The sequence below is a fragment of the Celeribacter arenosi genome (genome assembly GCF_039539485.1).
Lineage (GTDB): Bacteria > Pseudomonadota > Alphaproteobacteria > Rhodobacterales > Rhodobacteraceae > Celeribacter > Celeribacter arenosi.
Genome location: NZ_BAABDF010000001.1, coordinates 134778 through 191051, shown reverse-complemented (window position 1 = coordinate 191051; position 56274 = coordinate 134778). Strand labels below are relative to the sequence as shown.

Here is a 56274-nt window from a genome sequence, read left to right as displayed (position 1 = left end):
CTTTGATTTCTCGCGCCCCTGCGCATCCCTGAAAGTCGAAGGCACATGGCCCCAGATCGAACTCTACGGTCCGGGATACGGCGAGATTTGGAAATCCCTCTACGACAAATTCGGCCTCGATTTCGACAGCACGCTCGATCTGACCCAACCCGACGAATACTGGCGCCGCTACCTTTATTTCAATGCAGGCTTCTTCTTTTACCGCTGCCCGCACGAATTCGGGCAAACCTTTCTCGACTATGCGCTCGCCATTCGCGACGACCCACCCCGCGCCGCCGCCCTGCAGGTCTATGACCCCTGGCTCGATCAGGTCGCGCTGCCCCTCGTCATTCACGCGCTCGGTGGGGAGCGGCGCACTTTGCCCGAAAACACGCTCGATGGCGCGATCTCGTGTCATTACCGTACCTTCCCGCTGCTTTTTGCGCGCGAAAGCGACCATGTGGTCTCGGTCCTGCGCGATGTGGCCGCCCCGAACTGGATCAAAAAGGTTCTCAAAAACTACGATCCGATCAAACGGCTCGTCTACCAATCCAAGGGAAACAGAATTCGCGATATGTTTGATCGCAATGCCCTGCCGCGGCGCGAACAGATGATCCGCAACCGCATCAAGAAGGCCGGCCTTTGGATGCGCTAAAATTGGCGTCGGCAAAGCTCTGCCGGTTGCGCCCAAACCCTTTGCAGCGCAGACAAGCTACGTTAGGGTACCGCCGTGCACCACATGGCCACCATTTAGGTCGCACGCGGGTCCAATCGCCAAGCCACGAGAAATGAAGCCGAATTTCGCCCTCAACCTCACCCACGACGGCATTTCCCTGCTGCATCGCGCAACGGGGGGTTGGGTTGTGGTTGGCGAGGTGGCTCTGGATACCGAAGACCTCACTGCCGCCTTGGCCGATCTGCGCAAAACCGCGCTCGCCCTGTCGCCGCAGGGGATGTCGTGCAAGATCGTGGTTCCCAACTCGCAAATCCTATATCGGCGGCTGCCCGATCCCGGCGGTGACGCGACCGCCCGCAACCGCGTTGTGCGCACCGCCCTCGAAGGGGCCACGCCCTATGCGACCGACGATCTCGTATGGAGTTGGGAAAACGGCGAAGAAACGTTGCGCGTCGCCGTGGTCGCGCGCGAAACTCTGGGCGAAGCCGAAGATTTCGCCACCGAACATCGGTTTAATCCGGTCTCCTTTGTTGCGATCCCCGAGACGGAAGACTACGCGGGCGAACCGTTCTTCGGGCGCACCAATCTCGCCGATACGCTGCTCGGCCCGCAGACTGCGTTGGAACCGGACGACACACCGATCAATATCCTTGCCAACCGCACAGCCCGCGCGAGCGAGGTGCCAAAAGACGACGACACTGTCCTCGACCCCAACGCCACTCTCGAAGACGTAGACACCCCGCCAGAGGAAACACCCGCGGACATCGTGGAGGCCGCACCAGAGCCAGCGGCGGATGCGCCCGAGGCACCGATGGATGTGGATGTTGAACCAAATGACGCCGACGACACCCCGTCAGAGGCCGCATCGGCCTTTCAGTCGCGTCGCTCCGCCTCCGATACATCCGCCAGCGATGGCACGCCGTCGCTGTCCGAACGTCCGGCCCGCTTTTTCAAAGCGCCCGAACCCGCCGCGCCGCAGGTTGTCGAACACCCGCATGTGCCCGTGACCTCCGGCGCGATCGCCCCTTTGTCTGACGAGCTCGAAAAGCCGAAGCCGAAACAGGCGCCCAAGGTCAAAAAGACAGGCCCCCTGCCCGAACCGCCCCCGATGCCTGCGCCGGCACCCATTCGTCCGGCCGCAACACGTGCCGCGCCCGCCGTGGACAAATCGCGCGCCGTGCCCCCGCCGCCCGCCGCGCCTACGGTGGCTGCTCCGGCCGCCCATAAAAACCTGAAAACTGAGCCTGCGACGGCCACCGGATTTGAAGAATCCGCGCCATCCGAACCGGTCCCCGAACCCCTGTCCGAGCGCGCATCCGGTCTCGACTCAGTCGAAAACGAGGCCGACGCCTTCACGGTTTTCGGCGCGCGTCGCCTGCCCGCCCGTTCCCGCAATCGCCCCAAACACCTCGGCCTGATCCTGACCGCCCTGCTCGTGGTCGCTCTCATCGCGGTGGGCCTGTTCGCATCCTTCCTGCCCGACGACGCGCCCCCCGCCGTGCAAACCAGCACCGAGGACGCCGCCCCCACGCCCGATCCGACCCGGGAGAATGCGCAGGCAGTAACGGATGACACGGACGTCTTGCCAGAGCCGGACACCGATCTGGCCGGCGACCCCGAAACGGACGGGATATTGCCTGCGCAAACGCCCCTCGAGGCGCCAACAGCGCTCGCAGAGGCCGGTGAGACGGATGTGACGACAGCAGAGGAAATCGACGACGACGTGGCCTCTGCGGCGCTCGACGATCTCACGCCGCCGCCACCGCTGCAGGAAAACCCCATCGTCGATCCCGAAACCTTGGCCGCTGCATATGCGGCGACCGGTATCTGGCCCGTTTCTCCCAATGCGCCTGCGGGTGAAACCACAGCGCTCGATAGTGCGGAAAACGTCTATATCGCCTCCATCGACCCCCAAATCTCCTCGCAGGATGCCGTTGCGCTCCCCGATGCCGAACGTCATATCGGAGAGGTCCTTCCCCGTCAGCCCTCCGCGCCCGCGCCACATGGGACCCTTTTCGATCTCGATGAACGCGGTCTCGTGCGCGCCACGCCGGAAGGCGCGCTGACACAGGAAGGGACCATAGTCTTCCTCGGACGCCCCGAAATTGTGTCCCGTGCGCGCCCGACCGATCTGGTCCCCGATGTGGCCGAAGTCGCGCAAGACGATCCCATTCGACTCGCTCTGGCCGGGATATCGCCGCGCCTGCGTCCCGAAGCACTGATTGAAAACACTGAAAAGGCAAATCTGGGCGGCTTGACCCTCTCCGACCTATCTGCCCTTCGACCCATTTTCCGCCCCGCCTCCGCACAGGAAACCGCCCAAGCGGACGCACAGGACGCCGGCGCCAATGCGCCTGACCCGACCGCGCCCGTGGTGACCGCCTCACTCGCCCCTGCAAAACGCCCTGCCGATTTTGCCGCCCGTGTCGCTGCTGCGCGCGCATCCGCCGCCAGCGCTGCCATTGCCTCGGAACGGGAAACCGAAACCAATTCATCCGCGACACGCGTCACAGCGCGCGTGCCGGAAAGTTCGACCTCCAACACCGCGCCCAAAACCGTGGCCCGCGCCGCCACCGTGAAGAATGCGATCAACCTGCGCCAGATCAACCTGATGGGCATCTATGGCGGCGGCTCCGATCGTCGCGCCTTGGTGCGCCTCCCCTCCGGTCGCTTCGCAAAGGTCAAAGAGGGCGATCGTCTCGACGGGGGCCGCGTGCGCGCGATTTCTTCGTCCGAATTGACCTATGTGAAGAATGGTCGATCAATCACGCTGAAAGTCGGCGGTTGAACGCCCGCCAGAGTGCGTTGATCCCTACCGCCCCGAGCGGCCATTGCGCGCACACTCGGCAACACTATCGCAAATTTGCGCCCCGGACACTTGCAGGCCACGGCCCATCGTCTATCTCCATACCTGAGCCCGACCCGACGTCATCCCCGCAACAAATCTAAGACCCCGAAGGAGCCTTCGAACGTGGAAGGAATGCTGACACAGGCACTCATCTATCTCGGTGCGATCGTGATCGCTGTGCCGCTCGCGCGGCGTCTCGGACTTGGCTCTGTTCTCGGGTATCTGATCGCGGGCATGGTGATTGGTCCCGTCTTGGGATTGGTGGGAGACGGCGAGAGCGAAGACCTGATGCATGTCGCCGAGTTCGGCGTTGTCATGATGCTCTTCCTGATCGGCCTCGAACTCGACCCGCGCGCCCTTTGGGAAATGCGGCACAAATTGCTCGGCCTAGGCGGGTTGCAAATTTCCGTGACTGTGGCCGTCATCACCGGCGCGGCTATGTTTGTGGGGCAAACCTGGCAGGTCGGTATGGCGCTCGGCTTTATCCTGTCTTTGTCCTCGACCGCTGTGGTGCTTCAAACGCTGACGGAAAAGGACCTGATGCATACCGGCGGCGGGCGCGCCGCGTTTTCAGTCCTCCTGACACAGGATATCGCGGTGATCCCGATGCTCGCCGCGCTGCCGTTGCTGGCCACCGCTGGCACGCTGTCGATCAATCCCGATGGCTCGATCCGGCGCGCCTCCGATCCCGTCCAACACGTGGAGCATTCGATTTCGTTTGTCGAAGGCCTGCCCGGATGGGGTGTGACGCTGGTCACGCTGGGGGCAGTGGCTGCGATCATTCTCGCGGGCGTTTTCCTCACGCGGCCCCTGTTTCGCTATATCCACGCCGCGAACATGCGCGAAATCTACACGGCCGTCTCCCTGCTGATCGTAATCGGCATCGCCTTTTTGATGACCGCAGTCGGCCTGTCACCCGCTCTGGGCACCTTCCTCGCGGGTGTGGTTCTGGCCAACAGCGAATTCCGTCACGAACTCGAAAGCTCCATCGAACCGTTTAAAGGCCTCCTCTTGGGGTTGTTCTTTATCGCGGTCGGAGCGGGCATCAATTTCAATATTCTGTTCCGCGATCCGGTCACGATCATCGGCCTCACCATCCTGTTGATGGTGTCCAAAGGCGTGATCCTTTTCGGGATCGCACGGCTCTTTTCCCTGCGGCGTCGGGGGCAATGGCTCTTTGCACTGGCCCTCGCACAGGCTGGCGAATTCGGCATGGTGCTAACGACCTTTTCGATCCAGCAGAACGTGCTGACGAGCTATCTGGGCGAACGCGTCCTGCTCGTCATCGCGCTGTCGCTCCTGTTCACGCCGCTTTTCTTCATGCTGCAGGACTATCTACGCGTAAAGCTTAGCGAACGGGCCGGTGAGGAAACGCCCAGCGACGAAATCGACGACCAACAGCCGATCATCATCGTTGGTCTTGGCCGCTTCGGTCAGGTTGTGACGCGTCTTGTGCAGGCCTCAGGTTTCAAAACCACCGTCCTCGACCACGATCTCAAAACCATCCAGCTGATGCGTAAATTCGGGTTCAAAGCCTTCTTTGGCGACCCGACCCGCCCGGAATTGCTGCACGCCGCCGGTATCGACAAGGCACGTGTGCTGGTCGTGGCGCTCGACGACGTAAAGCGCTCGGTCGAGCTGGTGCGCTACGTGCGCAGTTTGCGCGGTGAGGGGATTTTCATCATCGTGCGCGCCCGCGACCGCAACCATGTCTATGAACTCTACGGCGCGGGTGCCGACAAGATCGTGCGCGAAATGTTCGACTCGAGCCTTCGTGCCGGTCGCTATGTCCTCGAAGAAATGGGGCTGTCCGAATACGACGCCTCGATGAGCGAACAGGCCTTTTACCAACACGACCGCGAAGCGCTGCGTGAACTGGCCGCTCTTTGGGACCCCAAATTACCGCTCTCCGAAAACGCAGCCTATGTGGAACGCTCGAAAGTTCTCGACAAAGACCTCGAGGCCGCTCTGATGGCGCAGCTCGAACAAGCCCGCAAAGACAGCGCCTAACCCGTCGACACGCCGGCCTGCGCAAATGTCGCCATGTCCGAATGGCACGCAAGAGCCGCCTTGACGATGGGTAGCGCGAGTGCCGCCCCCGACCCTTCGCCGAGCCGCAGTCCGAGCGACAGGATCGGCTCTTTGCCGAGCGCCCCGAGCAGGCGACCATGCGCGGCCTCTGCGGACACATGTCCCGCGACGCAATGGTCAAGCGCACCGTCCACCGCCTTAGCCAGCGTCGCCGCCGCGGCCGTGCAAATGAACCCGTCCAGAATGACCGGAATGCGCAATGTACGCGCGCGCGCGATTGCGCCCGCCATTGCGGCCAGTTCGCGCCCGCCCAGTGCACACAGGATGCCCAAAGGATCGAGTTCGCCGTGACGCGCAACCCCTTCGGCCACGACGCGGGTCTTGATCGCCAGTCCGGCGTCATCGACACCGGTTCCCCGCCCGACCCAATCCGCCGGCGTGCCGCCAAAGAGCGCGCCCGCAATCGCCGCCGCGCTTGTCGTGTTTCCGATCCCCATTTCGCCGACGACCACCACGTCAGCCCCCGCCTCGACGGCGTTCCAGCCTACGCGCAACGCCGCGACGCACTCCGCCTCGCTCATGGCTGGTGCTTGGGTGAAATCCGCAGTGGGCCGGTCGAGATCGATTGCGTGAACAGACATGGATGCGCCTGCATTTTTGGACAGCTGATTGATGGCCGCCCCGCCATGTTCAAAGTTCGCCACCATCTGGACCGTGACTTCGGGTGGAAAGGCCGACACACCCTGCGCCGTGACTCCGTGATTGCCCGCAAAGATAATGACTTGGGGCCGCTCGATGCGCGGCCGCTCCGTGCCCGCCCAACCGGCGAACCATGTGGCGATGTCTTCCAGACGCCCCAGTGACCCCTGCGGTTTGGTCAATTGGCCATTGCGCGCTGCTGCGGCTGACCGTGCATCCATGTCGGGTTGCGGAGCCGCGCCAAGGAGCGATTTGAAATCGGGCAAAGAGGCAAAGGTCATCAGGCAGCGTGCTCCACATTGAAATTCTTCGTCGGCCTGTCTAACGATAGTACCCATGCAGGAAAAGCCCGCTTTCACGCCCCGCCCCCATGATATCGCTACCGCTCTCGCCTTGCTCACGAGACTGCCGGTCAATGCCAGCTTCGCGCGCAGTGCGCAGGCGGCATGGGCCTACCCTCTGGCAGGGCTCGGTGCCGCCCTGATTGCAGGGGCCGTCGCCACGATTTGTGGATGGCTCGGACTTGGCGCGGGGCTCACCGCGGCGTTCGCGTTAACTACATTGATCATTGTGACTGGCGCGATGCACGAAGACGGGCTGGCCGATTGCGCAGACGGGTTCTGGGGCGGATGGGACAAAATCCGGCGCATGGAAATCATGCGCGACAGCCAGATCGGCACCTACGGCATGCTTGCGATCGGCCTCGCCCTGCTCTTTCGGTTCACGACGCTCTCGAGCCTCGCCCATGCGGGCACCATCGTATCCGCGATGATTGCAGCCGCGATGTTGTCACGCGCGGGCATGGCAACGGTGATGGCACTGCTCCCCCTGGCGCGCACCGATGGGCTATCGCATCGCACAGGCCGCCCGACCCGCATCACCGCCGTGGCCGCCGCGGTCTGCGCTCTGGTACTTTCGTGGCTGGTCATCGGCTTCGTGCCAACCATCCTCGCGGCCTCTGCGGTCGCCCTCACGTCCTTCATCGTGGCACGTATCGCGATGGCAAAAATCGGTGGCCAAACCGGCGACGTTCTCGGCGCGACACAGATCCTGTCGGAAATCGCCGTCCTCTGCGCGCTCGTCGGGTTCGCATGATCCTGCGGGACGAAGACCCACGCGACGTCGACGCGATCTGTGATCTGACCCAATCGGCCTTTGCGCCCATGGCCTATGCCGATGGCAACGAAGGACCCGCCATCGCGCAAATGCGCCGCGCGGGTGAATTGACGATCTCGCTGGTAGCCGAAGTGTCAAACGAAGTCGTCGCCCACATCGCGTTCTCGCCCGCTCTGATCGATGACACCCATGCCGGATGGTACGCGCTCGGCCCCGTCGCGGTGCGCCCCGACCATCAGGGCCAAGGCATCGGACGCGCGATCATCGAAGCGGGCCTTGCGCGTCTGCGCGATACGGGCGCCGCCGGATGTGTGCTGATCGGTGATCCCGCGCTCTATTCACGGTTCGGCTTCACCTGTGAGAACGCCCTGACCTACCGGACCCTTGCGACCCGCTACGTCCAGTTCATCGCGTTCACCGCCCCACCGCCAGCCGGCGAAGTCCGGTTTGTGGACGCTCTAGAGGCCTGAACCGGCCAACCGCCAGTCACGAAAAATGCCGCCGGATTTCCCCGACGGCATCGTGTTTTCGATCAATCCGTTTGGATCAGGCGGCGGCGCGGCTGACCAGAACGTCTCCGACCTGTTTCTGAGCGACGCTTTCCTCACTACCGGACACGGCAGCAACTTCGCGCGTCAGACGGTCGAGAGCCGCTTCATAGAGCTGACGCTCCGAATAGGACTGTTCACGCTGGTCATCCGTGCGGTGCAGGTCGCGCACCACTTCGGCGATAGCGATCAGGTCGCCGGAATTGATTTTCTGTTCGTATTCCTGAGCGCGACGCGACCACATGGCACGCTTCACTTTGGCTTTGCCTTTGAGCGTGCGCATGGCGTCATCCACGACATCCTGAGAAGACAGGCCACGCATTCCGACCTCGGTCGCCTTATGGGTCGGCACACGCAGGGTCATTTTGTCTTTTTCAAACGAGATCACGAACAGCTCGAGCGGAAAACCCGCGATTTCCTGTTCTTCGATCATCACGATTTTACCCACACCATGTGCAGGATATACAACGAAGTCGTTGGGGCGAAATTCGGATTTTTTGGTCTTGGTCATTTGCAGCTTTTTCCTCGCAGGGACCTAACATACCCACAACGACCGGACTGCATCCGCCGAGCCATACCTTTGGGGCGCCAACACACACGTTCTGGCAAAATCCCGGCACTATCGGCGCGAAAAACCCAGTCCCCGATCACGATGTGCAAATGGGGTTGGGTTCTCTATGTCCTGTTGTGGTTCTGACTGTATAGCACAAAAAACACCCAAAAGGAAGCACACCTGCGTGTACTCCTCTGGTGGCGCCTCTAAAAACAACGCGTTACGCGACGTCTTTCAGGCAATTTGTCAGATTTTACGCCCGTAAAGGTACGCAGACAGACCCGAATCATCTGCCTTTTACGGAATATGTTAGCTGCCTTCGCCGGGCGCCTCGGAGAAATACTTCTCCATCTTGCCGTCTTCGCCGTCGCGTTCCTCATAATTGGGAAGCGGATCCTTCTTGGCGAGGATCACCGGCCAGCTTTCGGAATACTTGCGGTTGAACTCAACCCACTTCTCCATATCCGGCTCGGTGTCGGGGCGGATCGCATCTGCGGGGCATTCGGGTTCGCAAACGCCACAATCGATGCATTCGTCAGGGTGGATAACCAACATGTTCTCCCCCTCGTAGAAACAGTCTACGGGGCACACCTCGACGCAGTCGGTGTATTTACAGGCGATACAGTTTTCGATGACGACGTATGTCATGGGGCAATCATCCCTTTTGCTCTTGGGCGCCTAGCTATCGCCCTACGCAGGATCAATCAAGCATATCGCGTTGGTAAAGGAGGCCGGTGCGACGATCTTTCTTTGTCGGACGCCCTTTTCCCTCGAACCTTGGCGAGGGCGGAACAACGTCCCTGTCCTCTTTGGGGGGCTCGAGATCGGTGTAAAGCGTCTGGGCCTCCGGCGCAGGTCCACGCCGCGCACCACATGCCTCGACACGAATGACGCGGATATCGCGCCCCTGCAGAAAGGTGAGCACATCTCCCGCACCTACAGAGGTCGCGGCCTTCGCCACCTTGTCGCGATTGACGCGCACATGGCCACCGGTCACGGTTTTCGCCGCCAGCCCACGCGTTTTGAAGAAACGGGCAAACCACAGCCATTTATCGAGGCGTATGGTCTCCCGTTTCTCCACTTAGGCAGGCTTACTTCTTGTCCTTAAGGGCCAAAAGGGCCGCAAAAGGATTGTCGGGGTCGATAGGCTTTTCCTGTTTCGGCGGGCGTGCCGAGAAGGTTTTGGGCTGATCCTTGCCCGCACCGCGCCCTTTGCCACCATCGCGACGCGGGCCACCTTTGCCTCTGGGTTTGCCACCTTGGCCGGGTTTGCCCTGACCCTGCTTGTCGTTGGAACGACCGCCCTGGCGATTGCGCGCACCACGGTTTCCGGCCCACTGGAATGTGTAGAACACTTCCATTTCCGGACCCTCGATCGCGGCGTCTGCGGGTTGGCCTACAGGCGTTTCGCCGCCAGCAACCTCGGCAATGGCATCCCCTTCTGGCGCGTCCGGAGCGGTCTGTGCACTCGGCGCGACGCCCTCATCGGGAATATTTGCCACCTCGGGCACCTGATCTGCGGGCTGCGTTGGCTCGCCCGCATCTGTCACCCCACCCTCAACGGGCGCGGCAGCGTCCATCACAGGCGTGTCGGCGTTTTCACCACCAGCTTCCACAGCGGGCGTCTGCGCTTCTTTGGCATCAGAGCTGTCGGTCGGCACAACCTGATCGACGGCTTTGACTTTGACCCGCTCGCCCTTCTCGGCCTTGTATCCAAGACCCTGCATCAGATCAGCGAATTGTTCGAGCGTCATACCCGTGATCGACAACATGTCGGGGTTCGCCTCGAATCCGCCACGGCTGTCCTGACCACGCAGCAAATCTGCGAGGCGTTCAAGCATGTCGATGCGGATCGCGCGCGCCCCTGCGAGGCGGTAACCCGACATCGGATAATAGCCCTCGGGTGCTGCGGCCACGGCGGGAATGGTCACCAGACCCGGTGGGGGGCTATCGGGAAACTCGTCGAATTTCGCGTTCAGCGCCCAGAGCAAAAGCCGCAACCGAGTTGGCGCAGGCTTTAGAACTGCGGTAAGGAAAATGGTGAACTGGCCAAACCGGACACCGTGCTTGCGCAGCGCGCCACGGGCATCCTGATCGAGCTCTTTGACATCCTGTGCAACCGCATCGCGCGGGATCACACCGAGGTTTTCGACCAACCGGAACGCAAATCCGCGCGCCAGACCCGTCAGCGCTTCGTCGCGCGACATGGCCAGAAGCGGCTCGAACAGAGTTGCGATCTTGCGGTCCACAAAATGCTGCAGGCGGCGCGTGACCTTTTCCGTCACATCATGACCGGCGCTTTCGTCGACAAAGGCCACGACGCGCGGCTTGAGAGCCTCGTCGCCAGCAACCAGTTTGCCCACGGCATGCTCGCCCCACATCAATCCACCCTGTTCGGTGTAATCGATCTCTGTGTCGGGTGCGTTATAGAAACGGTCGGCGCGCAAATGGAACTCCGGCGCGAGCGCGGCAACAGCCGCTTGCGCAAGCGTCTTTGCCTCATCGGGCGTCGCTGCCTTGTCCTGATGGAAACGGAAACCCTCGAGACGGCCGACGAATTCGCCCTCTACCGTCACTTCACCTTTGTCGTTTACCTCGGCCACAAGGCCCTCCTTTTGCTTGAGCCGCCGAAGGAGAATACTCGTCCGCCGGTCCACGAATCTTTGTGTCAGAGCCGTATGAAGCGCATCCGACAAGCGGTCTTCTACCGCGCGCGTCGCACCACGCCAATGACTTTCATCATCAACCCAACCCTCACGCTGGGCAACATACGTCCAGGTACGGATATAGGCCAGTCTTTTGGAAAGGGTATCAATGTTGCCTTCGGTGCGGTCAATTCGTTTAATTTGTGCCGCCAGCCAATCATCCGGCACCCGTCCCACGTCATGCAAAAAGGTAAAGATCCGCTCCAGCAATGATGTGTGTTCGCCCGACGAAATCCCGCGGAAATCGGGCACGCGGCAAACATCCCACAACAGGCGCACATCGCGCGTTGAACGCAATAGCGGACGCACCGACCGCAAATAGGCGAGCGTTTTGAGCGACGCCAGATCGTCCGCCTCGCGCCCCCGCACCAACATCGGATCCTGCGGCGCAGCCTCCAGCGACGCGATCAACGCGTCCGCTGAGCCGAATTGCAGCCGCTCGTTGCGCCAGTTCAGTTTCTTGAGCGGGGTGAAATAATGCTCTTCGATGGCCTCGACCACCTCGTCGTCCAAAGGTCCCGCCTCGCCCGTCACGCCGAATGTGCCGTCGGTTTGGTAACGCCCTGCCCGACCGGCAATCTGCGCCAACTCATTGGGTGCAAGGTGGCGCATCCGGTTGCCGTCGAATTTGACCGTCGATGAAAACGCCACATGGGTCACATCAAGGTTGAGCCCCATTCCGATCGCATCCGTCGCGACGAGGTAATCGACATCGCCGTTCTGATACATTTCGACCTGCGCATTGCGCGTGCGCGGGCTGAGCGCGCCCATCACCACCGCCGCCCCGCCTTTCTGACGGCGCAGCAATTCGGCGATGGCGTAAACATCATCGACAGAGAATCCGACAATGGCAGAACGCGCCGGCATGCGCGAAATCTTCTTTGATCCCGAATAGGTTAGCCGCGAAAACCGCTCGCGGCGCATGAACTCCGCTTTGGGCACCAGATGCTGGATCGGGCCGCGCATCGTGTCTGCGCCCATAAACAACGTCTCGTGCAATCCACGCGCGTTCATCAACCGATCGGTGAAAACATGCCCCCGCTCGGGATCGGCGCAGAGCTGAATTTCGTCGATGGCCACAAAGTCCGCGCCAATGTTCACCGGCATCGCCTCGACGGTGCAGACCCAATACTGCGCGCGCGCCGGAACGATCCGCTCTTCACCGGTGATGAGCGCCACCACAGAGGGCCCGCGCAGCGACACGATCCGGTCATAGATCTCGCGCGCCAAAAGACGCAGCGGCAGACCGATCACGCCGGTGCGATGCGCGAGCATTCTTTCGATCGCGTAGTGGGTCTTGCCTGTATTGGTCGGGCCGAGCACCGCGGTGATCCGGCCTGAACCCGGGATCCCGCCATCCATGGAGCGGCCTTTCGGAGTCAATAAAGTCTGCAATCAGTTCTAGACCCCACGCCGCCCGCGTAAAGTCGGTTTTTGGCGAGCCTTACAGAGAAGTACCTTCTGTCGCTTTTTCAAGCCTCTCAATGCGCAGCGACAAACCCTCCATCAGCGGGTAAATTTCTTTGATGTGCTGCAGCACTTCCAACGCGCGCTCGGGCGCGCCGGTGGTTTCCAAAATGAGCGCCATCCCCGACAACGCCCCGAAATGGCGCGGCTCACGCGCGAGTACCTGCGCGATATCGCTCATCGAGGCCCCATAAAGACCGGCTGAATAATAGGCAGTTGCGCGGGCATTGTACCCTTCGGCGAATTCCGGCGCATGATCGACGAGAGCCGTCAGATGCCCGATCGCCGTCTGCGTGTCTCCCGCCTCCATCGCCGCGCGCCCCCGCTCCAAAAGCAGGTCCATGGCATCGGAACCAGAACGCGACAGCTCCAGCCAGATGTCCTGTTCAATGCGCTGCGCGTCGCGTTGATCGGCCACGCCGAGGTCGGCAAACAGGCCATCCAACCGCTCTGCATCGACGCCAAACGCCGCCCCTCCCGTCAAAAGGAGGACGGACGCAACGGCACATTTGAGAAACTGTCGTAAAGAATTCATAACACGACTAAGTGTAACTCACTGGCCAAACGGGGCAATACTCCTATTGTTCAATGGTCATCACAATCGGAGGAACTTCTATGAGCGACGTCCTGACAACTGCTGTTGCAGCGCTTAACGAGAAAATGGAAGGCGGCTTTGCCGCTGGTGTAGCGAAATTCGTCATCGAAGACGAAGGTGCTATTATTGTTGACGGTTCTGGCGCACGCGCAGGCGACGACGACGCAGAAGTTACCCTGACCGCAGATGCGGAAACGTTCCAATCCATGATCTCGGGCGAGTTGAACCCGACTGCCGCTTTCATGACCGGTAAGCTGTCCGTTGATGGCGACATGGGTCTTGCCATGCAACTTGGCGCTGCCCTCGCCTGATCACGATGGAGCGCGCGCCCTACTTTGACGAGGTAGCCAAAGGCCCCGCACATAGCGAAGCCTATTGGCTAGACACCGCAGATGGCGTGCGCATCCGGGCCTGCCTGTGGCCCCTTGAGGACGCCAAAGGCACCGTCTTCCTTCTGCCGGGCCGCACCGAATGCATTGAAAAATATGCCAACGGAGCGAAAGACCTCGCCGAACGCGGCTACGCCTCACTGGCGATTGACTGGCGTGGTCAGGGCCTCGCGGACCGCGCCCTCAAGGACCCTCAAATCGGCCATGTTGAAGATTTCGCGGACTATCTGCGCGATCTCGACGCCGTCATCGGGCTGGCAAAAGCAAAGGCGATGCCAGAGCCATGGTTCCTGATGGGGCACTCCATGGGCGGGTGCATCGGTCTGCGTGCGCTCGCACAGGACCACCCGTTCAACGCCGCCGGTTTTTCCGGCCCGATGTGGGGCATTGGCCTAACCGGCCTGCAAAAAGCACTGGTGCGTTTCATCGCGCCGGTGATCGCCTTTTTCGGCCTGTCGCATTTGCGCGCAGCGGGCACAAAGCGCGCCACTTACATGCTGTGGCACGACTTTGAAGACAACCTGCTCACCTCGGATCGCCAGATGTGGGACCACATGCGCGATCAGGTCATCGCCCACCCTGAACTGGGATTGGGCGGACCATCCACCAAATGGGTCACAGAGGCGCTGCGCGAAACAGAAGCGTTGGACACCCTGCCCTCGCCGGAAATTCCCGCGATTTGCTTTTTGGGAACGGACGAGAAAATCGTCAACAATGACACCGTGCGCAAACGCATGGCACGCTGGCCTGACGCAGAACTGATACCGGTCAAAGGCGGGCGTCACGAGACGCCGATGGAAACCGACGCGACACGGGCGATGTTTTATGACCGTCTCGTCGCGCTTTTCGACGCCGCACAGGGCTGAGCACACGCTCACCTGTTGCATCCCGCGCGCGTCTGCTTATGTCTTGACCCTGACCTAGTTTAGGAGAGACGACAGATGCGGTTCACCCTTCCCCAGCCGACCTTTGACGCCAACGCAAACGCTGGAGGGGGCGATTTCGGTGATCTGCCGGAATGGGACCTGTCCGACCTCTACCCCGCGCCCGACGCCCCCGAAGTCAAACGCGACCTCGACTGGGTCGAAGCGGCCTGTCGTGATTTCGCAGCCGACTACGAAGGCAAAATGGCCGCCCTCGACGGGGCTGGCATGTTCGAATGCATCCAACGCAATGAACGCATCAGTCAGGTCGCCGGACGCCTCGGCTCCTATGCGGGCCTGCGCTACTACCAGAACACTGTCGATGGCGAGCGGGCCAAATTCTACTCCGACATTCAGGACAAACTGACCGTCTTTACCGCCCCTCTGGTGTTCTTTTCGCTCGAAGTGAACCGCATTCCCGACGACGCGCTCGAAACCATGCTCACCCATGAGGGGCTGTCGCGCTATCGCCCGATCTTCGAACGCATGCGCAAAATGCGCCCCTATCAGCTCTCCGACGAACTTGAGCGGTACGAGCACGACATGTCCACCGTCGGCGCCTCGGCATGGAACAAGCTGTTTGATGAAACCGTCGCGGATCTGAAATTCACCGTGGATGGCGAAGAAATGGGTCTGGAAGCCACGACCACGCTTCTGACCGATGCCGACCGTTCCAAACGCGAAGCCGCCGCCCGCGAAATCGCCCGCGTGCTCGCACAAAACTCCAAACTCTTCGCACGCGTCCACAACACGCTCGCGAAGATGGGCCTGATCGAAGACGAATGGCGCGGCATGCCCTCCCCGCAGACGGGTCGCCACCTGTCCAACGACGTTGAACCGGAGGTCGTTCAGGCCCTGCGCGATGCCGTTGTCGCCGCCTACCCGAAACTGTCTCACCGCTACTATGAACTCAAACGCGGCTGGCTCGGTCTCGACAAATTGCAGGTCTGGGACCGCAACGCGCCCCTGCCGATGGAGGAAACCCGCACCATCGGCTGGAACGAAGCGCAAACCACCGTGATGGAGGCCTACGCGGGCTTTGATCCCAAAATGGCCGAAATCGCCAAGCCGTTCTTCACCGACGGCTGGATCGACGCGGGCGTGAAACCGGGCAAGGCGCCGGGCGCTTTTGCTCACCCGACCGTCACCGATGCGCACCCCTATGTGATGCTCAACTACCTCGGCAAACCGCGCGATGTGATGACGCTCGCCCATGAACTCGGCCATGGCGTCCATCAGGTCCTCGCCGCCGAACAGGGCGAACTGTTGTCCTCAACACCCCTGACGCTGGCCGAAACCGCGTCGGTCTTTGGTGAGATGCTCACCTTCCAGAAACTGCTCAAAGGCGCGAAATCGCCCGCAGAGCTCAAAGTCATGCTCGCCGGCAAGGTCGAAGACATGATCAACACCGTCGTGCGCCAGATCGCCTTCTACGACTTCGAATGCAAACTGCACGAGGCCCGCAAAGGCGGCGAATTGACCGTCGAGGCGATCAACGAAATCTGGATGTCGGTGCAGGGTGAAAGCCTCGGGCCGGCGTTTGAATTCATGGACGGCTACGAGACCTATTGGTCCTACATCCCCCATTTCGTGCACTCGCCGTTCTACGTCTACGCCTACGCTTTTGGCGACGGCCTCGTGAACGCGCTCTATGCGGCCTACGAAGAACAGCCCGACGGCTTCCAGCAGAAATACTTCGACATGCTCAAGGCGGGCGGGTCAAAACACCACACGGCGCTACTCAAACCCTTCGGCCTCGACGCCACCGATCCTGCATTCTGGGACAAAGGCCTGTCGATGATTTCCGGCTTTATCGACGAACTCGAGGCGATGGAATAGAGGCGATGGAATAGAGGCTACTCGCCAATCCTCACCGTGGCCAACAGGCCGCGGTGATTGGAGCCGAGGCCTTCACCAACAGCTTCCAGCGACACCAACCGCGCGCCTTTGACCAGCGCATGATCAATCGGAATGCCAAAGTTTCCCGCACTCTCGGGCCATGTCGGCACCGGCATGCGGGGCGCTTTGAAGCCCGATTGGGCCAACACATCCGACAGGCCCCGCGACCACGGCGCGGCGTTGAAATCGCCCATCACGATGGCGGGCGCATCGAACCAGTCCAGCTGGCTAGCCACCCGTTCGATCTCTTCCTCCGCGATGCCCGAAAACCACGGCTTCACCAGATGTGCGCCCGCCACGAAAAAACGCCCCTTTGGCGTATCGAATTCGGCGACCCCGTAGCGATGCGGCCAGATCGGGTTCAAGTCCAAAAACCACCGCCGGCGCGGCTCTGTCTTGGCCATCATGATCAACCCGCCATCCTCGACGCCCTCAAGGCCGCTCGAAAATGCGAACCGGCTAGCGATCTCGTCATACTGCGGGATCAACCAACTGCCCTCGGCAAAGATGGCCACATCGGGGTCGAGCGCATCTATCAGCGCCGCAACCCCCGCAGGATCTTTGATATTTTCGTGGTAGACGTTGAAAAACAGGATCCGCAAATCGGCCTCGCCCACGACCGTCGGCAGGGTCTGCGACAGATGATGGCGCAGAAACGCCCCGCCCCCGATCAGCGCAACCACCAACACCAGACCGCCGATCAACCGCGACCCAAAGAGCAAAGCAAACAGCGCGCAAACCACGCCTACCCCCAGAAACCATGGGGCGAGCCCGTCAAGAATCCGCGCCAGCGGCGACAAAGGCGTCCCGTAGGGCACGAGCCGCGCCCCCATTCCCACGGCCAGCGCGAGCACAGCCAAGGTGAGGAACGCGCCTGCGACGGCACTGATTTGATTGCTCATACTGCCCGACCCCTGCGCGGAAAAACTTGGCGCAACATTGGCCTTGGCAGTGCAGCGAAGTCAACGACCCGGGGCCGCCCACCCTCAAAACGAAAAAATCGCGCTCTTAGGGCGCGATTTCAAAGCATAGACCGGCGACCGCAAAAACAGGCCCATATAGGCCCGCGCGTCAAATCAATCGAGTTCGGTCCACGGCCACGGCTTTTCTTCGCTATCGGCCGTGATGTAGCGCGTCGCCTTGGCAAACCAGATGCCAACATCGGTGCCAAAGCCCGCGATGCGTTTGTTGGGACGTTTGCCAGAGGTCAAAAGCACGATACCCTGCAGGATCGCCAGAAACCCGATCACAGGAGAGGCGATCCCCATCATGATCCAGATAAGAATCGAATAGAGAATCCGCGCAGTCACGTTTTCATCGATGGTAACAGGCGGCGGCGCCTTTCGCGGACCGAGGTCCGGCATCACATCATCGAATTCGTTCGGGTCAGCCATAGGTGATTCCTTTCTCTCAGCGCCGAGTTTACTCTCTTTGCCGCGCTGGCAAAATCGCCGTTGCCTGAAACGTTGCCTGATACGATGACGTAAGGTTCCATTTGATTGCAAACAACCCCGACATCCACAATTACCCTCAAAGAGGAGACAAGCATGCTCAAATGGATCGGGCGCGGCGCAGCAATTGTGGTTTTGGTCGGGGCGGCGGTGTTTTTCGGCGTCCTGCCCGGTCTCGTCGAAAAGGGGCGCAATGGCGTTGTCGAACACGACCCCTACCCCGTTTCCGATGCGGCACGTGATTTGCACGCGCGTCTCGTGATCGGGGATTGGCACGCCGACAGCCTGCTGTGGAACCGCAACCTGTTGCAGCGAGGATCGCGCGGTCATGTGGATATTCCGCGCCTCGCCGAGGGCAATGTCGCGGTGCAGGTCTTCACAACCGTGACCAAATCGCCTGCGGGCCAGAACTACGACGAAAACGCCACAGATGCGCGCGACAACATCACGCTGCTGGCAATCGCCCAACTGTGGCCGCTCAAGGCGTGGACCAACCTCACCGAACGCGGCCTCTACATGGCAGAGCGTATGAGCGCTTATGCCGCCAAATCGCCCGAAACCCTGCGCATGATCACCTCTGCCGCAGATCTCGACCGACTGCTGTCAGATCGCGCCAAGGGTAGCAAAACCGTGGGCGCGATCATGGGGGCAGAGGGCGGTCATGTCCTCGAAGGGGACATCGCCAATCTCGCCCGCCTCTATGACGCAGGTTTCCGCGTCATCGGCCTCACCCATTTCTTCGACAATGCCCTCGGGGGCAGCCTGCACGGCGAAAAGGGCCATGGTCTCACCGACTTCGGGCGTGACGTTGTAGGCGAAATGGTGGCGCGCAACATGATCATCGACCTCGCCCACACCTCGCCGCAGATGGCGCGGGACGTTCTCGAAATGACAGATGTGCCCCTCATCGTGTCGCACACGGGGCTGTTTTCGGCCTGCCCGGTCAAACGCAATTTTCCCGATGACCTGATGCGCGCGATTGCCGCGACCGGCGGCGTCATCGGCATCGGCTATTGGGAAGACGTGACCTGCGACGCGACGCCCGCAGGGATCGCGCGCACCATCGCCGCCGCTGTGGACGTCCTCGGGGCCGAAGCTGTCTCGCTCGGCTCGGATTTCGACGGGTCGGTGGAAACCGGCTTTGACACCTCCGAACTTGCCGCACTGACGCAGGCGCTTCTCGATGAAGGTCTGAGTGAGGATGTCATTTTCGCGGTGATGGGCGGCAATATGATGCGCGTGCTGCGCGCGACACTGCCACCAAACTAGATGCGCAAACGTAAAAGGGTGCCCTCACGGACACCCTTAGGTTGGCGTGCCTTGGAACGTGGGCGTCGTGTCAGCCCGGCGATGCGAGGGGGTAAATTACCTCTATCTCGCCAGATCCGGACCGCGGGCACGGCACCCTATACCTTAGCGTCGGACAAACCGCGTTGCTGAAACGGCTTGCGCTTCTACACGAACCGGACCTCCCTATCCTGGACATGTACATCGTCGGCGGCCTGCTGGATATTCGGGGGATAAGCCGTCGTTTCCTTGCCAACACCTAGACTATAGCCTGAGTCGCGGCCCCTAACTTTGATCCGCCTCAAATACCGCATCAATCATCGCCTGAGTGCCGCGCGCATTTTCGAGCGTCCATGGATAGGCCGCCTCGCCTTTCGCGGCTGCGACAAAGTTCTGGACCTGCAGGACGTATTGGCGCGCGGGGGTGAAATCGGTGACCTGACACGTGCCGTCAGCCGATGTGATTTCGACCGTGGTGCCACGATGCGCGGAGGCGTTGAACGGACAGGTCACGGTAATCACGCCATCCTCGCCGTGGAACCGCATTTCCTGCGCATTGGCCATCCGCGTCGAGGTCATCGCATGGAAACTGAAGTCGCCAAAATCCGCAGAAATCTCCGCAAAGGTATCGACGCCATTCTCATAGCGGATGTTGGTGTGCCTGATCGATTTGGGCTCCTGACCCGTGGCCCACCGAACCGCCCCATAGGGGTAGACGCCGATATCGGGGATCGACCCGCCACCGGTCTCGGCCTTGTTGCGGATATTGCCCATATCGCGGTTGTTGTAGGAAAACACGCCCTCGACATGCACAAGCTTCCCGATTTCCCCCGATGACAAAGCCTCACGCACCCGCGCCCATTGGGGATGATGGACGATCATATAGCCCTCGGCAGCCAAGAGCCCCGTTTCGTTGCGCTTGGTGATCAGCGCGTCAATGTCACTCGCCTTGAGCGCAATCGGCTTTTCGCACAGAACATGCTTTCCCGCGTCGAGCGCCTTGAGGCTCCATTCGATGTGCAAATGATTGGGCAGCGGGATGTAGACGGCATCAATCGTGTCGGACGCCAAAAGGGCATCATAGCTCTCGAAAACCACCAGATCAGGGCAGAACGCCTTGAACGGCTCCGCTTTTTGCGCATTCGAGGTGGCCAGCGCGACGAGTTTCGCCCCCTCCGCCTCGTGAATTGCCCGTGCCATCGTGGAGAGCGCAAAATTCGCAGCGCCCAGTACACCGAACCGAAGTGGTTGTGACATTTGATCCTCTCCCTTGCCGTTTGGCGGGGAGAATGGCGCAGGTTAGCCCAAAGAAAAAGGGGCGGCACATGGCCACCCCCTTTGCATCATTGCCGTAGGGTCAGACTGTTTCCAGCATCCCCTGTTCGCGGGCGAGATCCTGCATGCGTTTTTGCAGTTTCTCGAAGGCGCGCACCTCGATCTGGCGGATACGTTCGCGCGACACGCCATACTCACCCGACAAATCCTCGAGCGTTACAGGGCGGTCCTGCAAACGGCGCTGCATCAAGATGTTCTTTTCACGGTCGTTAAGCACATCCATCGCTTCCAAAAGGAGCGCACGACGGCTCTCCATTTCGTCACGCGCCTCGTAATCCGCGGCGGTGTTGGCGCTTTCGTCCTCCAACCAGTCCTGCCATTGCGTGGACCCATCGTCATCGGAGCCAACGGTGGCGTTCAGCGACGCATCCCCACCCGACATCCGCCGGTTCATGGAAATAACTTCCGCCTCGGTCACGCCCAGATCGGTGGCGATCCGTTTGACGTTATCGGGGTGCATGTCACCCTCTTCCAGTGCGCCGATACGGGCCTTGGCTTTGCGCAGATTAAAGAACAGCTTCTTTTGCGCCGAGGTAGTGCCGAGTTTGACGAGCGACCAGGAGCGCAGGATGTATTCCTGGATCGAGGCACGGATCCACCACATCGCGTAGGTCGCGAGGCGGAAACCCTTTTCAGGATCAAACCGCTTCACCGCCTGCATCAGACCGACGTTGGCTTCGGAAATCACTTCCGCCTGCGGCAATCCATAACCGCGATAGCCCATGGCGATCTTTGCCGCCAGTCGCAGGTGGGATGTCACGAGCTTGTGCGCCGCAGAGCTGTCTTCATGATCGACCCAGCTTTTGGCCAACATGTACTCTTCTTCCGGCTCAAGCATCGGGAATTTGCGAATCTGCTGCAGGTATCGATTCAGACCCTGCTCCGGTGATGGTGCCGGTAAATTTTTATAATCACTCATTTTTACTTACTCCCGCGTCGATTCTGTGCTCTCGATGTGAATGTTTTTAACATACCCGCATTGGCATGTAAATCTCTTTCACATTCCTGACGTCTTCTGCATCCAGACGCCCGCATTTCCATTAGTCGATAATGGTTTTACGAAGGATGAACCAAACTCCGTCGGTCTTCCAGCGCGCGCACCCGCACCTCACATATTTGTGCGATTTCGCAACAAACAATCGCGAAGGCTCCTCTATTTTCGCAAACCCTAATGTGCGCACCCCCGAACGCCACCCGCAATCCACACCACCCCGCGCAGGCGTGGTTACGATATCAGGATCAAATAGGGCGATGGGTAGGTTAGGACAGGCCGCGAATGAGGGTCGCCATATCGTCGGGCAATTCCGCCTCGAACCGCATGTCCTCACCCGTCACCGGATGGACAAACCCCAACACAGCCGCATGGAGCGCCTGTCGCGGGAAGGCGGCCACCGCCGTGCGCGCGCCCTCCGATAGGGCCGTATGGCCCAGTTTGCGCCGCCCGCCATAGGTCTGGTCCCCGACCAACCCGTGCCCCGCATGCGCCATATGAACGCGGATCTGGTGTGTGCGACCGGTTTCCAGCCAACACTCCACCAGCGCCAGACAGGGCGGCGTCCCGTAAGTGTCGACCACCCGCGTGCGCGTAACGGCGTGTCGTCCTTCGGTGAATGAAACCGCCTGCTTTTGGCGATCTGCCTTGTGGCGTCCCAAAAACGTCTGGATTTTGAGGATATTGGCCCCCTCAAAACTTACACCCCGGACCCCGCGCAACCGCGGGTCCATTACATCGGGCACGCCATAAACCAAGGCATCGTATTTGCGCTCGACCGTGTGTTTTTCAAACTGTTTGGCCAACCCGTGATGCGCCTGATCGGTCTTGGCCACCACCAAAAGCCCGCTGGTGTCTTTGTCGATGCGGTGCACGATGCCCGGACGCTTCACGCCGCCGATGCCCGACAGGCTATCACCGCAATGGTGCATCAACGCATTCACCAAAGTGCCCGAGGGCGCGCCCGGTGCGGGGTGAACGACCATGCCGACCGGTTTGTTCACAACGATCAGCGCCTCGTCCTCATAGACCACGCTGAGCGGGATATCCTCTGCCACCACATCGATATCACCGGCAGGCTCGATCGTGACCTCAACCGTATCGCCCGCCGAAATCTTGGCCTTCTGGTCCAACACCACCACACCATTGATGCGCACAGCACCCTCGCCGATGAGACGCGCCAACCGCGAGCGTGACAGGTTCGCGGCCACTGGAACATCGCGCGCAATCGCTTTATCAAGACGCGCAGGCGGCGCGTCCGCGATGGTAAAGGTGACGAGCGTGTCAGACATGAATGACTCCGTAGAAATCGATCGGGCCGAAATCGACCCCAAAGAAGCCGCCAACCTGCGCCTGCTGCGGCGCCTCGTGACGGCTCTAACGGTCGTGATGATTGGCGGGCTTCTAGTGCTGATTGTCCTCTTTGTCACCCGTTTCCCGACGGTTTCTGCGCCTGTGTCCTATGATTTGCCCGATGCGATCACCCTGCCCGAGGGCGTCACCCCCACAGCCTTCACGCGCGGGCGCGACTGGGTCGCCATCACGACACCCGATGAAATCCTGATCTATGATGCGCAAAGCGGCGATCTGCGCCAGCGTATCGTCATCGAATAACCAAAGGCGCAACATCCCTGCAGGCGCGCAAATCCCGCAACCGGATGTCGTCAAGAATGCTACTGGGTGAAGGGTGGTACCACCGCCCCGGCTCGAACGGGGGACCTCCTGATCCACAATCAGGCGCTCTAACCTACTGAGCTACGGCGGCACTGTCGGGGGATTTACTGCCCTCGCTTACAGATTGCAAGAGGTCCTTGGCGTCTTTTCGGCCTAGTTTGATCTATTGGCCAGACGTCTTGCGCCGCAGGCCCTGAGAGCGTATTTGCCCTGCAAAGAACGAAGGAACCGCGACCCATGGGCATCAATTCTCAAAAAGACATCGAAGCCAACCTCCAGATTGGTCCAACTTCCGAAGGTATGGTCCGCATTTTCATCGAAGCCGACGGCGTCGAGGTCCCGATGGACTTTTACCCCGATGAAGCCGAAGAAATCGCGGAAGAAATCCGTGCCGCCGCCGCACAGGCACGCACCGTCAAACGCTAATCCGCGAATAGACCCGCAACACCGGGATCGCGGTAGGCCTGTAATCGCTGCGCCGATGTGCGCGCGAATTTCATGTGCATGACCTTGCGCCGCGCCGCGGGCAGTTTGTCCTCATCAGGAAACCGGATGATCTCGGCCCCGTAGGAATCAGCAATGATCAATCCCGTTTCAGGCGGCAATAGCTCGGTCGGAAAGTCCTGATCGACGGCAAAGAAATACCGGTCGCACCATTCCAGATAGCCCTGCCATTTGCTGTCGGATGTGAAATCCGCGCGGCTCGATTTGCATTCCACGATCCAGACCTCGCCCTTTGGACCGAGCGCCATCACATCCACGCGCAGCCCCCGCGTCGGCACGAGTTCTTCAACACAGACATAATCATGGCTGCGCAAATGCCGACACACCCCGCGCGCGAGCATCTGCCCCGGCTGGGCGGTCGTTAGAAAGGGGTCCTGTGTCTCCATCCCTCCATCGTGAACAAAAGGTAAACAAAAGTCTAGCCTTGCCTTTCGATGACGCTGCGCCGACCCTCGATCCATGCCCGATCCGACGCCCTTCCTGACCCGATGGTCCCTAAGCGACCCTCGCCTGATCAAAGGCGAGGGCCACGCCCATGTCTGGCGCGTCACCCAAAGCTGCGGCACCCACGCCGCCCTGAAAATTTTCAAACCTGACCGCGGCGGAAACGAACGCAATGCCGCGCAGTGGCACCGCTTTTTTGCACCCTCCGGCGCCTGCCCGCCCGTCATCGCGCAAACAGGCGATGCGGTCCTCTGTGCTTGGGTTGCGGGTGAAACCCTCGGAGAGATGTTCCGGCGCGGCCTCCCTACGCAGGCCGACACCCGCCTCGCGCAGGCCATGACGCGGCTCCATGCGAATTCACCTACGATGCCCGAAAATGACGCCTTCGAGCCGCTGGACCACTACACCCGCGCCCTCAAAACCTTTGTTCCACCCGCGAATTTCTCCACCCGGGCGCGTAGCGACATCGCGCGCGCACAATCCCTCCTCGCCGACCTCCTGACCACCCAAACACCTGCAAATACCCGCCTCCTCCACGGCGACCTGCATCATGACAACGTATTGGGATCAGATGAAAACTGGCAGATCATCGACCCGAAATCCGTCGTCGGCGACCTTCATTTCGAACCGGCAAATGCCTTTCGAAACCCGCTCGGCGCGTCGCCTGCCACCTTCACCGCACCCAACATCCACGCGCGCGCAGCGCTATGGGCGAGCGCGCTCGATCTGGACAAAGAACGTCTGTTGAAATGGGCCGCCGCCAAATGCGCGCTCTCGATTGCATGGACCTGTGGACCACAGTGGGACGGCAAATTGCCGCAAAACGATATCGCCATTTTGGAAGTTCTTTTGGACCTAGCCCTTGCAGGCGCGCCACCATCACCCTAAGTCTGCCAACAGGCGGGATCTGCTCTTCACGTACATATGGGCGCAAGACTCCGGTGGCCTTAAGCAACCGAATGGGAGCTGGCTCTGTCTGGACCCTGGTTCAGTTATCTGGCGCCCACCTGATTTATCAGGCTTCGGGAGCAGAAGCGCTGCTACGGTTGCTGTGGTCCCCCGCCGCCTTTTCCCCCGCACGACAACAGACGCATGGATCTCAACGACCGCGCTTTGTCTCAACGGGAATGGGAACAGGTTTCAAAGTCAGGGCGATGGGTTCACGTTTCCCACCCGATCCATCCTCATCGCGCCCCGCCATCCGCATGATCGCGATGGCAAATTGCACGCCGGAAAACACAATCCCGTTGGCAAACCACAAAACGCCCACGGCCAGAATTCCCGCCGGATCATTGGACACGAGATGCCAAAGGTTCGCGACATTCCAATACAAAAGCGCGCCCACAAAGACCGCAGCAATTGCGAAACCAAAAATGACTTGGGTGATATAGAGCCGGATGAGTTTGGGCATGAAATTCCCCGAATACCAACTGCGTTCGGGGATTAATATACTCACACCACAGCATACCGCCATTCCGCCCTTTGTCGCAGGGGCGGGATTACTTCACACTTCGCATACTGGGCTGGCTGCGGGCCTAAAAGGCCTCGGGGCGTGCCTCGCGGGCCATATGGTCGAGCACCGCGTTGACGAATTTCTTCTCGCGGCCCTCGGGATAGAACGCCTCGGCGATCTGCACATATTCCACGATCACCACCTTCGGCGGCGTCTGCATGCCCAACAATTCGCCACCCGCCGCGCGGAACAGCGCCCGCAACGTCGGATCAATGCGCGCAATCGGCCATTTGGCGACCAAGGCACGATCGGTCATCTGGTCAATCTTCGCCTGCTCGGTGACGGCCGTTTCGGTTACATCGTGGAACAGATCCTGATCGCCGTCGATGAACGTGCCCTCTTCCTCGGTCTCCAGACCAAAGAAGTGATCGTAGAACTCACGCCGTACGCGATCCACCGACATGTCGGAGGCTTCCATTTGAAACAGCGCCTGAACGCAGTAAAGCCGCGCGGCTGATTTCATCTCGCGCTTGCTCGGCGGTTTCAGGTGGGCAGTATCGTCGCTCATGCGGTAGTCGGTCCTTTGGCCTCACCCGCCAGCTTAATCGCATCGGAATGGAATCCAACGCCCTTTGACGGGTTCGCCCATTTGCGCGAAAGCGCGACAAGATGCAAGGCCGCAGCCGCAGCCCCCCCGCCTTTGTTTTGACCTTTGGCCTCGGCGCGCACCTCTGCCTGTGCTTTGTTTTCCACCGTCAGGATGCCATTGCCAATGCACGCGCCCTGCAGCCCGAGCAGCGTAAGCGCGCGCGAACTGTCATTACACACCGTATCGTAATGCGTGGTTTCCCCGCGAATGACACAGCCCAGCGCCACATAGCCATCAAAATTCGACATCCGCTCGGCAATCGCAATCGCCGAAGGCACTTCGAGCGCCCCGGGAACCTCGATCAGATCCCAGCTACCGCCCACCGCCTCGACGGTCGCTTTCGCACCCGCCACCAGTTGATCGGCGATATCTTTATAATAGGGCGCAACAACGATCAGAATTTTGACCGGTTTGTCGAAAACCGGCAGATCAAGCACGTGATGGGTTTCGCTGGCGGCCATGGTCTATTCCTCGTCGATCTTGCGGGTGCCGGTGATGTTGAGGCTGAAGGCCTCCAGACCCACCACCTTCGGCTTTGGATTATTGGTCACGAGGATCAGATCGTGCAGACCGAGTGCGGCGAGTATCTGTGCCCCGATCCCGTATTGCCGCAATATCTGCGGCGAGGCTGTGCCCTCGGTGAGCATTTTCATCGTCACATCGCGCAACAACACGACCGCCCCGCGCCCCTCGGACGCGATCAACTCCATCGCGCCCTCGATCTCGCGCGACGTGCGCCCGATGCCCAGAACGTCCTCGAGTGGATTGATCGCATGCATCCGCACCAGAACCGGCTCCGGCGTGGTGATGTCGCCCTTGGTCAGGACGATGTGATCGGCGCCCTGTAGGTCATCGGTGAAAATCTGCATGTCCCACTCGCCCCCAAAGGCCGAATTCACCACCTTATGGGCGGTGCAGGACACGAGATTGTCGTGGCGACGACGGTAGGCAATCAGATCGGAGATCGTGCCGATTTTCAGATTATGCTTTTGTGCAAAGGCGACCAGATCGGGCAGACGCGACATGGTCCCGTCTTCGTTCATGATTTCACAGATCACAGAAGAGGGCTGCAAACCGGCCAGACGGGCGATATCCACGCCCGCTTCGGTATGGCCCGCACGCACCAGCACGCCACCATCGCGCGCCCGCAACGGGAACACATGCCCCGGGGTCGCGATATCGGCGCCGGTTTTGGACGGGTCAATCGCCACGGCAACGGTGCGCGCACGATCATGGGCGGAAATGCCCGTCGACACGCCCTCTTTGGCCTCGATCGACACGGTAAACGCGGTTTCGTGGCGCGAGGAATTGTTGGACGCCATCAGCGGCAGGCCCAACGCATCGATCCGCTCGCCCGTGAGCGTCAGACAAATCAACCCGCGCCCGTGGGTCGCCATGAAATTGATCGCCTCCGGTGTCGCCATCTGCGACGGGATCACCAGATCGCCCTCATTCTCACGATCTTCGTGGTCCACAAGGATGAACATGCGCCCGTTGCGCGCGTCCTCGACGATCTCCTCAATGGATGAAATCGCGTCTCTGTAATGATCTGGTGTATCGCTCATGGTCGGTCCCGTTTTGCTTGGCCTCTCCGTTACAGGCTCACATGCGAATTGGAAAGTGCGACGGGGCGTAGCGGCAGTGCGCTAGCGCACATATACCGCTCCGATAAACCGCGCGACCCTGTCCCGGAGGCACATAGCCCCGCCCATCACGCGTCAAAGTCCTTCAGCCGAGCCACATAACGCGCCAGCGTATCGATTTCGAGGTTCACCAAATCCCCTTCCCGCGCCGCGCCCCATGTCGTGACCTCCTGCGTGTGCGGGATGATATTGACCCCGAACCGGCACCCGTCGACTTCGTTCACCGTCAAAGACGTCCCGTTCAGAGCCACCGACCCTTTCGGCGCGATGAACCGCGCCAGATCCACAGGCGCCTCGAATGTAAACCGTTTGCTGTCCCCCTCGGTGCGGATCGACACGATCTCGGCCACCCCATCGACATGCCCCGACACGATATGCCCGCCGAGCTCGTCGCCGAGCTTGAGCGCGCGTTCGAGATTGATCTCGCGCCCGACATCCCACCCGCTGCGCCCGATATTGGTCTTCTCGACAGTTTCCGCACTGATCTGCACATCAAACCAGTTCTGCGGCTCACGGCCGAGCGCAACCACCGTCAGGCACACACCCTCACAGGCAATCGAGGCCCCGATGTCGATGCCATCCACATCGTATCGTGTGGCGATGCGGACGCGCAAATCGCCCTGTTGATCAACCGCAATAATGCGGCCAATGTCGGATACGATGCCTGTGAACATGCCGGTGTCTCGCTTCTTCGCTCATTGGTAACGGATGATAGGTAACCTCCCCACTGAGACCAGACAAGAGCCGCCGAGGGGCCTTAGCCACGTCATATTCCCCTTATAACCCGTTATGAGACCCCGTAATTGACCCACATGTCGTTTCGAGACCGCCACAGATGACCACCCTTGACGCCCAATCGCGTGTTTTCCTGATGCTGCAGGGTCCCCACGGGCCGTTTTTCTGGCGGCTTGCGAAAATGTTGCGCGCGGCCGGATCGCAGGTCTGGCGCGTGGGTTTCAACGCCGGTGACACCGCCTTCTGGTTTGATCGCGACAGCCTCATCGCCTACCGCGACAATCCCGACGACTGGGCGGATGCCTTTGACGCGCTCGTGGCCGAAAAAGGCGTGAGCGACATCGTCCTCTACGGAGACACCCGCCCCGTGCACGCCCATGCCATCGCCCGCGCGCGCGCCCTCGGCATTACGGTCCATGTGTTCGAGGAAGGATACCTGCGCCCCTATTGGGTGACCTATGAACGCGGCGGATCCAATGGCCACTCGGCGCTGATGAAGCTCGACGTGGCACAGATGGAGGCCTGTCTGGCCGTGGGCGACCATCCCGCAATCGAGCCCCCCGACCATTGGGGAGACATGCGCCAACATATCTTCTACGGCGCGCTCTACCATTGGTTTGTCATGTTCAGGAATGGCGCCTTCACACAGTATCGCGGCCACCGCGAACTCCCTGTCTCGCGCGAATTCGCCCTCTATTTCCGCCGCCTGATGATGATGCCATTCCACCGCATCTCGCGCAGCCTGCGCACGGCGCGCATCAAACGCGCCGGATATCCGTTTCATATCGCGCTCTTACAGCTCGAACATGATTCAAACTTTCAAAGCCATTCGCCCTATTCGACAACGCCGGAATTCATCCGCGACGTGATCGCAGGTTTTGCCACGGGCGCACCGCGCCACCATCATCTGGTGTTCAAAGCGCACCCCTTGGAAAACGGCCGCCGCAACCTGCGGCAAGAAATCTGGCGCATCGCGCGCGAACATGATGTCAGCGGACGGGTTCACTTTGTGCGCGGCGGCAAACTCGGCCAATTGCTCGGCCATGCGCGCTCCGCCATCACCGTCAATTCCACCGCCGCGCAACAGGCCTTTTCCCTCGGCCTGCCGGTGAAGGTGTTTGGCGATGCCGTCTACAACAAACCGGAATTCGCCTCCCACCAGTCCTTGGAGGAATTTTTCACCCACCCCGATCGCCCCGATCCACGCGCCTATCGCCACTATCGCGAGTTCCTTCTGGAAACCAGTCAGGTCCCCGGCGGCTTCTATTCGGCCCGCGGGCGCAGGCAACTGATGCGCCATGTCGTTGATCTGATGTTGGCCCGTCAGGACCCATATGCGGCCCTGATGTCGGGCGAAGCGCCCCCGCGCCGCCCATTTCGCGTCATTCCATAGCGCAAAAGCCCCCTAGATACGGTGCCCTTGGGGCAACCACCCCCCATATCCACTCAAAGCGCGGCGGTGAAGCAACACCGTCCCGCCAACGCGCGCCGCTCACACGCCACGACGCTGGATTTTTTCAAATCTGTTAGTTAACGTCCCCACAAAGCAATAAAATCCTTTCGAGGCAGAGGAGATCGACAGTGGGAACTGGGACATCACGCGCCATTCGTGCCATGATGCTCATGACAATAGTCACGAGCGTATCAGCATGTGGGTTGCTCCCCCGCACCGGCCCGAACAAAGGCGAAATTTTCGCAGGCTCCGTCATGGAAGAGGGCGACGCATTTGTTGTCACCGTTTCTGACCGCGTCGCACGGGCCGCTACATACAATGAGTCATTCGGGTTCTCGAAGGACTTTCTCAATGCAGCAACCATCGGCTCGGACACAATCGCCGCCGGTGACACGCTGTCTCTGACCATCTGGGAGAACGTCGATGACGGTCTTCTCGCCGGTCAGGGCGCAAACGCCACGGCATTGACCAACGTTCAGGTTGATGGCTCCGGCTACATCTTCGTGCCCTACGCAGGTCGCATCCTCGCGGCTGGCAACAGCCCCGAAGCGATCCGCCGCATCATCACCGAAAAACTCGACGCACAGACCCCCGACCCGCAGGTGATGGTCACCCGCGCGGCAGGCAATGGTGCGACAGTGACCGTGGCCGGAAAAATCAGCGGCCAAGGCATCTACCCGATCGAACGCCCGACACGCACGCTCACAGCGATGCTTGCCAAAGCCGGCGGTCCTTCGGTTGAACCCGAAACCGCACAGGTCAAAGTGATCCGCGGCCACCACACCGGCCGCATCTGGTTCGAGGACCTGTTCCGCAACGCCAGCTACGACATCGCGCTGCGCAATGGCGATCGCGTCCTTGTAGAGGCCGACCCGCGCAACTTCACCGCGCTCGGCGCGACAGGCGCACAGACCATTGTGCCGTTCCAGACCCGCGACCTGTCCGCCCTCGAAGCCCTCGCCCGCGTCGGCGGCCTGCGTGGCAACGCATCCGATCCCACGGGCATCTTCGTCCTGCGCGACGAAAGACAATCCATCGCCCGCGAAGTGCTCGGACGTCCCGATCTGGAAGGGTCACAGCGCATGATCTACGTGCTCAACCTGACCGAACCCAATGGCCTGTTCCTCGCGCGCGATTTCCAGATCCGCGACGAAGACACCGTTTACGTGACCGAGGCTCCGTTCACCCAGTGGACCAAAGTTCTGGGCGCCGTCACAGGCACCGCGGCCTCTGCGGCACAGATCAGCAACCTCTCCTCAAACTGAGGTTGATGAAAATTACCACCGGTTCCAACGCCGCCCCCGCCCTTGTGCCGGGGCGGCGTTTTCTTGACGCCCCACTCCTGCTCGCCCTGCACGCAGGCGACGGCGGCTCCGATGACCAAGACCTGCTCGACCATCTCGCAAATGAACCACTGGACAACAGCGCCTCCCTCACGCGGGCGCGAAATGTCATCGACTGGCTCGATAAGTTGGATTTGTGCACGTTTTACGGCCACGAGAGCGAATTTTCCCTCCCTCCTGCGCCATATGTGCTGGTTCTCGATCAATCCGCACGCGCCACAGGCGGCCCAACGCTCGATGATATGCGCGAAATGCTGGTCTTTGCCCGCACCGATAATATCAACGCGCATGTGGTTATCCTCGGCGCGACGGATGGCTTTTTCACCACTGACGACGCGGGGGCGACCGTGACCCTCTTGGCCCCGCACGTGAACCCGTGGCACCTGTTTCGCGGCGCCACCGCCGTCTATTGCCACAGCACCGGCGCAGGGTTCGACGCCCTCCTCGCAGGCCACCGCCCGCGCGTTTTCGGCCAGCCGTGGTATGGCGGCTGGGGCCTCACAGACGACCAATCCCCCGACCCCACCCGCAGCCGCCGATTGACCCGCGCGCAAATCACCCTCGCCGCTCTCATCGACCACGCCGACTGGCACGACGCCTCCGGAAATCCCGCACCGATCGAGGACGTCCTCGCCGCGACAGAGGCACAACTGCGCGCCGCACGCGCGGACGCAAACGGCTATGTGGCAACCAATATCCTGCCGTGGAAACGCCGCTTCATGCGCCAGTATTTCGGCGCCACCCACATCACCTTCACAGATGACCCAGATGTCGTCGCCAAAGAGATCGCCGCGGGCCGCACGCCCCTCCATTGGGGAAACACCGACGCCGACGTCACGCGCATCGAAGACGGGTTCCTGCGCTCCAAAGGCCTCGGCGCGGCCCTGGTGCGCCCCCTCTCTTTGGTCAGCGACGATCTCGGCCTCTATTTCGACCCCACACGCCCCTCGCGCCTCGAAAACCTCATCGAAACCCGCGCGCAACTGCCCGATTATGCACGCGCACGCATCGACACCCTGCTGGCGCGCATCCAACAGGCGCATCTGAGCAAATATAACGTCGGAACCGCCCACCCCGACCTCCCCGTGGGCCATCGCATCCTCGTCGCAGGTCAGGTCGATGACGACGCCTCGATCCGCTTTGGCGCAGGCGAGATCAACACCAACCGCGCCCTTCTACAGGCCGCACGCGCCGCCAACCCGCAGTCCGTGATCGTCTACAAACCCCATCCGGATGTAGAGGCGGGCCTGCGCCGTGGGAAAATCCCCGATGCCGAAACGCTCGCCGATGTGGTCGCAACCAACGCCGATCCAATCGCTCTGATCGAGGCCTGCGATGAAGTCTGGTCCATGACGTCGCTCATCGGGTTCGAGGCCCTGTTGCGCCGCAAACCCGTCACCTGCACAGGCGCGCCCTTCTATGCGGGCTGGGGCCTCACGCGCGACATCGGAAACGTCCCCGCGCGACGCGGCAGATCGGTTGATATCGCCGCACTCGCCTATGCCACACTGATCGATTATCCGCGCTATTTTCACCCCGAAACCGGCGCGCCACTGTCACCGGAACAGGCCGTCACATGGTTGGAATCCGCGCGCGCAGGCCGCTCAAAACCGGCCCAACGCGCCCTCGCGATAATCCGCCAACTCCGCGCGCGATTTCTTGGGCTCTCGGACTAAACCTCTGACGACCATAGGGAAAGCGTGTCCTCACCGAGGACTTCGACGCCCTCCAACCGATACCTCTGGGCCTGCGACAATCGATCTAGACCCAAAGCCCCGATCCCCGGCATACCCTCCGCACCAATCGCGAAACCCGCCGAAAACACGGCCACCTGATCGGCGACCCCATGGTGCAAAACCGACGCGGCCAAGGTCCCACCGCCCTCACAAAACACCCGCGTCAGACCCGCCTCGCCGAGCGCTGCGAGCGTCGCAGACAGATCAACCTGACCCGTCGTGACCGGCACCTCGAACAGACGCGCCCCCAGATCCCGCCAAACCGCGCGCACATCCTGCGGCGCATCCGGCCCATGCACGAGCCACAAAGGCACATCGCGCGCCGACCGCGCCAGTTTCCCGTCGGTTGAAATATCGAGCCTACGGGACAAAACCACACGCACCGGCTGATGATCGACGCCGAGATCGCGCACCGTCAACATCGGGTCATCCGCCCGCGCCGTCCCCGCGCCGATCATCACCGCATCATGATGCGCGCGCATCGCATGAACACGCGCCCGCGCGCGCGGACCGGTGATCCACTGGCTCTCCCCCGTCGCCGTCGCAATCCGTCCGTCCCACGACAGCGCGAGTTTGAGCGTCACGGCAGGACGCCCCTTGGTCACGCGGGACAAAAATCCGACCTGCGCCGCACGGGCTTCATCTGCGCAGACGTCTGTGACCACCTCGATCCCCGCCGCCTCAAGCATGGCAATGCCCTGCCCGTTCACCCGCGGATCGGGATCCCCGAGCGCCACAAAAACACGCCCCACGCCCGCCGCGATCAGGGCCTGCGCACAGGGCGGCGTTTTGCCGGTATGGGAACAGGGTTCCAACGTGACATAGACATCGCCACCGCGCGCCAAAGCACCCGCCTGCGTTAATGCCATGGTCTCTGCATGGGGGCGACCACCGGGCTGCGTCCACCCGCGCCCGACCACACGGCCACGCGCGACGATAACACAACCGACAGCCGGATTAGGCCACGTCCGCCCAAGCCCCCGCGCGCCCAGCCGCAGCGCATGGCGCATATGGGCCGTGTCGGACATCGGGCTTACTCTTCGGGCGCGTCGGGGCGCAACTCACTGACAAATTTGTCAAAATCGTCGGCAGCCTGGAAGTTTTTGTATACAGAGGCAAAGCGTACATAGGCCACGGTATCGATCCGCGACAGGCTTTCCATGACGATCTCGCCAATGGTTTTCGATGGGATATCCGTCTCGCCCATGCTTTCCAGACGCCGCACAATGCCCGAAATCATCTGGTCGAGACGCTCCGGTTCGATGGGTCGTTTCTGGGCCGCGATGCGGATGGAGCGTTCGAGTTTGTCACGGTCGAAATCTTCACGGCGGCCGTTGGTTTTGACCACCACGAGATCACGCAACTGGACCCGCTCATAGGTCGTGAACCGCCCGCCACAGGCCGAACAGAACCGCCGGCGACGGATCGCCACATGATCTTCGGCAGGACGCGAGTCCTTTACCTGCGTATCGACATTCCCGCAAAACGGACAGCGCATCAGTGACCCCCATAAAAGACTTCGCCACGGTCCATAGGGTCTCAGCCCTACTCATCCACAGGCACTATAGGCGCTCACCTTGATTTTGGGTAGTCTCTTCTTTTGCCTACTACGTTTAGCGCAAAATCCGCGCAGGGGCGCGCCAAAGGGGAGGTCTTCGCCGGATTTCCCCCCGTGATTTCAACGTCAAACACGCTAGCTGTATCCCATATCAACGCAGCGTCCATTTCCGGGCGCATTTCAACACTAGAGGGAGAAATCCATGTCTGTCGCACGCGTCACCGAAATTTCCGCCATTTCCAAAAAGAGCTTTGACGATGCAGTCGAAGTTGGCGTTGAACGCGCCGCCCAAACCCTGCGCAATGTTTCCTCCGCATGGGTGAAAGAACAGCGCGTCATCGTCGAAAACGGCAAAGTTGCCGCCTATCAAGTGAACCTGATGGTGACCTTCGTTCTCGAGGGCTGATCTCAGGCGATCATCGCCACCACCCGCCGAACATGCGGGCGCAGGCGATGTTCGAATAGGTAAAGTCCCTGCCATGTTCCCAATGCCATTCGCCCCGATATTATCGGAATCGTGAGAGTGGTCGGGAGCATGGCTGCCTTGATATGGGCTGGCATATCGTCCGGACCCTCATAGGTATGGGTCAAATAGCCCATCGACGGATCGCTCGTTGGCGGCACCAACCGGTGGAAATAGGCCTGCAAATCGCTCTGCACCTCGGGATCGGCGTTTTCCTGAATGAGCAGCGATGCGGACGTGTGTTGCACCATCAGCGTGAGAACCGCCTCCGACGGCCCCTCGCCTGCGACCCAATTGGCCACTCGATCCGTAAACTCATACAGACCCGGCCCATGCGTCGCGATCTCGAAAAAACTATGGCTCATGAACACGGCCCCATTGTGAGCGGCGCATTGGTGTCAGAGCGGCAATACCCCGCCTCCTGCATCGCGATCCGCAAAATATCGAAGTTATAAATCCCCTCCGCGGTGCACGCGCGCCGCGCCACGACGCTCTCGCCCCGCGTGACCTGCAAACCACCGGACGCGGTTTCGTCGAACTTGTCGTAGTTCCAGAAGAGCCCATAGGCGAAATTGCCATTCGACACGGTGACCTGATCCCAAATCGACCGGCCGATCCCGTTCCATGGCACCATCTCGATCTCGTCAAACCCGCGCGTCAATTCGATCTCGGGCGCGCTCGCGGCGCCGAAACGGTAGGTCACATTCTGATCAGAAGGTGTCAGGCACAATTCAATCGTCTTGGCCCCGTCGAGGCACTGGAAAATCACTTCCTGATTGAGGGCACAGACGGCATGGGCCGGCGAGGCGAGGATAACAAACGGGAGGATTGCAAAGCGGAGCATGCACCATTCCTGTCACGCCAAAGAACGCGCGACAAGATGCCCGTGACGCCTATTCGGCGACGCAGGTCACGGCCGGACCGCTCACTTGGGCGCTAAGGGATGCCGATTGAACCGTTGCGTCTTCGACAGGGGCGATGAACACCTGCTCGAGCGTTTCAAGACACCGCGACAGCTCACTCGCTGGCACAACAATCACCACAGGCTCCACGCCTGCGTGCTCTTGCGACACGGGCACATAAGACATGGGCACATAGGGTGACGCCAAGGCGGAACCCGCCGCAACAAAGGCTGCCAACAATGCGATCTTTTTATGTGCCATAACATCACTCTCCATCGGGTGGCTTCGGGGGTTTAACGCACACACCCCCGCGGGAGTTTCACCTACCGCGCAAATTGTGGTTAATTTCGACAGAACAGTGATTTATTGACGGCACCGAAACGGCACCGAGACACCAACCCCAGTGCATTCCAAACCCAGTGCATTCCAAACCGGATTAACGATGAAATTTTTACCCACAATCCTCTCGCCACCGCCCTCCTCACCAGCTGTGTGACCACACCCGCCGTGTCCCCTGAGGTCCGCCGCGCCACCCTGAGCGCGCAAATCGCAACCTATCAGAGCGATCCCGCCGTCGTGGCCTTTCTCACCGAAGAGGCCATGCGCGCCGGCGTCAAATCCATCCGCCCCGTTCCCGCAGGCGGCGTGCCGGTTCTGGGTAAGAAAATTCAAACGAGATACGGCATGGCGACGAATAACGGGATGGTCTACGTGAATGCCGAAAACGACATCGGCCGGTCGGTTGCCAACATCGCCCATGAAATCGCACACGTCGGCAATTTCGAACGGGTCTGCGGCGGCCACACGAGCCGCTGGCTCGCCGCCTACCACGCCATTGCCCTGCGTTACATGGCGCGTTTTCCCGGCGCGACATGGGCGGGCAAACGCCCCGTCGACGAGGTCATGCGCAACAAGTCGCGCTACGGGATCGGCGACACTTGTCCCTGATCCGGCCCCTGATCCGCCACCTGACCTGAGGCCAGTTCAGCCGAAAATCCCCTCGCCCATCTGGTCGATGAAAATCTGCGCCTTGTGAACGCTCGCCGCGCTGGCCTCGTCCTCGCTGGCCAAGGTATCGGCCCGCACCATCGTGTGACTGCGCATCTCGCCGCCCACTTCTTTCTCGATGCGCGCGCCAATGCGATACCCGCCCTCGGCACGCTTTGGCTCGGGGTAGATCAGAAACCCTTTGTGCTCCTGCGGCTCGACCTTCGACTTCGCCCCTTTGTCAGACGCGCCACCAAAGAGTTTCGACAATAGTCCCATCGGATGCCTCCTACGAATTGCGTTTGGCCCCGGCAAAATCGGCTACATGAGACGAGCACCAAAAATGAAGCCGCTAAAAATAAAACTAGTTTAGTCTTCACGGCTCGTGAACCACAACCTTCTCGGATCCACGCCCAAAGTTGACCACCCAGGATCTGGCCCGTTCTTTTAATGCCGCATCCGCATTTAGGAAGAAATAAGTTCTAACGTTGGAATAGCGGACTCTTATTGCGAAATCGCAATCCAATGCCTCTTGCCAGTGACCGATCTCGGCTTCGTGTCCGCCTTTGAACCGACTGTTATGATGGTAGATGATTGCTGGCCGATCGGTTGCCAACACCCGCGCTTCCGAGACAGGAATGGATTTCCACTGCTTTTTCGCACCAAAGCGGAATTTTCTGTCCGAGCGCAGGCCATTATCTGGATCGGCAAAAACAATATCACATGAACTTAGATCGTCGCTCACCGTGCGAAACCAGTTCCGTCGCCACTCTTGGCGCTTTAAGGATGAAACCTCGGTGGTTTCCAAAATCTGGTTGGAAAACGTCGCATCTGGAAACAATCGGGACCTCTCTACCATAGCGAGAGATCGTTCGTTCCTTTTCACCATCTCTCCAAGTACATCGAAGACTTGAGGTGACCGATCGCGCCATGTCTCTGGTGCATCAAGGTATGCGACATGTTTACCGTCGGCGTTGTGGTTTTCATCGGGATAACGATACCAAGCGACCCCCAAACTCCTTTCCTCTGACACGCTCTGCAGCATAGAGAATTTGGCAAAATCACCGATGTCACCCACATATCTGTCTTGCATGTCGCCCCACAAAACGAAAAACGCCCCCCTTTCGGGAGGCGCTCTAAAACTTACTGGTCGAGGAAGCTGCGCAGCTTCCGGCTTCGGCTCGGGTGCTTCAACTTTCGCAGCGCCTTCGCTTCGATCTGGCGAATACGTTCGCGCGTCACCGAGAACTGCTGACCCACTTCTTCGAGCGTGTGGTCGGTGTTCATCCCGATGCCAAACCGCATCCGCAGCACGCGCTCTTCACGCGGCGTGAGAGAGGCAAGAACCCGCGTCGTGGTCTCTTTGAGGTTCTCCTGAATGGCGGCATCGAGCGGCAGAACCGCGTTCTTGTCCTCGATGAAATCGCCAAGCTGGCTGTCTTCCTCGTCGCCAATCGGCGTCTCGAGCGAAATCGGCTCCTTGGCGATCTTCATCACCTTGCGAACCTTTTCCAAAGGCATCTGCAGCTTTTCTGCCAATTCCTCCGGCGTCGGTTCGCGACCGATCTCGTGCAACATCTGACGACCGGTGCGCACCAGTTTGTTGATCGTTTCGATCATATGGACCGGAATACGGATCGTGCGGGCCTGATCGGCGATCGAACGGGTGATCGCCTGACGGATCCACCACGTCGCATAGGTCGAGAACTTATACCCGCGACGGTATTCGAACTTATCGACCGCTTTCATCAGGCCGATGTTACCTTCCTGAATAAGATCAAGGAATTGCAAGCCGCGGTTCGTGTATTTCTTCGCGATCGAGATCACCAGACGCAGGTTGGCCTCGACCATTTCCTTCTTCGCCTGACGGGCCTCTTTTTCGCCCTTTTGAACCTGCTGCACGATGCGGCGGAATTCGGTGATATCCACACCGACATACTGCCCGACCATCGCCATCTCGGAGCGCAGTTCTTCGACCTGACCAGTGAAGCGTTCGAGGAACATCTGCCACCCGCGACCGGGCTTCTCGGCCACGCGATCCATCCATGTCGGATCGAGTTCGGCACCCCGGTATTCGTCGACGAATTCCTTGCGGTTGATGCGCGCCTGATCGGCGAGCTTCACCATCGAACTGTCGATCACCATGATCCGTTTGTTGATGCCATAAAGCTGGTCGATCAACGCCTCGATACGGTTGTTGTGCAGGTGGAGCGAATTCACCAGCAACACGATCTCGGAGCGCAGCTTTTGGTACTCCGCCTCATTGGAGGCCGAGAAGGAATCATCCTCGTTGAGCGTCGCGCTCATCCGCTGATCCTGCATCTCGGAGAGCTGTGCAAAGTCTTCGGAAATCTGCGCAAGGGTTTCCAGAACCATCGGCTTGAGAGCGGCTTCCATCGCGGCGAGCGACATATTGGCCTGTTCGTCGTCATCATCGTCATCGTCGTCTTCACGCGAAATCGGATTGCCGTCGGCGTCCAGCTCCTGCTTTTCCTCGGTCTTCTCGTCGGATTCGCCCTCGCTCGTCGCGATCCCCTCAACCACGGACCCCTCTTCGTCGCCATCGACGCCGGTGCCGAACGTGGCCTCCAGATCGATCACGTCACGCAGAAGAATGTCTTCAGTCAAAAGCTCGTCATGCCAGATCGTGATCGCCTGGAATGTCAGAGGGCTTTCACACAGACCCGCGATCATCGTGTTGCGACCGGCCTCGATCCGTTTCGCAATCGCGATCTCGCCTTCGCGCGACAGCAACTCCACAGACCCCATTTCGCGCAGATACATCCGCACAGGGTCGTCGGTCCGGTCGAGCTTTTCGGTCTCGGAGGCCGCTACCGCCACATCGCGCGACGAATTGGCCTCGACCAACGCACCGCCCTTGGATTTGGCGTCGTCGTCGTCCTCGACCTCGTCGTCCTCGATCACGTTGATGCCCATCTCGGAGAGCATCGACATCACGTCTTCGATTTGCTCGGAAGATACCTGATCCTGCGGCAACACTTTGTTCAACTGGTCGTATGTGATGTAGCCGCGCTCACGCGCCTCCGCGATCATCTTTTTGACCGCAGTTTGGCTCACATCCAGCATCACCTCGGAGTCTTGTTCCTCGGTTTGGGCGTCGTCGTTGTCTTTGGCAGCCATAGGTTCGGCTCTCCCTTTAACGGTTGGGGCACCAGTGCCGCCTGCACCCGAATCAGGGCAGCGGAACGAATCTCGGCGAATCATGTCACGCGAATCGACGATTCGCTACCTGATACCCTTATTTCCTGTCGTCATCACGCACCAGAGCGTTGCCAAGATGCCTCATGCCGCGAACGCATCATTGACGCTTGTCTGGATGTATTTCGTTAAGAAGCTTTTGCCACCGGTCACGTTCCGACCGGTTGATCTCCAACCCGTTGTCGGCGATGTCGGTTTCAATCGTCTCTTCAGTTTCTGCCTTGATGGCGCGGTTCCGGCTCGCCGCGACCTCGCCCAACCGCCATGTCACGGCCTCGTCCTCGGCGGCCAGCATATCCTCGATGGCCTCGTCCAAAGTCGTCTTCGCACCATAGAGCGCGCGCAGTTTCGTCAATTCTTCGTCCAGACACGCCGCCGCGGTCACAGGATCGGGCCGGCGTACCGGTGGTGCAATCTGCACATGGGGTCGCGCCATCAGCAGATCAAGGATCTCGCGCCCCAATGCCGCCACGACACTCTCGCGCAATTCCTGCGACACCGCCGCCCCCTCATAACGCAGGATGACCGAGAGCAGACGTGCATGATCGGGCGACACCATGTCGAGGCGCTCCAAACGGTCCAGAAACCGCTCGATCAGCGACGGGTTCATCAACAGCGTCGCCAATACAACCGCCTCGCGCATCACCTGCGCCGTGCGATCATCCCCCGCCGCGAGGGCCGATGCCTTTGTGCCCGCCGTGGGCACAACCGGCGCACCTGCACGCGGGTTCCATTTGCCCTTCGTGGGCCGGGGCGCACGGGCGGGACGGAACAGGTTCCACCGCAATTCCTTGAGCGCATCGTCATAATGACGCCGGATTATCTGATCCTCGATCAACCGCGTGCTTTTCGCCAAAGCGGTCTCGAGCGCTGCACGCCGCTCGGGGCTGTCAAACGTCTTGCCCTCGGTCTCGCGTCGCCACAACAGCGCGACCATCGGCAATGCGCCGTCCAGAACGCCCTGCATCGCCTCGCGCCCCTTGGACTTGATCAAATCATCGGGGTCGGTCTTGTCGGGCAACAGGGCAAAGCGCAACGCATGCCCTGATTTCAACAACGGCAGGGACAAATCGATCACCTTATAGGCCGCGCGCAGTCCCGCCGTATCCCCGTCGAGCGCGATCACGGGCTCGGGCGACAACCGCCACATCATCGCCAACTGCCCCTCGGTCACGGCGGTGCCGAGCGGCGCAACCGTCGCCTCGAACCCCGCCTCAGACAGCGCGATCACATCCATATAGCCTTCGGCCACGATCAGGGTCTGCCCCTGCCCCGCTGCCGCGCGCGCCGGCCCGATGTTGTAAAGCGCCGCACTTTTGTCAAACAGCGTCGTCGCCGGACCGTTGAGGTATTTGGCCCGCGCATTGGGATCCATCGCCCGCCCGCCAAACGAAATCAAACGCCCGCGCGCATCGCGGATCGGGAACATGATCCGGTCGCGAAAGAAATCATACATATCGCGCCCGTCGTCGGGTTTGCCGAGCAACCCCGCGCGCTGCATCAGCACAGGGTCCATGCCCTGCGCTTTTAGATGCTGCATCAACGCATTGCCGTTCGGCGCAAACCCGATCTCGAACCTATCGCGCGTCTCGGGCTTCATCCCGCGTTTATCGAGATAGGCGCGCGCATCCGCGCCAATCCCCTGCTGCAAGGACAGGCGGAAAAACCGCAGCGCCGCTTCGTTGATCTCGACCAATTGCTGGGACAGATCGGCCTTTTCCTTGGCACGCGGATCGCGGGCAGGCATCGTCATCCCCGCCTCGCGTGCGAGGATTTCGACCGCCTCGATAAAGGAGACATTCTCGGTCTCCTGCACGAAATTGATCGCATCGCCCTTGGCGTGGCAGCCAAAGCAATAATAGTAGCCTTCGCGGTCCACGACGTGGAAAGAGGCGCTTTTTTCCTGATGGAACGGGCATGGTGCCCACATGTCGCCCTTGCCCGCGTTCGACTTGCGCGTGTCCCACACGACCTTGCGTGCGACCACATCGGCCAACGACAGGCGGGTGCGCAATTCGTCGAGAAATCCGGGGGGCAATGACATAGCCGCGATTATCTCCCGTCAGCCAAGCGGAGTCGAGAGATTCGCGCAGAGCTCAATCAATCCGGCCCGCGCCCGAAATCCGCGCCGCCAGAACATCGGCCAAGGCCTTGGCCTGTGACGCGGAGGTCGCCCCGCCGACCCCGATCACACGCCCCATTCGCCACCACAGGCCCGGCGCCCACACCCGACCCTGGCGCGTTTTCACCCGAATGAGGAACCCGTTCGAGGGCTTGAAGGCAAAGGTGCCCCGCTCGACCTTTTCGATATCGGCCAGCGCGCAGATCACCCGCCCGCCGCTTTCGCGCAATTCGTCCTCGTCGAGCACCAGCCCCTGCGACGTCGCCTGCCACATGGCCCAGGCGAAATACCCTGCCCCCGCACCAACCACGATCATGAACACCCTATAGCCGAGCGCCATTTCACCCGACCGCAACCCCAGCGTCAGAACGATCAAAGCGAGAAGAACCAAGGTCACCACCGCAAAACTGCGGCGCGCGGGAGAGGGGTCGACGGTCAAAACGGTCATAGGCGCTCTTTCTGGCAAATCTGCCCCTACCTAACGCGCCGCGCGCGCGGAAGGAAGGCGCAAGGAAGCGCGTCTCGCGTTGCGCCCTGCACGCGCGCCCTTTATGGTCTGCGCGGATGCGGGCCTGCCCGCCATCCACCCCTCTTGGTCCCTCGTGAGTTGCCCGCGCATGTCCCGCACACCCCTTCGCCTCCTGCTCCTCGCTCCGCTCGCGCTGGCCGCCTGCGATGGTGGCCCCGATCTGAGCAGCCGCGTGACACCCCTGCCCGCGAATGCACAGTGGCCCGAACTGATGCCCGCCGACGACCTCGGGCTCACCGAAACCACCCAATCCGACGTGGATCGCGGGACCGCCGAGGCCGACGAACTCGCCGCACGCGCCGCCGCCCTCAGAGCGCGCGCCCGCGACTTGGCCAACACCCCCATCTGACCCAGATGCCAGAGCGGTTGCGCGACCCGCACAACCCGTCTATCACCACCGCCAGATTTCCTTTGTCCCCCGCTGAATTCCGGAGCGCCCCATGGCCAAGACTCTCGACCCCAAAGCCCCCCTTCGTCTCGGCATTGCGGGTCTGGGCACCGTCGGCGTGGGCGTCATCAAGATCGTCCAGCAAAAAGCCGAACTGCTGTCAAAACGCACCGGCCACCCGATCGTCATCACCGCCGTGAGCGCACGCACCCGCGACAAAGACCGCGGCGTCGATATCTCCGGCTACGCATGGGAAGACGACCCCGTCTCTCTCGCCCTGCGCAAGGATGTGGATGTCTTCGTCGAACTGATGGGCGGCGCGGATGGTCCCGCAAAGGCGGCAACCGAGGCCGCGCTCTCGGCTGGCAAAGACGTGGTGACCGCCAACAAAGCCATGCTCGCCCTGCACGGTCAGGACCTCGCCATTCAGGCCGAGGACAATGGCGCCGTGCTGCGCTATGAGGCGGCGGTCGCAGGCGGCATTCCGGTCATCAAATCCCTCACCGAGGGCCTCGCAGGCAACCGCATCACCCGCATCATCGGCGTGATGAACGGCACCTGTAACTACATCCTCACGCGGATGGAAAACGAAGGCCTGCCCTACGACGAAGTCTTCGCCGCCGCCGATGCGCTCGGCTACCTCGAAGCCGACCCGACACTCGACGTGGGCGGCATCGACGCGGGCCACAAACTCGCGCTGCTGGCCTCAATCGGCTTTGGCACGCAGGTCGCTTTTTCGGACATGGTCCTCGAAGGCATTGAACGCATTACCATTTCCGACATCCGCCACGCCGCCGACATGGGCTACCGCATCAAATTGCTGGGCGTCGCCCAGATGACCGGTCGCGGCCTCGAACAGCGCATGACACCCTGCCTCGTGCCCGACAACAGCCCCCTCGGCCAACTCGAAAACGCCACCAATATGGTGGTGATCGAAGGCGACGCGGTCGGCCAGATCGTGCTGCGCGGCGCAGGCGCGGGCGAAGGCCCCACCGCCTCCGCAGTGCTCTCGGATGTAATCGACATTGCGCGCGGCACGCGTCTGGCCACCTTCGGCCAACCGGCGCGCGAACTGGTAAAGGCGAAATCCGCCGTCGCCGCGACCCCTGCGCCCTATTACCTGCGCATGTCTCTGGTCGACAAACCCGGCGCGCTGGCGAAAATCGCAGCCGCGCTTGGCAATGCGGGCGTCTCCATCGACCGCATGCGCCAATACGGCCAACTCGAAAACCCGGACGTCGCGCCAGTTCTCATCGTCACCGACGCCACATCGCGCCACGCGCTCGATCACGCTCTTGAGGAAATGGACGCCACAGGCGTGCTCGCCGAGGCGCCCGTCGCGATCCGCATCGAAGCCGTCTGACCCCTAGGCCACCTGACCCCTAGGCCACCGACATCACCGAGACCGATTGATAATACAGATCGGCCGGTGTTTCGGTCTCCATAAACGCGATGTCACCGGCGTCGCGCCCCACCGCGATGACCGCCATATGATCGGGCCGCGCCATCCCCGTCGGGTCCACCAGATGCCACCCGCCGGATAGCCAAACCTGCGCTACCGCATGGAAATCCTGCGGATCCACGCCCAATCCGTAGACCGACACACAACGCGCCGGAATCCCGACCGCACGCGCGAAAGCACACATCAATTGCGCATAGTCACGACACACACCTTGGCGCGACGCGAAACTGTCAATCGCACTGGTGGTCGCATTCGAACTCCCCGGCAAATACTCCATCTCCGCCTCGATCCAGTCGCGCATGGCCGCGATCTTCGCGCCCCCCGACAGATGCCCGAACCGGCGCTCGACAAAGCCTAGAAAGCTGTGGGACTCGATCAACCGCGACGGGCGCAGGAACGACAAAACATCCCCCGGCAACTCCTGACGCGGATCCGCGGCAAGCGTGTCGAGCGCGCTCACCTCGCGCGTCACATCAACGGTGGCCTGATAGCGCAACACCATCCGCGGGCTGGTCACATCGGCCCAGATCCGCGTGCCCAGACCCCCCTCGCCTGCCACACGGGTCACCGTGCAATAGTCGATGGCAATGGTGTCGGAAATCACGTCCTGCCCGTCCGTGCGCGCCACCTCTATGGCGAGATTGACCAACGGATCCACCCCAAGCGCGTAATCCATCGCTACATCGATCTGTATCTGCATCCCGAAACTTTCCCACCAAAACCGCATCCATAGGCGCGCGCATTCCACCCGCACCCCACTCACCAAGCATCGAAACCGCCAATGGTTCCGCACCCTCATCCGCACCAAAAGCGATTCCGCCCCCCGAACCACATTTCCGGGCAGCGTAAATCACGAATTATACTGTTAGCGTAACAAGTTAGCGTAAACATGATGACTGTTAGCGCGCACATCAGACGCCCCGCTTGTGAGCGCCTCCTCCCCCCGCTACCAGAGTGGCAACGAATTGAACAGGGACGCGCCGATGAACCGCCAGATCACATTTTTCGACCGCCTTTTGTCATTGGGTCTCGCGCGCGTGACCGAAGCTGCCGCCATGGCCTCGGCAGATTTCGTCGGCCACGGTGACGAAAAAGCCGCCGATCAGGCCGCCGTCAACGCGATGCGCGATCAACTCAACCTCCTCGACATCCACGGCCGCGTGGTCATCGGCGAAGGCGAACGCGACGAAGCCCCGATGCTCTACATCGGCGAAGAGGTCGGCACCGGCAACGGCCCCGCCGTCGACATCGCGCTCGACCCGCTCGAAGGCACCACATTGACCGCCAAGGACATGCCCAACGCGCTCACCGTGATCGCCATGGCCCCGCGCGGCACGCTCCTGCACGCGCCCGACGTCTATATGGACAAACTCGCCATCGGCCCGGGCTATAAAAAGAACGTCGTCACCCTCGAGATGTCCCCCACCGAACGCGTCCACGCACTGGCCAAGGCCAAAGGCGTCGACCCCCATGACATCACGCTCTGCGTCCTCGAACGCCCCCGCCATGAGGAAATGATCGCCGAGCTGCGCGCCACAGGGGCCGCCATCCGCCTGATCACCGACGGCGATGTGGCCGGTGTGATCCACTGCGCCGAACCCACCACCGGCATCGACATGTATATGGGCTCGGGCGGCGCCCCCGAAGGCGTGCTCGCCGCCTCCGCTCTTAAATGCATGGGCGGGCAAATGTGGGGCCAGTTGACGTTTCGCAACGATGACGAACGCGCCCGCGCCGACAAGGCCGGCATCCGCGACCTCAATCGCATCTACGCGCGCGACGATATGGTGACCTCGGATGTGATCTTTGCGGCCACCGGCGTCACCGACGGCTCCATCGTCTCCGGCATCAAACGCGAACCCGGCTGGCTGACCACCGAAACCATCCTGATGCGCTCCAAAACCGGCTCCATGCGCCGCATGACCTACCGCAACCCCGCCGAGCCCCACCACAAAAAGTAACGCAACCCGCCCCAGAGAGGTAAGCCAATGGACCACACTGCCTTGATCCTGATCGACATCCAGAAAGGGTTCGACGACCCGGCATGGGGCGCACGCAACAATCCCGGTGCAGAGGCCGCCGCTGGCCGCCTTCTCGCCCATTTCCGCAGCAACCACCTGCCCGTCTACCACGTCCACCACGTCTCGGACGCCAAAGGCAGCCCGCTCTCGGGCGCGGGCGTCGCCTTCAAAACCGTGGTCGCCCCGAAAGCGCGCGAAACCGTCATCGAAAAGCACGCCCACTCCGCCTTTGACGGCACGGATCTCGCCCAACGCCTCGCCCTGCGCAATGTGCGCGATCTGGTGATCTGCGGCCTACCCACCGGCGCCTGCGTGAGCGCAACCGCGCGCGACGCCAGCGCCCTCGGCCTGAACGTCACCGTGGTGCCGGAGGCCTGCGCGGCCTTCACCGGCGCGGGCGAGGCCGGATGGGAAACCCCCGACCGTCCCACGCCACAGGCCGTCCACGACGCCGCCATCGCCAGCCTGCAAAGCGGCATCGCCACGGCGCGCACTCTGGGCGAAATCCTCGCGCGCTAACCCCGCCGCGAGGCTTTACATTCCCCGCCCGCTCGGTGACCCTCTGGCCAAACCGGAGACACCATGCACGCCCTCATCCTCATCGACATCCAGACCGGCTTTGACGCCCCCGTCTGGGGCACGCGCAATAACCCGCAGGCCGAAGACCGCGCGGGCGACCTGCTCGCCCATGCACGTGCCCGTGCCTGCGCCAAAGACTGGGCCATTTTCCACATCCGCCATATCTCCACGACGCCCGGATCGCCCCTCTCGGGCGCTGGCACCACCTTCAAACCACAGGTCACCCCCCGCGACGGCGAAGCGGTGATCGACAAATCCGTCAACTCCGCCTTCATCGGCACCGACCTCGAAACCCGCCTGCGCGAGCGCGCTATCACCGATCTGGTGATCTGCGGCCTGACAACGCCCCATTGCGTCTCCACCACCACCCGCATGGCCGCCAACCTCGGCTTTTGTGTCACGCTGGCCCATGACGCCTGCGCCGCCTTCACGAGCAACGCCGACACCACATGGGCCGACCTGCCGCCCCTCGATGCGACCACAATCCACAACACCGCGCTCTCCCACCTGCACGGCGAATTTGCATCCGTGCGCGCAGTGGCCGATATAACCGCCCATGAGTGATTTCCTGAACGTCTCCGCCTCGCTGACAGGCCGCCGCTGGGTCGGCCCGAGCGAGGACATGATCCGCGCCGCCGATGCGCTCGCCCAACAAACCGGCTTTCCCAAAGCGCTCTGCGACCTGCTCGCACGGCGCGGCGTCAGCGCGGAAGAGGCCGAGAGCTTTCTCGCCCCGACCCTCAAAGACCTCCTGCCCGACCCGCAGAGCCTCATAGACATGGGCACGGCGGCCAACCGTTTCCTCACCGCGCTCATAAAACGCCAAAAGATCGCCGTCTTCGCCGATTACGACGTCGATGGCGGCTCCTCTGCGGCGCTCCTGCTGACATGGCTGCGCGAGGCGGGCCATACCGCCACCCTCTATGTTCCCGACCGCATCGACGAAGGCTACGGGCCCAACGATGACGCCATGGCGATGCTGGCGCGCGACCACGACCTGATCGTCTGCGTTGACTGCGGCACCCTCTCGCACGGGCCCATCGCGGCCGCCAAAGGCGCCGATGTCATCGTGCTCGACCACCACTTGGGCGGGGAAACCCTGCCCGACTGCGTGGCCGTGGTGAACCCCAACCGTCAGGACGAAACCGGCGATCTCGCCCACCTATGCGCCGCCGCCGTGGTGTTCCTGATGCTCGTCGAGGTGAACCGACAGATGCGGGAATCCGGCACGCGCGGCCCCGACCTCATGGCGATGCTCGATCTCGTAGCACTCGCCACCGTGGCCGATGTCGCCCCCCTCATCGGCGTCAACCGCGCGCTGGTGCGCCAAGGCCTGCGCGTCATGGCGGGGCGTCATCGCACGGGCCTGCGCGCGCTGGCCGACGTCGCCCGCATGGACAATGCCCCGACCTCCTATGCACTCGGTTTCGTCCTCGGCCCGCGCATCAACGCAGGCGGGCGCATCGGACAGGCCGACCTCGGCGCGCGCCTTCTGTCCACCGACAACGAACACGAAGCCCGCGCCATGGCCGAACGCCTCGACGCGCTGAACTCTGAACGCCGCGACGTCGAAAACGCCGTGCGCGAAGCCGCCATCGCACAGGCCGAAGAGCGCGGCCTCGACGGCCCGCTCGTGTGGGCCGCAGGCGAAGGCTGGCACCCCGGCGTGGTCGGCATCGTCGCCTCACGGCTCAAGGAATCAACCAACCGCCCCGCCATCGTCATCGGCCTAGAGGGCGACGAAGGCAAAGGATCAGGGCGCTCGGTGACCGGTGTCGACCTCGGCGCATCGATCCAGCGCCTCGCAGCCGAAGGGTTGCTCGTCAAAGGCGGCGGACACAAAATGGCCGCGGGCCTCACGGTGCGGCGCGACCAACTCGAACCCGCCATGGCGCGCCTGTCGGAACTGCTCGCCCGCCAAGGCGCGGGAACCGCAGGCCCCGCCGACCTCAAACTCGATTCGATGCTGATGCCCGGCGCCGCCGATCCCGATCTGATTGAACGGATCGAGGCCGCAGGCCCCTTTGGCGCCGCCGCCCCCGCGCCCCGCTTTGCCTTCCCCGACTGCGCCATCCACTTCGCGCGCCGCGTCGGCGAAAACCATCTCAAGGTGACATTTTCCGACGGCCACGGCCCGCGCCTCGATGCCATCTGCTTTGGCGCCTTCGATAGCCCCATCGGTCCGGCCCTTGAAAAACACGCCGGTGCGCGATTCCATCTCGCGGGTCGTCTGGAGATCAATACTTGGGGCGGAAAGCGTAGCGCGCAGGTGCGTTTGGAGGATGCCGCAGAGTCATGAAAAAAATCTGCATTTTTTGTAAAAGAACCTCTTGCGCCCGCCGCCGCCATTCCATAGAAACCGCCTCACGTTAAGCGCGGCCCGTTCGTCTATCGGTTAGGACGCCAGGTTTTCAACCTGGAAAGAGGGGTTCAATTCCCCTACGGGCTGCCACTTTCCCCACCTCGAATACAACGATCCCACCACAGGGACCACACCACGGGTCCCCGCGCCGGTCGTTTGCGTCGTTGGCACCTTTGATAGTCACGCGGGGGCGCAATACACCCCCGCGCCGCCCTCATCCCTACAGAGCGTGCACCACCGCAAGGTCATGCGATTCTTGCGCAGCACCCAGCGGATTGCGCAACGGCAATCCAAAATCGGGCGCGTCGATTTCGAACACATCCCCCGCCTGCGCCGCGATTCCATCCGCAAAGCTCAGCGTCGCCGTGCCAAAGAAATGCACATGCAAATCACCCGGACGGCGGAACAGCGGATATTTGAAATGATGGTGCTCCAGATTGGCGATCGTATGGGACATGTTCGCCTCGCCCGACAGGAACGGCTTTTCCCAAATCACCGCGCCATCGCGCAGGATCCGGCTGGTGCCGCGCACATCGCTGGGCAATTCCCCCACCAACAACTCCGGCCCGAAACTCGCAGGGCGCAGTTTCGAATGCGCCAGCAACAGGTAATTCGACCGCTCCGTCACGTGATCGGAAAACTCGTTGGCCAAAACAAATCCGACCCGCATAGGCATGCCATCCGGCGCGATCACATAGACCCCCGCCACCTCCGGCTCCTCGCCGCCATCGAGCGCGAAGGACGGCGACACCAACGGCTGCCCCGCGGCCACCGCATGATCACCGCTGCCTTTGTAAAACCACTCCGGCTGCGCGCCGACCGCACCGGCCTCGGGGCGACCGCCCGCGACACCATCGCGAAACATCCGCATCGAATCCGTGACCGCCTCATCGCCCTCACCGGCATGCATCGCCGCCCGCGTCGAGGCCGACCCCAGATGGGTCAACCCCGTCCCCGTGAGATAACAATGCGCCGGATCGGGATGGGAAATGGGCAACATCATCCGCCCCTCCGCGTAGGCCGCTTCCAGATCGACCGCCGCGCCAAAGCCGTGATCGAACACCGTCTGCGACAGGCTGCGCCCCGATGCGATGGCCTCATGCACGAGATCCATCGTCGATACCGCATCGCGCACCACATAGGCCTCCGGCCCCTCGCGCGCCACGATCAGGGTGCTTGCGTCATGGTTTCTGACTTGTGAAATGAACACCTGCGTCACCCCTGCTTCTGTTTGTTGTAAACGTCAAAGACCACCGCCGCGAGCAGCACCAACCCCTTGATCATCTGCTGGAAATCGATCCCGATCCCCATGATCGACATCCCGTTGTTGAGCACGCCCATCAGGAACGCCCCGACAACCGCGCCGACAATCGTGCCGACCCCGCCCGACATCGACGCCCCGCCAATGAACACCGCCGCAATCACATCCAGCTCGAGCGCGAACCCCGCCTTCGGCGTCGCCGTGTTCAACCGCGCCGCAAAGACCAACCCCGCCGCCGCCGCCAAAACACCCATGTTCACAAAGGCCAGAAAGCTCAGCCGTTCGGTTTTGATCCCCGACAGCTTGGCCGCCTTTTCATTGCCGCCCATCGCATAGACCCGCCGCCCGATCACCGTGTTCTCGGTGATGAACGCATAGATCACCGTCAGAATGCCCATCGTGACCAACACATTCGGGATCCCGCGAAACGTCGAGAGTTTGAACAGAATGAACAGGATCGCGATGGCGACAATGCCCGTGCGCAGGATGAAAAACGCGCGCGGCTCGTCGACGATGCCATAGGCCCGATTGGCCGCCCGCCGCTTTAACCCCAACCGCACCACCGCGCCCGCGCCGAGCACACCGGCCACCAGGGCCAGCACATTCACCTGACGCGCACCCACCAGTTCGGCCAGCGCCACGCCCCAGCTCTGCGGGAAGATATCGGGCACAAACCCGTTCGCGATGACCTGAAAACTCTGCGGGAACGGGCCGACCGATTGCCCTTCGAGCAACCACAAAGACAGCCCGCGAAACACCAACATCCCCGCCAGCGTCACGATAAAGGGCGGAATGCGCCAATAGGCGACCCAATAACCCTGCGCGCCCCCGATGATGCCCCCCGCCACCAGACAGATCACGATCGCGACCAGTACCGGCAGATCCATATTCACGATCAACACCGCCGCCAAAGCACCGATAAAGCCCATGACGGACCCAACAGACAGGTCGATATGACCGCCCACAATCACGATCAACATGCCCAGCGCCATGATGACGATATAGGAGTTCTGCAACATCAGGTTGGTGATATTGACCGGCTTCAACAGCGTGCCATTGGTCACCACCTGAAAGAATCCCATGATCACGATCAACGCGACCAACAACCCGTATTCGCGCATGTTCGCGGCGAGATATTCCTTGATCCCCTTGGTGGGGGCGGCACCCGTGGTGCCCTCGTCTGCAACTGCCATCAGGCTGTCTCCCGTTCGTTCACTATGAGCGACATGATCCGCTCTTGGCTCGCCTCGCGCGCGGAAAGTTCTCCCACCAACGCGCCCTCGTTCATCACGTAAATCCGGTCGCACATGCCCAAAAGCTCGGGCATCTCCGAGGATATCATCACCACCCCTTTGCCCTGTGCGGCGAGGTCATTGATGATCGTGTAGATTTCATATTTCGCGCCCACATCAATGCCGCGCGTCGGCTCGTCGAGGATCAGAACCTCCGGCTCGGTAAACAGCCACTTGGCCAAAACCACCTTCTGCTGGTTGCCCCCCGACAGGTTCACCACCTTCTGGAACACCGTCGGCGTGCGCGTGGCCAAAGCTTCGCGATACTTCTCCGCCGCGCGCGTCTCCTCGTTACGATTGAGAACCCCGCCCTTGGACACCGCGCCCAGATTGGCCAACGTGGTGTTGAACCGGATCGTCTCGTCAAGCACCAGCCCGAGCGTCTTGCGATCCTCCGTCACATAGGACAGCCCTGCCGCAATCGCGCGATCCACCGAACTCAGATCGACAGGCTGGCCATGCAACTTCACCGTGCCCGAAATATTGCGCCCGTAACTGCGCCCGAATATCGACATGGCCAGTTCCGTGCGCCCCGATCCCATCACACCGGCAATGCCCACAACCTCGCCCGCGCGCACCGTGAACGCGGCGTCGCGGATCACCTGACGCTCCCCGTGTTCGGGATGCCAGACGTTCCAGTTTTCCACTTCCATCAATAGCTTACCGGGCGTGCGCACATGATCGGGGAACCGGTGGGTCATATCGCGCCCCACCATATCGCGCACAATGTCATCCTCGCTCAGCCCCTTGGCCGACCCCGAAGACACCGTCATCCCGTCGCGAATAACCGTCACCGTATCGGCGACATATCGCACCTCGCCGAGCTTGTGGGAAATGATGATGCAGGTCACGCCTTGGCGCTGCAATTCCTTCATCAGGTCGAGAAGCTTGCGACTGTCATTCTCCTGCAACGCCGCCGTCGGCTCATCAAGGATCAACAACCGCACGTCCTTGGACAGCGCCTTGGCGATCTCCACCAACTGCTGCTTGCCCACACCGATGCTATCGACCTTGGTGGTGGGCGCCTCGCGCAGCCCGACCTTGCGCAGCAATTCCTCCGCCCGCCGGTTGGTCGCCCGCCAGTCAATCACCCCACGCCCCGCGCGCTCGTTCCCGAGGAATATGTTCTCCGCAATCGACAGGTCCGGCACCAACGCCAGCTCCTGATGGATAATCACAATCCCGCGCTCTTCGCTTTCGCTGAGCGAGCGGAACGACGCCACCTCCCCACCGTAATGGATTTCCCCGTCATAGCTGCCCGCCGGATAGACGCCGGAGAGCACTTTCATCAACGTCGACTTGCCCGCGCCATTCTCGCCGCAAATCGCGTGGATTTCGCCCTCCCGAACCGCCAAACTCACCCGGTCCAACGCCTTGACGCCGGGGAATTCCTTGGTGATTTCGCGCATTTCTAGAAGTGTGGTCATCTCGCGCCCTTTTCATCCCGGGGGTCTTCACTGCCCCCGTATTTCCCGCCCCGACGGAGGCAGGTCACCGGACCGGCATAGGGAACCGGTCCGGCAGGTATCCTAGGGAAGGGTACCGACTTACTTGATCTGGTCCATGGTGTAGTAACCCGACCCGATCAGGATCTCTTCCCAGTTGCTCAGGTCAACCGAGACCGGCTCGAGAAGATAGGACGGCACAACCTTGACGCCGTTGTCATAGGTCGAGGTATCGTTGATCTCGGGCTCTGTGCCTTTGAGCAACGCATCCACCATGCTCACGGTCACACCCGCCAGCGACCGCGTGTCTTTAAACACCGTCGAATACTGCTCGCCTGCCAACATGGATTTCACCGAGGGCACTTCCGCGTCCTGACCGGTCACAATCGGCATCTTCATATCGCCGGAGCCATAGCCCACCCCTTTGAGCGACGACAAAATCCCGATCGACAACCCGTCATAGGGCGACAGAACCCCGTGAACCTGCTGGTCGGTGTAATGGGCCGACAAAAGGTTATCCATGCGCGACTGTGCAACCGCACCGTCCCAGCGCAACGTGCCGACCGTATCCATGCCCATCTGGCCGGAGGCGACATTCACCGTGCCATCCGCGATCAGAGGATCGAGAACGGACATCGCCCCGTTGTAAAAGAAGTAGGCGTTGTTGTCGTCGGGCGAACCGCCGAACAATTCGACATTATAGGGCCCGTCGCCAAACCGCTCCTTCAGACCGGAGACCAGCGATGACGCCTGCTGCACACCGACTTTGAAGTTGTCGAAGGTCGCATAGTAATCCACATCACCGCTGTCACGGATCAGACGGTCATAGGCGATCACCTTGATCCCCGACGCCGCCGCGTTGGACAGGGCGTTGGACAGGGTCGTGCCATCAATCGCGGCCACCACGAGCACATCAACACCCTTGGTGATCATGTTCTCGATCTGCGCGAGCTGGTTGGGAATGTCATCCTCTGCATATTGCAGATCGGTGTCATAGCCTGCGGCCTCGAACTGTTCGACCATCGAATTGCCGTCCGAAATCCAGCGCGCCGAAGACTTCGTCGGCATCGCGATTCCAATAGTCCCGTCGGCATATGCGGCAATCGCAAATGTCGAGGCGGCGGCGGCCAACGCCAACACCTTGGTGAATTTCATGGTGATTCCTCCCTGAATCTATGTGGTGAACCGGTGAATCGGACGCATATCGACACCCCCCGACCCGATCGGTATGGCGCGATTAATCCTTTCAATCACATATCTGTCAAATTATGTATTGATATAAACTGTTACCAATAAAGGTAAGTATTCGATGTCGGACCTCCTCGCTCGCGGGCTCAAAATGCCCCACCTGCGCCTTGCCGCCGCCCTGCACGCCGAAGAAAAACTGTCCGCCGCCGCAAACCGCCTCGCCATCACCCAACCCGCCGCCTCGCGCCTGGCCGCCGAAATCGAAGGCATCCTCGGCACCCCCCTCTACGCCCGCTCGGGCCGCGGCATCCAACTCACCGCCGAGGGCCGCCTGTTTGCCGAACGCGCCGCCCGCGTGCTGCGCGACATCGTCGATGTCGGACGCGACGTCAAAGACCTCACCGACGGCAGCGCCGGACATGTCGCCATGGGCGCCGTCACCGGACCGGCCATCGAATTCGTCCTCCCCCTGATCCGCGAAGCCCGCATCGCCCACCCCCGCGTGCAGGTCCGCGTCGAAGTCAGCCCCTCCGATGTGTTGTGCCAGATGCTGCTGGACGGACATCTCGACTTCGCCCTCGCCCGCCCGCCGCTCGGCGACGCCGCCGCCTCGTTTGCCTACCGCCCCGTCGATGTGGAACCCATGTCGCTGATCGCGCGCTCCGAACACCCGCTGTTTCGCGGCGCGCAATATCTCGACCGCTCCAAACTCGTCACCTACGACTGGGTCATGCCCCACCCCGGCTCGATCCTGCGCGTGTCGATGGAGGCCAAACTGCGCGCCCTCGGCCTCACCCTGCCCGCGCGCGTGCTCAACACATCGTCTTTCCTGCTCACCCTCGCCACGATCTCGCAAACCAACGCCATCGCCCCCATCGCCACCTCGGTCGCGCGCGCCTTCGAGAGCGGCAATGGCGTGCGCATCCTGCCCGTCGACTTTGAAACCAACGTCCCCGAATTCGGCATCATCACCCGCGCCCACGGCGACCTGAGCGCGGCCGCCACCGCCTTTCTCGCCATGGCCGAACGCGCCGTCGCCACCCGCCGCGCCGAATTGCCCCCCACCCCGACCTGAAGCCCCAACGAAAAGGGCGACCAAACGGCCACCCCTGCGCATTCATGCTGGTTCAGTTCAGACCCGTCGTGACCACGACGATCCGAGCCCACAAAACGCCCGAAGAAACCCAACGGGACATTGCGTCCCTCATGTCTGCAATGCGGGACTTTGCAGCCGTTGGCGCTGGGCAGGTTTCAAGTTAAACTTAGACAACATTGAAATGGGAGATCGCAGTGTCAGCGCAGCTTGGCCGCATCATAATCTACACCAAAAAAGTTGAGGAAGTTGCGGACTTTTACTGCAAGCATTTTGG

General features: G+C 61.3%; 56 protein-coding genes and 2 tRNA genes (1 of these 58 cut by a window edge). 25 read left to right on the top strand and 33 right to left on the bottom strand.

What is annotated here, in order from left to right; genetic code table 11:
* The 3 genes from ABD815_RS00995 to ABD815_RS00985 form a co-directional block, all read left to right on the top strand.
* On the top strand, positions 1-634 hold the 3' portion of the coding sequence (locus ABD815_RS00995) for a hypothetical protein (RefSeq protein ID WP_344842217.1). The gene continues 371 nt to the left of window position 1, outside the view; the window shows 634 of its 1005 coding nt (coding positions 372-1005); its start codon lies off the left edge, out of view; it ends in the stop codon at positions 632-634.
* Positions 635-767: 133 nt separating this feature from the next.
* Complete coding sequence (locus tag ABD815_RS00990) at positions 768-3443, top strand: hypothetical protein (RefSeq protein WP_344842214.1); 2676 nt, start codon at positions 768-770, stop codon at positions 3441-3443.
* A gap of 183 nt (positions 3444-3626) precedes the next feature.
* Positions 3627-5513, top strand: a complete 1887-nt coding sequence (locus ABD815_RS00985; RefSeq protein WP_344842211.1) for a monovalent cation:proton antiporter-2 (CPA2) family protein — start codon at positions 3627-3629, stop codon at positions 5511-5513.
* Here the strand turns inward: ABD815_RS00985 and cobT are convergent.
* Positions 5510-6514, bottom strand: a complete 1005-nt coding sequence (gene cobT, locus ABD815_RS00980) for a nicotinate-nucleotide--dimethylbenzimidazole phosphoribosyltransferase (protein ID WP_344842448.1) — start codon at positions 6512-6514, stop codon at positions 5510-5512. The two genes, ABD815_RS00985 and cobT, sit on opposite strands and share 4 nt — an antisense overlap.
* Positions 6515-6569: 55 nt before the next feature.
* Here cobT and cobS point away from each other — a divergent pair, with 55 nt between their 5' ends.
* Positions 6570-7328 (top strand): adenosylcobinamide-GDP ribazoletransferase, encoded by a 759-nt coding sequence (gene cobS / locus ABD815_RS00975; RefSeq protein ID WP_344842208.1) that lies wholly within the window; start codon positions 6570-6572, stop codon positions 7326-7328.
* Positions 7325-7819 carry a GNAT family N-acetyltransferase gene (locus ABD815_RS00970; RefSeq protein ID WP_344842205.1) on the top strand — a complete coding sequence of 165 codons (495 nt, stop codon included), beginning with the start codon at positions 7325-7327 and terminating at the stop codon, positions 7817-7819. The genes cobS and ABD815_RS00970 overlap by 4 nt, the downstream gene beginning before the upstream one ends.
* Before the next feature lie 76 nt (positions 7820-7895).
* Here ABD815_RS00970 and ABD815_RS00965 read toward each other — a convergent pair whose 3' ends face one another.
* The 5 genes from ABD815_RS00965 to ABD815_RS00945 all read right to left on the bottom strand — a co-directional run bounded on the left by ABD815_RS00965 (position 7896) and on the right by ABD815_RS00945 (position 13157).
* Positions 7896-8408, bottom strand: a complete 513-nt coding sequence (locus ABD815_RS00965; RefSeq protein WP_344842203.1) for a CarD family transcriptional regulator — start codon at positions 8406-8408, stop codon at positions 7896-7898.
* Between the two features lie 351 nt (positions 8409-8759).
* Positions 8760-9098 (bottom strand): ferredoxin FdxA, encoded by a 339-nt coding sequence (gene fdxA, locus ABD815_RS00960; RefSeq protein ID WP_344842201.1) that lies wholly within the window; start codon positions 9096-9098, stop codon positions 8760-8762.
* 52 nt (positions 9099-9150) lie between these two features.
* Positions 9151-9531, bottom strand: a complete 381-nt coding sequence (locus ABD815_RS00955) for an RNA-binding S4 domain-containing protein (RefSeq protein WP_344842198.1) — start codon at positions 9529-9531, stop codon at positions 9151-9153.
* A gap of 10 nt (positions 9532-9541) precedes the next feature.
* Positions 9542-12517, bottom strand: a complete 2976-nt coding sequence (locus ABD815_RS00950; RefSeq protein ID WP_344842195.1) for a helicase-related protein — start codon at positions 12515-12517, stop codon at positions 9542-9544.
* Between the two features lie 82 nt (positions 12518-12599).
* On the bottom strand, positions 12600-13157 hold the full coding sequence (locus ABD815_RS00945) for a tetratricopeptide repeat protein (RefSeq protein ID WP_344842192.1): 558 nt from the start codon (positions 13155-13157) through the stop codon (positions 12600-12602).
* Positions 13158-13237: 80 nt separating this feature from the next.
* On the opposite strand from ABD815_RS00945, the gene ABD815_RS00940 reads away from it, so the two are divergent.
* The 3 genes from ABD815_RS00940 to ABD815_RS00930 all read left to right on the top strand — a co-directional run bounded on the left by ABD815_RS00940 (position 13238) and on the right by ABD815_RS00930 (position 16368).
* Positions 13238-13528, top strand: coding sequence for an SCP2 sterol-binding domain-containing protein (locus ABD815_RS00940; protein ID WP_344842190.1), 291 nt, complete (start codon positions 13238-13240; stop codon positions 13526-13528).
* A gap of 5 nt (positions 13529-13533) precedes the next feature.
* Complete coding sequence (locus tag ABD815_RS00935) at positions 13534-14472, top strand: alpha/beta hydrolase (RefSeq protein WP_344842187.1); 939 nt, start codon at positions 13534-13536, stop codon at positions 14470-14472.
* Positions 14473-14547: 75 nt separating this feature from the next.
* Complete coding sequence (locus tag ABD815_RS00930) at positions 14548-16368, top strand: M3 family oligoendopeptidase (protein ID WP_344842185.1); 1821 nt, start codon at positions 14548-14550, stop codon at positions 16366-16368.
* A gap of 17 nt (positions 16369-16385) precedes the next feature.
* Here the strand turns inward: ABD815_RS00930 and ABD815_RS00925 are convergent, their stop codons facing one another.
* Complete coding sequence (locus ABD815_RS00925; RefSeq protein ID WP_344842183.1) at positions 16386-17330, bottom strand: endonuclease/exonuclease/phosphatase family protein; 945 nt, start codon at positions 17328-17330, stop codon at positions 16386-16388.
* Between the two features lie 174 nt (positions 17331-17504).
* Complete coding sequence (locus ABD815_RS00920; RefSeq protein ID WP_344842182.1) at positions 17505-17822, bottom strand: DUF4389 domain-containing protein; 318 nt, start codon at positions 17820-17822, stop codon at positions 17505-17507.
* 153 nt (positions 17823-17975) lie between these two features.
* Between ABD815_RS00920 and ABD815_RS00915 the strand changes: the two genes are divergently transcribed.
* Positions 17976-19148 (top strand): dipeptidase, encoded by a 1173-nt coding sequence (locus ABD815_RS00915; protein WP_344842181.1) that lies wholly within the window; start codon positions 17976-17978, stop codon positions 19146-19148.
* A gap of 303 nt (positions 19149-19451) precedes the next feature.
* On the opposite strand, the gene ABD815_RS00910 is transcribed toward ABD815_RS00915, so the two are convergent.
* From ABD815_RS00910 to ABD815_RS00900, 3 genes are all read right to left on the bottom strand, one after another.
* A complete protein-coding gene (locus tag ABD815_RS00910; protein WP_344842179.1) occupies positions 19452-20423 on the bottom strand; it encodes a Gfo/Idh/MocA family protein in 972 nt (323 codons plus the stop codon).
* Positions 20424-20523: 100 nt separating this feature from the next.
* A complete protein-coding gene (gene rpoH, locus ABD815_RS00905) occupies positions 20524-21420 on the bottom strand; it encodes an RNA polymerase sigma factor RpoH (protein ID WP_344842177.1) in 897 nt (298 codons plus the stop codon).
* A gap of 341 nt (positions 21421-21761) precedes the next feature.
* Positions 21762-22784: an RluA family pseudouridine synthase gene (locus tag ABD815_RS00900; protein WP_344842175.1), complete on the bottom strand. Its 1023-nt coding sequence runs from the start codon at positions 22782-22784 to the stop codon at positions 21762-21764.
* Between ABD815_RS00900 and ABD815_RS00895 the strand changes: the two genes are divergently transcribed.
* A complete protein-coding gene (locus ABD815_RS00895) occupies positions 22783-23106 on the top strand; it encodes a DUF6476 family protein (RefSeq protein WP_344842173.1) in 324 nt (107 codons plus the stop codon). The genes ABD815_RS00900 and ABD815_RS00895 overlap by 2 nt on opposite strands.
* Positions 23107-23180: 74 nt before the next feature.
* On the opposite strand, the gene ABD815_RS00890 is transcribed toward ABD815_RS00895, so the two are convergent.
* Positions 23181-23257 (bottom strand) — tRNA-His (locus tag ABD815_RS00890).
* 146 nt (positions 23258-23403) lie between these two features.
* Here ABD815_RS00890 and ABD815_RS00885 point away from each other — a divergent pair.
* Positions 23404-23592: a DUF6324 family protein gene (locus ABD815_RS00885; protein WP_344842171.1), complete on the top strand. Its 189-nt coding sequence runs from the start codon at positions 23404-23406 to the stop codon at positions 23590-23592.
* Here the strand turns inward: ABD815_RS00885 and ABD815_RS00880 are convergent.
* Entirely contained in the window at positions 23589-24056 is a 468-nt protein-coding gene (locus tag ABD815_RS00880) for an MmcB family DNA repair protein (RefSeq protein ID WP_344842168.1), read from the bottom strand. The two genes, ABD815_RS00885 and ABD815_RS00880, sit on opposite strands and share 4 nt — an antisense overlap.
* Positions 24057-24129: 73 nt before the next feature.
* On the opposite strand from ABD815_RS00880, the gene ABD815_RS00875 reads away from it, so the two are divergent.
* Positions 24130-25002 carry an aminoglycoside phosphotransferase family protein gene (locus ABD815_RS00875; protein ID WP_344842166.1) on the top strand — a complete coding sequence of 291 codons (873 nt, stop codon included), beginning with the start codon at positions 24130-24132 and terminating at the stop codon, positions 25000-25002.
* 211 nt (positions 25003-25213) lie between these two features.
* On the opposite strand, the gene ABD815_RS00870 is transcribed toward ABD815_RS00875, so the two are convergent.
* The 5 genes from ABD815_RS00870 to ABD815_RS00850 all read right to left on the bottom strand — a co-directional run bounded on the left by ABD815_RS00870 (position 25214) and on the right by ABD815_RS00850 (position 28533).
* The gene (locus ABD815_RS00870) at positions 25214-25525 is read right to left on the bottom strand and encodes a hypothetical protein (protein WP_344842163.1); all 312 of its coding nucleotides are present in this window, start codon (positions 25523-25525) and stop codon (positions 25214-25216) included.
* Positions 25526-25649: 124 nt separating this feature from the next.
* On the bottom strand, positions 25650-26135 hold the full coding sequence (nusB, locus tag ABD815_RS00865; protein ID WP_344842160.1) for a transcription antitermination factor NusB: 486 nt from the start codon (positions 26133-26135) through the stop codon (positions 25650-25652).
* Complete coding sequence (locus ABD815_RS00860; protein ID WP_344842159.1) at positions 26132-26677, bottom strand: 6,7-dimethyl-8-ribityllumazine synthase; 546 nt, start codon at positions 26675-26677, stop codon at positions 26132-26134. Before ABD815_RS00860 ends, nusB begins: the two co-directional genes overlap by 4 nt.
* Positions 26678-26680: 3 nt before the next feature.
* Complete coding sequence (gene ribB, locus ABD815_RS00855; protein WP_344842156.1) at positions 26681-27781, bottom strand: 3,4-dihydroxy-2-butanone-4-phosphate synthase; 1101 nt, start codon at positions 27779-27781, stop codon at positions 26681-26683.
* A gap of 146 nt (positions 27782-27927) precedes the next feature.
* Positions 27928-28533, bottom strand: coding sequence for a riboflavin synthase (locus ABD815_RS00850; protein WP_344842155.1), 606 nt, complete (start codon positions 28531-28533; stop codon positions 27928-27930).
* A gap of 161 nt (positions 28534-28694) precedes the next feature.
* Here ABD815_RS00850 and ABD815_RS00845 point away from each other — a divergent pair, with 161 nt between their 5' ends.
* From ABD815_RS00845 to ABD815_RS00835, 3 genes are all read left to right on the top strand, one after another.
* Positions 28695-29987, top strand: a complete 1293-nt coding sequence (locus tag ABD815_RS00845; RefSeq protein WP_344842152.1) for a capsule biosynthesis protein — start codon at positions 28695-28697, stop codon at positions 29985-29987.
* 230 nt (positions 29988-30217) lie between these two features.
* Positions 30218-31312, top strand: coding sequence for a polysaccharide biosynthesis/export family protein (locus ABD815_RS00840; RefSeq protein WP_344842150.1), 1095 nt, complete (start codon positions 30218-30220; stop codon positions 31310-31312).
* A 5-nt stretch (positions 31313-31317) separates the two neighbouring features.
* Positions 31318-33066 carry a capsular polysaccharide biosynthesis protein gene (locus ABD815_RS00835; RefSeq protein ID WP_344842148.1) on the top strand — a complete coding sequence of 583 codons (1749 nt, stop codon included), beginning with the start codon at positions 31318-31320 and terminating at the stop codon, positions 33064-33066.
* Here the strand turns inward: ABD815_RS00835 and ribD are convergent.
* Positions 33063-34154: a bifunctional diaminohydroxyphosphoribosylaminopyrimidine deaminase/5-amino-6-(5-phosphoribosylamino)uracil reductase RibD gene (gene ribD / locus ABD815_RS00830; RefSeq protein WP_344842145.1), complete on the bottom strand. Its 1092-nt coding sequence runs from the start codon at positions 34152-34154 to the stop codon at positions 33063-33065. The two genes, ABD815_RS00835 and ribD, sit on opposite strands and share 4 nt — an antisense overlap.
* 5 nt (positions 34155-34159) lie before the next feature.
* Complete coding sequence (gene nrdR / locus ABD815_RS00825; protein WP_344842142.1) at positions 34160-34624, bottom strand: transcriptional regulator NrdR; 465 nt, start codon at positions 34622-34624, stop codon at positions 34160-34162.
* A 262-nt stretch (positions 34625-34886) separates the two neighbouring features.
* Between nrdR and ABD815_RS00820 the strand changes: the two genes are divergently transcribed.
* Positions 34887-35090, top strand: a complete 204-nt coding sequence (locus tag ABD815_RS00820) for a dodecin family protein (protein ID WP_344842139.1) — start codon at positions 34887-34889, stop codon at positions 35088-35090.
* A 2-nt stretch (positions 35091-35092) separates the two neighbouring features.
* Here the strand turns inward: ABD815_RS00820 and ABD815_RS00815 are convergent, their stop codons facing one another.
* From ABD815_RS00815 to ABD815_RS00805, 3 genes are read right to left on the bottom strand one after another with little or no spacing between them, the layout of a single operon-like run.
* Entirely contained in the window at positions 35093-35512 is a 420-nt protein-coding gene (locus ABD815_RS00815) for a secondary thiamine-phosphate synthase enzyme YjbQ (RefSeq protein ID WP_344842137.1), read from the bottom strand.
* Positions 35509-35991: a hypothetical protein gene (locus ABD815_RS00810; protein ID WP_344842134.1), complete on the bottom strand. Its 483-nt coding sequence runs from the start codon at positions 35989-35991 to the stop codon at positions 35509-35511. The genes ABD815_RS00815 and ABD815_RS00810 overlap by 4 nt, the downstream gene beginning before the upstream one ends.
* 49 nt (positions 35992-36040) lie before the next feature.
* A complete protein-coding gene (locus ABD815_RS00805) occupies positions 36041-36310 on the bottom strand; it encodes a hypothetical protein (RefSeq protein WP_344842131.1) in 270 nt (89 codons plus the stop codon).
* Positions 36311-36556: 246 nt separating this feature from the next.
* Here ABD815_RS00805 and ABD815_RS00800 point away from each other — a divergent pair, with 246 nt between their 5' ends.
* Entirely contained in the window at positions 36557-36997 is a 441-nt protein-coding gene (locus ABD815_RS00800) for a hypothetical protein (RefSeq protein ID WP_344842128.1), read from the top strand.
* Positions 36998-37033: 36 nt separating this feature from the next.
* Here ABD815_RS00800 and ABD815_RS00795 read toward each other — a convergent pair whose 3' ends face one another.
* The 5 genes from ABD815_RS00795 to ABD815_RS00775 all read right to left on the bottom strand — a co-directional run bounded on the left by ABD815_RS00795 (position 37034) and on the right by ABD815_RS00775 (position 42825).
* On the bottom strand, positions 37034-37315 hold the full coding sequence (locus tag ABD815_RS00795) for an HlyU family transcriptional regulator (protein WP_344842126.1): 282 nt from the start codon (positions 37313-37315) through the stop codon (positions 37034-37036).
* A 97-nt stretch (positions 37316-37412) separates the two neighbouring features.
* Positions 37413-38114, bottom strand: coding sequence for a hypothetical protein (locus tag ABD815_RS00790; protein ID WP_344842124.1), 702 nt, complete (start codon positions 38112-38114; stop codon positions 37413-37415).
* Between the two features lie 65 nt (positions 38115-38179).
* Positions 38180-40177: an RNA polymerase sigma factor RpoD gene (gene rpoD / locus ABD815_RS00785; protein WP_344842122.1), complete on the bottom strand. Its 1998-nt coding sequence runs from the start codon at positions 40175-40177 to the stop codon at positions 38180-38182.
* Positions 40178-40355: 178 nt separating this feature from the next.
* Entirely contained in the window at positions 40356-42299 is a 1944-nt protein-coding gene (dnaG, locus tag ABD815_RS00780) for a DNA primase (protein WP_344842120.1), read from the bottom strand.
* A 52-nt stretch (positions 42300-42351) separates the two neighbouring features.
* Positions 42352-42825 carry a hypothetical protein gene (locus ABD815_RS00775; RefSeq protein WP_344842118.1) on the bottom strand — a complete coding sequence of 158 codons (474 nt, stop codon included), beginning with the start codon at positions 42823-42825 and terminating at the stop codon, positions 42352-42354.
* A gap of 169 nt (positions 42826-42994) precedes the next feature.
* On the opposite strand from ABD815_RS00775, the gene ABD815_RS00770 reads away from it, so the two are divergent.
* Positions 42995-43255 carry a hypothetical protein gene (locus ABD815_RS00770; RefSeq protein ID WP_344842115.1) on the top strand — a complete coding sequence of 87 codons (261 nt, stop codon included), beginning with the start codon at positions 42995-42997 and terminating at the stop codon, positions 43253-43255.
* Positions 43256-43346: 91 nt separating this feature from the next.
* Positions 43347-44657 carry a homoserine dehydrogenase gene (locus ABD815_RS00765; RefSeq protein WP_344842113.1) on the top strand — a complete coding sequence of 437 codons (1311 nt, stop codon included), beginning with the start codon at positions 43347-43349 and terminating at the stop codon, positions 44655-44657.
* Between the two features lie 19 nt (positions 44658-44676).
* Here the strand turns inward: ABD815_RS00765 and ABD815_RS00760 are convergent, their stop codons facing one another.
* Complete coding sequence (locus tag ABD815_RS00760) at positions 44677-45456, bottom strand: transglutaminase-like domain-containing protein (RefSeq protein WP_344842110.1); 780 nt, start codon at positions 45454-45456, stop codon at positions 44677-44679.
* A gap of 283 nt (positions 45457-45739) precedes the next feature.
* Between ABD815_RS00760 and glpX the strand changes: the two genes are divergently transcribed.
* The 5 genes from glpX to ABD815_RS00735 all read left to right on the top strand — a co-directional run bounded on the left by glpX (position 45740) and on the right by ABD815_RS00735 (position 49808).
* Positions 45740-46717: a class II fructose-bisphosphatase gene (gene glpX, locus ABD815_RS00755; RefSeq protein ID WP_344842107.1), complete on the top strand. Its 978-nt coding sequence runs from the start codon at positions 45740-45742 to the stop codon at positions 46715-46717.
* Positions 46718-46744: 27 nt separating this feature from the next.
* Positions 46745-47296, top strand: coding sequence for an isochorismatase family protein (locus ABD815_RS00750; protein ID WP_344842104.1), 552 nt, complete (start codon positions 46745-46747; stop codon positions 47294-47296).
* A 63-nt stretch (positions 47297-47359) separates the two neighbouring features.
* A complete protein-coding gene (locus ABD815_RS00745) occupies positions 47360-47920 on the top strand; it encodes a cysteine hydrolase family protein (RefSeq protein WP_344842101.1) in 561 nt (186 codons plus the stop codon).
* The gene (recJ, locus tag ABD815_RS00740; RefSeq protein WP_344842098.1) at positions 47913-49655 is read left to right on the top strand and encodes a single-stranded-DNA-specific exonuclease RecJ; all 1743 of its coding nucleotides are present in this window, start codon (positions 47913-47915) and stop codon (positions 49653-49655) included. Before ABD815_RS00745 ends, recJ begins: the two co-directional genes overlap by 8 nt.
* Before the next feature lie 78 nt (positions 49656-49733).
* Positions 49734-49808: transfer RNA gene (locus ABD815_RS00735), tRNA-Glu, on the top strand.
* 130 nt (positions 49809-49938) lie between these two features.
* Here the strand turns inward: ABD815_RS00735 and araD1 are convergent.
* From araD1 to chvE, 4 genes are all read right to left on the bottom strand, one after another.
* Positions 49939-50937, bottom strand: a complete 999-nt coding sequence (gene araD1, locus ABD815_RS00730; protein WP_344842095.1) for an AraD1 family protein — start codon at positions 50935-50937, stop codon at positions 49939-49941.
* Positions 50934-52172: a multiple monosaccharide ABC transporter permease gene (gene mmsB / locus ABD815_RS00725; protein ID WP_344842093.1), complete on the bottom strand. Its 1239-nt coding sequence runs from the start codon at positions 52170-52172 to the stop codon at positions 50934-50936. Before mmsB ends, araD1 begins: the two co-directional genes overlap by 4 nt.
* Positions 52172-53698, bottom strand: a complete 1527-nt coding sequence (gene mmsA, locus ABD815_RS00720) for a multiple monosaccharide ABC transporter ATP-binding protein (RefSeq protein ID WP_344842092.1) — start codon at positions 53696-53698, stop codon at positions 52172-52174. Before mmsA ends, mmsB begins: the two co-directional genes overlap by 1 nt.
* Positions 53699-53818: 120 nt before the next feature.
* Positions 53819-54871, bottom strand: a complete 1053-nt coding sequence (gene chvE / locus ABD815_RS00715) for a multiple monosaccharide ABC transporter substrate-binding protein (protein ID WP_344842089.1) — start codon at positions 54869-54871, stop codon at positions 53819-53821.
* Between the two features lie 154 nt (positions 54872-55025).
* Here chvE and ABD815_RS00710 point away from each other — a divergent pair, with 154 nt between their 5' ends.
* Complete coding sequence (locus ABD815_RS00710) at positions 55026-55979, top strand: LysR substrate-binding domain-containing protein (RefSeq protein WP_344842087.1); 954 nt, start codon at positions 55026-55028, stop codon at positions 55977-55979.
* The last annotated feature ends 295 nt before the right edge of the window (positions 55980-56274 follow it).

Excerpts from the sequence above, each read along its gene's own strand:
- ABD815_RS00990 (WP_344842214.1), top strand. The coding sequence starts at position 768 with ATGAAGCCGAATTTCGCCCTCAACCTCACCCACGACGGCATTTCCCTG.
- cobT (WP_344842448.1), bottom strand. The coding sequence starts at position 6,514 with ATGACCTTTGCCTCTTTGCCCGATTTCAAATCGCTCCTTGGCGCGGCT.
- cobS (WP_344842208.1), top strand. The coding sequence starts at position 6,570 with ATGCAGGAAAAGCCCGCTTTCACGCCCCGCCCCCATGATATCGCTACC.
- ABD815_RS00970 (WP_344842205.1), top strand. The coding sequence starts at position 7,325 with ATGATCCTGCGGGACGAAGACCCACGCGACGTCGACGCGATCTGTGAT.
- ABD815_RS00965 (WP_344842203.1), bottom strand. The coding sequence starts at position 8,408 with ATGACCAAGACCAAAAAATCCGAATTTCGCCCCAACGACTTCGTTGTA.
- fdxA (WP_344842201.1), bottom strand. The coding sequence starts at position 9,098 with ATGACATACGTCGTCATCGAAAACTGTATCGCCTGTAAATACACCGAC.
- ABD815_RS00950 (WP_344842195.1), bottom strand. The coding sequence starts at position 12,517 with ATGGATGGCGGGATCCCGGGTTCAGGCCGGATCACCGCGGTGCTCGGC.
- ABD815_RS00945 (WP_344842192.1), bottom strand. The coding sequence starts at position 13,157 with ATGAATTCTTTACGACAGTTTCTCAAATGTGCCGTTGCGTCCGTCCTC.
- ABD815_RS00940 (WP_344842190.1), top strand. The coding sequence starts at position 13,238 with ATGAGCGACGTCCTGACAACTGCTGTTGCAGCGCTTAACGAGAAAATG.
- ABD815_RS00935 (WP_344842187.1), top strand. The coding sequence starts at position 13,534 with ATGGAGCGCGCGCCCTACTTTGACGAGGTAGCCAAAGGCCCCGCACAT.
- ABD815_RS00930 (WP_344842185.1), top strand. The coding sequence starts at position 14,548 with ATGCGGTTCACCCTTCCCCAGCCGACCTTTGACGCCAACGCAAACGCT.
- ABD815_RS00925 (WP_344842183.1), bottom strand. The coding sequence starts at position 17,330 with ATGAGCAATCAAATCAGTGCCGTCGCAGGCGCGTTCCTCACCTTGGCT.
- ABD815_RS00920 (WP_344842182.1), bottom strand. The coding sequence starts at position 17,822 with ATGGCTGACCCGAACGAATTCGATGATGTGATGCCGGACCTCGGTCCG.
- ABD815_RS00915 (WP_344842181.1), top strand. The coding sequence starts at position 17,976 with ATGCTCAAATGGATCGGGCGCGGCGCAGCAATTGTGGTTTTGGTCGGG.
- ABD815_RS00910 (WP_344842179.1), bottom strand. The coding sequence starts at position 20,423 with ATGTCACAACCACTTCGGTTCGGTGTACTGGGCGCTGCGAATTTTGCG.
- rpoH (WP_344842177.1), bottom strand. The coding sequence starts at position 21,420 with ATGAGTGATTATAAAAATTTACCGGCACCATCACCGGAGCAGGGTCTG.
- ABD815_RS00895 (WP_344842173.1), top strand. The coding sequence starts at position 22,783 with ATGAATGACTCCGTAGAAATCGATCGGGCCGAAATCGACCCCAAAGAA.
- ABD815_RS00900 (WP_344842175.1), bottom strand. The coding sequence starts at position 22,784 with ATGTCTGACACGCTCGTCACCTTTACCATCGCGGACGCGCCGCCTGCG.
- ABD815_RS00885 (WP_344842171.1), top strand. The coding sequence starts at position 23,404 with ATGGGCATCAATTCTCAAAAAGACATCGAAGCCAACCTCCAGATTGGT.
- ABD815_RS00880 (WP_344842168.1), bottom strand. The coding sequence starts at position 24,056 with ATGGAGACACAGGACCCCTTTCTAACGACCGCCCAGCCGGGGCAGATG.
- ABD815_RS00875 (WP_344842166.1), top strand. The coding sequence starts at position 24,130 with ATGCCCGATCCGACGCCCTTCCTGACCCGATGGTCCCTAAGCGACCCT.
- ABD815_RS00870 (WP_344842163.1), bottom strand. The coding sequence starts at position 25,525 with ATGCCCAAACTCATCCGGCTCTATATCACCCAAGTCATTTTTGGTTTC.
- nusB (WP_344842160.1), bottom strand. The coding sequence starts at position 26,135 with ATGAGCGACGATACTGCCCACCTGAAACCGCCGAGCAAGCGCGAGATG.
- ABD815_RS00860 (WP_344842159.1), bottom strand. The coding sequence starts at position 26,677 with ATGGCCGCCAGCGAAACCCATCACGTGCTTGATCTGCCGGTTTTCGAC.
- ribB (WP_344842156.1), bottom strand. The coding sequence starts at position 27,781 with ATGAGCGATACACCAGATCATTACAGAGACGCGATTTCATCCATTGAG.
- ABD815_RS00850 (WP_344842155.1), bottom strand. The coding sequence starts at position 28,533 with ATGTTCACAGGCATCGTATCCGACATTGGCCGCATTATTGCGGTTGAT.
- ABD815_RS00845 (WP_344842152.1), top strand. The coding sequence starts at position 28,695 with ATGACCACCCTTGACGCCCAATCGCGTGTTTTCCTGATGCTGCAGGGT.
- ABD815_RS00840 (WP_344842150.1), top strand. The coding sequence starts at position 30,218 with ATGACAATAGTCACGAGCGTATCAGCATGTGGGTTGCTCCCCCGCACC.
- ABD815_RS00835 (WP_344842148.1), top strand. The coding sequence starts at position 31,318 with ATGAAAATTACCACCGGTTCCAACGCCGCCCCCGCCCTTGTGCCGGGG.
- ribD (WP_344842145.1), bottom strand. The coding sequence starts at position 34,154 with ATGTCCGACACGGCCCATATGCGCCATGCGCTGCGGCTGGGCGCGCGG.
- nrdR (WP_344842142.1), bottom strand. The coding sequence starts at position 34,624 with ATGCGCTGTCCGTTTTGCGGGAATGTCGATACGCAGGTAAAGGACTCG.
- ABD815_RS00820 (WP_344842139.1), top strand. The coding sequence starts at position 34,887 with ATGTCTGTCGCACGCGTCACCGAAATTTCCGCCATTTCCAAAAAGAGC.
- ABD815_RS00815 (WP_344842137.1), bottom strand. The coding sequence starts at position 35,512 with ATGAGCCATAGTTTTTTCGAGATCGCGACGCATGGGCCGGGTCTGTAT.
- ABD815_RS00810 (WP_344842134.1), bottom strand. The coding sequence starts at position 35,991 with ATGCTCCGCTTTGCAATCCTCCCGTTTGTTATCCTCGCCTCGCCGGCC.
- ABD815_RS00805 (WP_344842131.1), bottom strand. The coding sequence starts at position 36,310 with ATGGCACATAAAAAGATCGCATTGTTGGCAGCCTTTGTTGCGGCGGGT.
- ABD815_RS00795 (WP_344842126.1), bottom strand. The coding sequence starts at position 37,315 with ATGGGACTATTGTCGAAACTCTTTGGTGGCGCGTCTGACAAAGGGGCG.
- rpoD (WP_344842122.1), bottom strand. The coding sequence starts at position 40,177 with ATGGCTGCCAAAGACAACGACGACGCCCAAACCGAGGAACAAGACTCC.
- dnaG (WP_344842120.1), bottom strand. The coding sequence starts at position 42,299 with ATGTCATTGCCCCCCGGATTTCTCGACGAATTGCGCACCCGCCTGTCG.
- ABD815_RS00775 (WP_344842118.1), bottom strand. The coding sequence starts at position 42,825 with ATGACCGTTTTGACCGTCGACCCCTCTCCCGCGCGCCGCAGTTTTGCG.
- ABD815_RS00770 (WP_344842115.1), top strand. The coding sequence starts at position 42,995 with ATGTCCCGCACACCCCTTCGCCTCCTGCTCCTCGCTCCGCTCGCGCTG.
- ABD815_RS00765 (WP_344842113.1), top strand. The coding sequence starts at position 43,347 with ATGGCCAAGACTCTCGACCCCAAAGCCCCCCTTCGTCTCGGCATTGCG.
- ABD815_RS00760 (WP_344842110.1), bottom strand. The coding sequence starts at position 45,456 with ATGCAGATACAGATCGATGTAGCGATGGATTACGCGCTTGGGGTGGAT.
- glpX (WP_344842107.1), top strand. The coding sequence starts at position 45,740 with ATGAACCGCCAGATCACATTTTTCGACCGCCTTTTGTCATTGGGTCTC.
- ABD815_RS00750 (WP_344842104.1), top strand. The coding sequence starts at position 46,745 with ATGGACCACACTGCCTTGATCCTGATCGACATCCAGAAAGGGTTCGAC.
- ABD815_RS00745 (WP_344842101.1), top strand. The coding sequence starts at position 47,360 with ATGCACGCCCTCATCCTCATCGACATCCAGACCGGCTTTGACGCCCCC.
- recJ (WP_344842098.1), top strand. The coding sequence starts at position 47,913 with ATGAGTGATTTCCTGAACGTCTCCGCCTCGCTGACAGGCCGCCGCTGG.
- mmsB (WP_344842093.1), bottom strand. The coding sequence starts at position 52,172 with ATGGCAGTTGCAGACGAGGGCACCACGGGTGCCGCCCCCACCAAGGGG.
- mmsA (WP_344842092.1), bottom strand. The coding sequence starts at position 53,698 with ATGACCACACTTCTAGAAATGCGCGAAATCACCAAGGAATTCCCCGGC.
- chvE (WP_344842089.1), bottom strand. The coding sequence starts at position 54,871 with ATGAAATTCACCAAGGTGTTGGCGTTGGCCGCCGCCGCCTCGACATTT.
- ABD815_RS00710 (WP_344842087.1), top strand. The coding sequence starts at position 55,026 with ATGTCGGACCTCCTCGCTCGCGGGCTCAAAATGCCCCACCTGCGCCTT.